The following is a 53,094-nucleotide window of genomic DNA, read 5'->3' as shown; positions in this document are numbered from 1 at the left end:
GGCGTCGGCGGCCACGGCGTCCCCCTGGACATCCCCAACCCGTCCCGCGGTGTCCGCCCCCTGCGCATGGTCGAACTGGCCCAGCAGGTCAACGACCGCATGCCCCAGTACGTCATCCAGCGCTCGGCGACCCTGCTCAACGAACACGGCAAGTCCGTCCGCGGCGCCCGCGTCCTGCTGCTCGGCGTCACCTACAAGCCCGACCTGGCCGACCAGCAGGGCTCCCCCGCCCAGGAGATCGCGACCCGCCTGATGGAACTGGGCGCCGCCGTCAGCTACCACGACCCCTACGTCCCGAACTGGAGCGTCCTGGGCCACCCCGTCCCCCGCGCGGACTCCCTCTACGAAGCGGCCGCCGACGCCGACCTCACGATCCTGCTCCAGCACCACCGCACGTACGACCTGCAGGGCCTGGCCGTGAAGGCGCAGTTGCTCCTGGACACCCGAGGCGCGACCCCGGCGGGCGCCGCGCACCGTCTCTAGGCAAGGGCATACACGTGGGGCCCGGACGCACCAGCGTCCGGGCCCCACATATGTCACACGCTCTGCTCAGCGCAGCGTCACCGCTTGTGCTGCGAGTCCGCGACCGTCACCTCGACGCGCTGGAACTCCTTGAGCTCGCTGTAGCCCGTCGTGGCCATCGCCCGGCGCAGCGCCCCGAAGAAGTTCATCGAACCGTCCGGGATGTGCGAGGGACCGGTGAGGATCTCCTCGGTCGTGCCGACCACACCGAGGTCGACGCGCTTGCCGCGCGGCACGTCCTCGTGGACGGCCTCCATGCCCCAGTGGTGGCCCTTGCCGGGCGCGTCCGTGGCGCGGGCCAGCGGGGAGCCCATCATCACCGAGTCGGCGCCGCAGGCGATGGCCTTGGGCAGGTCGCCGGACCAGCCCACGCCGCCGTCCGCGATGACGTGCACGTACCGGCCGCCGGACTCGTCCATGTAGTCACGGCGGGCGGCCGCGACGTCCGCGACGGCGGTGGCCATCGGCACCTGGATGCCCAGGACGTTGCGCGTGGTGTGCGCGGCGCCGCCGCCGAAGCCGACGAGGACACCGGCCGCGCCGGTCCGCATCAGGTGCAGCGCGGCGGTGTAGGTGGCGCAGCCACCGACGATGACCGGCACGTCGAGTTCGTAGATGAACTGCTTCAGGTTGAGCGGCTCGGCGGCACCGGAGACGTGCTCGGCGGAGACGGTCGTCCCGCGGATCACGAAGATGTCCACACCGGCGTCGACGACGGCCTTGGAGAACTCGGCGGTGCGCTGCGGGGAGAGCGCGGCGGCGGTGACGACACCCGAGTCGCGCACCTCCTTGATGCGCTGCCCGATCAGGTCGGCCTGGATCGGCGCGGAGTAGATCTCCTGGAGGCGACGGGTCGCGTTGTCCGTGTCCAGCTCGGCGATCTCGTCGAGCAGCGGCTGCGGGTCCTCGTACCGCGTCCACAGGCCCTCGAGGTTCAGTACGCCCAGACCACCCAGCTCACCGATGCGGATCGCGGTCTGCGGCGAGACGACCGAGTCCATCGGCGCGGCCAGGAAGGGCAGCTCGAAGCGGTAGGCGTCGATCTGCCAGGCGATCGAGACCTCCTTCGGGTCGCGGGTCCGACGGCTCGGTACGACGGCGATGTCGTCGAAGGCGTACGCCCTGCGGCCGCGCTTGCCGCGCCCGATCTCGATCTCAGTCACGTGGGTGGCCCTTCAGCTTTCTTCGGTACTTCGGCACTACTTCGCCACTTCGGCACTCTGTCTGCCGTACCAGTATCCCCGACGCACGCCAAGGGGGCGGCCCCGGGAATCCGGGCCGCCCCCACGCGCGCGTGCGCGGCGTTTTCGGGTCAGCGCTTGTTCGTGTAGTTCGGCGCCTCGACCGTCATCTGGATGTCGTGCGGGTGGCTCTCCTTGAGGCCCGCCGAGGTGATCCGTACGAAACGGCCGTTCCTCTGGAGCTCCGGCACCGTCTGGCCGCCTACGTAGAACATCGACTGGCGCAGACCGCCGACCAGCTGGTGCACGACCGAGGAGAGCGGGCCGCGGTAGGGCACCTGGCCCTCGATGCCCTCGGGCACCAGCTTCTCGTCGGAGGCGACGCCCTCCTGGAAGTAGCGGTCCTTGGAGAAGGACTTGCGGTCGCCGCGCGTCTGCATCGCGCCCAGCGAACCCATGCCGCGGTACGACTTGAACTGCTTGCCGTTGATGAACATCAGCTCACCCGGCGACTCCTCGCAGCCGGCGAGCAGCGAGCCCAGCATGACCGTGTCCGCGCCGGCGACGAGCGCCTTGGCGATGTCGCCCGAGTACTGCAGGCCGCCGTCGCCGATGACCGGGACCCCGGCCTCCTTGGCGGCGAGCGAGGCTTCGTAGATGGCGGTGACCTGCGGAACACCAATGCCGGCCACGACACGCGTCGTACAGATGGAGCCCGGTCCGACACCGACCTTGATGCCGTCGACACCGGCGTCGATGAGCGACTTGGCACCGTCACGCGTGGCGATGTTGCCGCCGATGACGTCCACGCCGGAGGCATTGGACTTGATCTTGGCGACCATGTCGCCGACCAGGCGGGAGTGGCCGTGCGCGGTGTCGACGACGATGAAGTCGACACCCGCCTCGACGAGGGCCTGGGCACGCTCGAAGGCGTCACCCGCGACGCCGACGGCGGCGCCTACCAGGAGGCGGCCTTCGCTGTCCTTGGCGGCGCCCGGGTACTTCTCGGCCTTGACGAAGTCCTTGACCGTGATGAGGCCCTTGAGCACACCCGCGTCGTCGACCAGCGGAAGCTTCTCGATCTTGTGGCGGCGAAGCAGCTCCATGGCGTCCACGCCGGAGATGCCGACCTTGCCGGTGACCAGCGGCATCGGCGTCATGACCTCGCGCACCTGGCGCGTACGGTCCGACTCGAAGGCCATGTCACGGTTGGTGACGATGCCGAGCAGCTTGCCCGCCGCGTCGGTCACCGGGACGCCGCTGATGCGGAACTTGGCGCAGATCGCGTCGGCCTCGCCGAGCGTCGCGTCCGGGTGCACCGTGATCGGGTCGGTGACCATGCCGGACTCGGAGCGCTTCACCAGGTCGACCTGGTTGGCCTGGTCGGCGATGGAGAGATTGCGGTGCAGCACGCCGACGCCACCCTGCCGCGCCATGGCGATCGCCATGCGGGACTCGGTGACCTTGTCCATCGCCGCGGACAGCAGCGGGACGTTCACCCGCACGTTCTTCGAGATGAACGAGGAAGTGTCGATCTGGTCCGGCGCCATGTCGGACGCGCCGGGCAGCAGCAGCACGTCGTCGTAGGTCAGCCCGAGCGTCGCGAATTTCTCGGGCACTCCGTCGACGTTTGCAGTCATGACACCTTCCCCAAATGGCCTTGATCGGTGCGGATGTCCATGCTAACGGGATCCGAGGGTGTCTCATTCCACGATCAAGATCATCGGCCAGGTTTGTACGTTCACACATCATGAACGACCGCCGAAGACAACCGTCGACCGGTCTCCGGCCGCTACTGCTCGGCCAGCGCCCGCAACCGACTCAGCGCCCGGTGCTGCGCCACCCGCACGGCCCCCGGGGACATGCCCAGCATCTGCCCGGTCTCCTCGGCCGTGAGCCCGACCGCGATGCGCAGGAGCAGCAGCTCGCGCTGGTTCTCCGGCAGGTTGGCCATGAGTTTCTTGGCCCACTCGGCGTCGCTGCTGAGCAGCGCGCGCTCCTCCGGGCCGAGCGAGTCGTCGGGCCGCTCGGGCATCTCGTCCGACGGCACGGCAGTCGAACCGGGGTGACGCATGGCCGCACGCTGCAGATCGGCGACCTTGTGCGCCGCGATCGCGAAGACGAACGCCTCGAAGGGACGCCCCGTGTCCTTGTAGCGCGGCAGCGCGAGAAGGACGGCGACACACACTTCCTGCGCCAGGTCCTCCACGAAGTGCCGTGCGTCACCGGGCAGTCGGGAGAGCCGCGTACGGCAGTAACGCAGTGCCAAGGGGTGCACATGGGCCAGGAGATCGTGCGTGGCCTGCTCATCACCCTCGACCGCGCGAAGAACGAGGGCACCGATCACCGTCGTCTTGTCATCGCGCATCGGTCCATGGTGCCTTGGCGCCGATTGATCCGCGGCACCGCGTCCGTAGTTGTGCACCGAAGCGTTATGAGCAGGTGCGCCGGAACTCATCTCCTGCGCCCTCCCCTCCCGCTCGACCGACTTGTCCCCGAGGAACTCCACACATCAAGGATGCGGCATCGGCGGCGAAGCGGCTGCAACCGCTCCCGCGAAGGGGCGCGACAGTCATCACTCACCCCGCCCACCGGACGGCGGGCGGGGATCGCCGTGCCCCCGCGGCGGGACACTTAACGAACCAGGCCCCAGCGGAAACCGAGCGCCACGGCGTGCGCGCGGTCCGAGGCGCCGAGCTTCTTGAACAGCCGCCTGGCGTGCGTCTTGACCGTGTCCTCGGAGAGAAAAAGCTCACGTCCGATCTCGGCGTTCGACCGGCCGTGGCTCATGCCCTCGAGCACCTGGATCTCACGCGCGGTGAGCGTGGGCGCCGCGCCCATCTCGGCCGAGCGCAGTCTGCGCGGAGCAAGACGCCACGTCGGATCGGCGAGCGCCTGGGTGACGGTCGCACGCAGTTCGGCGCGCGAGGCGTCCTTGTGGAGATAGCCGCGGGCGCCGGCGGCGACCGCGAGCGCGACGCCGTCCAGGTCCTCGGCGACGGTGAGCATGATGATGCGCGCACCGGGGTCGGCGGACAGCAGCCGCCGGACGGTCTCCACGCCGCCCAGACCGGGCATGCGTACGTCCATCAGAATCAGGTCCGAGCGGTCGGCGCCCCAGCGGCGGAGGACTTCCTCGCCGTTGGCCGCTGTCGTCACGCGCTCGACGCCGGGCACGGTCGCGACCGCGCGGCGGAGCGCCTCTCGGGCGAGCGGGGAGTCGTCGCAGACGAGGACGGATGTCATGACTGTCCTCCGCGGCTCTCACAGCTGCTGCGCGTCACCTTGAGCCTCCAGGCTGGTACATATTCGTCACCTGTGCGGTTGACGCTCTCGGACATCTGCCCGAGCGCTTGTTCTTTCAACCGCCTCCGCACTCTCAACGACGGTCACCCGAAAGAGTTACGGGGCGGTCAGCCTCCTTCGGCACTCTACGTGAGGGCGCGGACACAGCGGGGGCAGCGCAGGAGACCCTCAACCTTTCATCACAAGCCATGCCCCATTTAGCCGCTTTCCTTCCCTTTTACTGGTGTCTGCGGCTAGATTTTCCAATGAGTCATATTTTCATCTCCTTAGACAGTAGATGTACGGTCGTGGGCACCGTATCCGCGCAGAACGGCTACCAGGAGACAAGCAATGGCAGATTTCTCCCGCCTTCCCGGACCGAACGCAGATCTGTGGGACTGGCAGCTCCTCGCGGCCTGCCGCGGGGTCGACAGCTCGCTCTTCTTTCACCCCGAGGGCGAGCGGGGCGCGGCACGAAGCGCGCGTGAGAACTCCGCCAAGGAGGTCTGCATGAGGTGCCCGGTGCGCGCGGAGTGCGCCGCTCACGCACTCGCGGTGCGCGAGCCGTACGGCGTGTGGGGCGGGCTGACGGAGGACGAGCGCGAGGAACTCATGGGCCGGGCCCGCAACCGCCTGGTCGCGGCATCAGCGGCACCGGCGCCGGCGCCGCACTCGGCGGTCGGCGGAAGCGCGGTCTCGCGTTCCTGAAGGAACGTTTCTTCGCAGGCGCTCAGCGCTCTGCGGCCCGCGCGAGGTGGTCAAGCGTGGCGGCCACCGCGGGCACCTGCGCCAGGTCGGGCAAGGTGAGCGCGACGATCTCGCGCTGCACGGCGGGCTCCACCGTCACCGTGCGCGCACCCTTGGGGCGTACCGACTCGATGGCGAGCTCGGGCAGCACCGCGACTCCGAGGCCCGCGCCGACCAGGCCGATCACCGCCGGATAGTCGTCCGTCGCGAAATCGATCCGGGGCACGAAACCCGCCCCTTCACAGACCTCCACCAGTTGCCTGCGACAGCGCGGACAGCCCGCGATCCACGGCTCGTCGGCAAGCTCCCCGATGGCGACCGACTCCGCCTTCGCGAGCCGGTGCCCGTCCGGCACGAGACCGACGAGCCGGTCGGCGAGCAGGGGGCGCACCACCAGGTCGTCCCACTCCTCTGCGGCGGATGCCCCCTCGTAACGGAAGGCGAGCGCCACATCGCAGTCGCCCTCGCGCAGCATCTCGACCGAGCGCGGCGGCTCGGCGTCGACCAGGGAGACCCGGGTGCCGGGGTGCGCGGCGCGCAGGGCGGCGAGCGCGCTCGGCACCAGGGTCGAGCTGCCGCTGGGGAAGGAGACGAGGCGGACACGGCCCGCCCGCAGGCCCGCGATGGCGGCGACCTCTTCCTCGGCGGCAGTGAGCCCCGCGAGGATCCCGGCGGCGTGCCGGACCAGGGCCTCGCCCGCCTGGGTCAGGCGCATCTCGCGGCCCGTGCGGATCAGCAGCGGTGTGCCTGCCGAGCCTTCGAGCGCCTTCATCTGCTGGCTGACGGCGGGCTGGGTGCAGCCGAGCTCGCGCGCCGCGGCGGAGAAGGAGCCGGTGGCGGCGACCGCACGCAGGACGCGGAGATGACGGGCCTCGATCATGGTTCGAGCATAAGCGACGCTTGGGCGAAGTGCCCAATATTGCGTCGACGCTTTGAGCGGGCTCCCCTAGCCTGCCCTCATGAAGCTTCTCTCTGTGAATCTGGGCCGGCTCAAGGCCGTCGAGTACACCGACGCACCCTCGGGCGGCACCGGCATCGATAAGCAGCCGGCCGATGGGGCCGTCCGGGTGACCGCGCCCGGCGCGAAGGGGGTCGGCGGGAGCGGCCTCGCCGGGGACGAGGTCTGCGATCTGCGGCACCACGGCGGGAACGACCAGGCGGTGTACGCCTTCGCGCGCGAGGACCTCGACCAGTGGGAGCGCACGCTCGGGCGATCGCTGGCCAACGGCGGGTTCGGCGAGAACCTCACGACCGCCGGGCTCGACGTGAGCGGCGCGAAGATCGGCGAGCGCTGGCGCGTCGGCCCCGAGCTGGTCCTCGAAGTGACGTCGAGCCGCATCCCTTGCCGTACGTTCCAGGGCCATGTCGGCGAGAAGGCATGGGTGAAGCGCTTCACCCAGCAGGGCGCTCCCGGTGCGTATCTGCGGGTGATCGAGCCGGGTGAGATCCGGGGCGAGGACACGATCGAGATCGTGCACCGCCCTGACCACGAGGTCACCGTCGCCTTCCAGTTCAGGGCCGTCACGACGGAGAAGAACCTGCTGCCGAGGCTGCTCGCCGCGGGGGACGCGCTGCATCCCGACGCGATCGAGTCGGCGCTCAAGTACGTGGCGAAGTACGGCTCTTGACCTGCGGAGGGTCCGGGCGGAACGGCGGTCGCGAGATCTCACTAGCCTTGGCCCATGACTACGGCTCTGATTACGGGATCGACCGCCGGTATCGGCGCGGCCTTCGCCCGGCGGCTCGCCGGTGACGGCCACAACCTGGTCCTCGTGGCGCGGAACACCGAGCGGCTGCGGGAACAGGCGACCGAACTGCACGACCGGCACGGCATCGAGGCGGAGGTGCTCACGGCGGACCTCGCCACGGACGACGGGATCGCCGCCGTCGAGAAGCGGCTCGGAGACCGCAGGAACGCGGTCGACCTCCTCGTCAACAACGCCGGCTTCGGCAACAAGGGCGAATATCTCGAGGTGCCCATGGCCGACGAGCTGACGATGCTCAAGGTGCACTGCGAGGCGGTGCTCCGACTGACGTCGGCGGCCGCGGAGGCGATGCGGGAGCGGGGCCGCGGCGGTGTCGTCAACGTCGCGTCGGTGGCGGCGTTCGTGCCGCGCGGGACGTACGGCGCTTCCAAGGCGTGGGTCGTGCAGTTCACCCAGGGAGCGGCGAAGGACCTGGCCGGCTCCGGGGTGCGGCTGATGGCGCTGTGCCCCGGCTTCGTCCGCACGGAGTTCCACGAGCGCGCCGGGATGGGCACGTCCAACATCCCCAAGTGGATGTGGCTGGACGCCGACAAGCTGGTGGCGGCGGCCCTGTCCGACTTGGCGCGCGGCAAGACCTTGTCGATCCCGGACCCCCGCTACAAGACCCTGATGGGGGTGGTGAAGGTGACCCCGAGGGCACTGCTTGGCGGAGTCACATCCCGTACGGGAAGAAAGTACGGCCCGCAGTAAGACCTCGGGGGGCGCCCCGTCAGGGGCGCGGGGAACTGCGCGAGGACGGACCACGATCCGAGGTCGGCAACGACGCGAAACCCGGCAGACGCGAATCCGAAAAAGACTGAGGCCCGGCGCCCCCAACCAGGGGGCGCCGGGCCTCAGTTCAGCTACAGGGCAGCCTTAGTGGGAGTGACCGTGGCCGTGCCCGGCCTCAGCCTCTTCCTCAGCAGGCTTCTCGACGACCAGGGTCTCGGTCGTCAGCAGCAGCGAGGCGATCGACGCGGCGTTCTCCAGCGCGGAGCGCGTCACCTTGACGGGGTCGATGACACCGGCCTTGACCAGGTCGCCGTACTCACCGGTCGCGGCGTTGAAGCCGAAACCCTTGTCGAGCTCGGCGACCTTCGAGGTGATGACGTAGCCCTCGAGGCCGGCGTTCTCGGCGATCCAGCGCAGCGGCTCGACGGCGGCGCGGCGGACGACCGCGACACCCGTGGCCTCGTCGCCGGTCTTGTCGAGGTTGCCCTCGAGGACCTTGACGGCGTGCACCAGAGCGGAGCCACCACCGGAGACGATGCCCTCCTCGACCGCGGCGCGGGTCGCGGAGATGGCGTCCTCCAGACGGTGCTTCTTCTCCTTCAGCTCCACCTCGGTGGCGGCGCCGACCTTGATGACGCACACGCCGCCGGCCAGCTTCGCGAGGCGCTCCTGGAGCTTCTCGCGGTCCCAGTCGGAGTCCGTGGCCTCGATCTCGGCCTTGATCTGGTTGACGCGGCCCTGGACCTCGGAGGCGTCGCCGCCGCCGTCGACGACGGTGGTGTCGTCCTTGGTGATGGTCACGCGGCGGGCGGTGCCGAGCACGTCGAGGCCGACCTGGTCGAGCTTGAGGCCGACCTCTTCGGCGATGACGGTGCCGCCCGTGAGGGTGGCGAGGTCACCGAGCATGGCCTTGCGGCGGTCGCCGAAGCCGGGGGCCTTCACCGCGACGGCGTTGAAGGTGCCGCGGATCTTGTTCACGACCAGGGTCGAAAGGGCCTCGCCCTCGACGTCCTCGGCGATGATCAGGAGCGGCTTCGAGGCGTTGGTCTGGATGACCTTCTCGAGCAGCGGCAGGAGGTCCTGGATGGAGGAGATCTTGCCCTGGTGGATCAGGATGTACGGGTCGTCGAGGACGGCCTCCATACGCTCCTGGTCGGACACCATGTACGGGGACAGGTAGCCCTTGTCGAAGGCCATGCCCTCGGTGAAGTCCAGCTCCAGGCCGAAGGTGTTGGACTCCTCGACGGTGATGACACCGTCCTTGCCGACCTTGTCCATCGCCTCGGCGATGAGCTCGCCGACCTGCGGGTCCTGGGCGGACAGACCGGCGACGGCCGCGATGTCGGCCTTGTCGTCGATCGGACGGGCGGTGGCGAGGAGCTCGTCGGAGACGGCCTTGACGGCGGCGTCGATGCCCTTCTTCAGGGCGGCCGGGGATGCGCCGGCGGCGACGTTGCGCAGGCCTTCCTTGACGAGGGCCTGGGCGAGCACGGTCGCGGTGGTGGTGCCGTCACCCGCGATGTCGTTGGTCTTGGTCGCCACCTCCTTGACGAGCTGGGCGCCGAGGTTCTCGTACGGGTCCTCGACCTCGACCTCACGGGCGATGGTGACGCCGTCGTTGGTGATGGTCGGGGCGCCGAACTTCTTGTCGATGACGACGTTGCGGCCGCGGGGGCCGATCGTCACCTTGACCGTGTCGGCAAGCTTGTTGACGCCGCGCTCAAGGGCGCGACGGGCGTCCTCGTCGAACTTCAGGATCTTCGCCATGGGAGCGGTTCAGCCCTCTCGAAAACTCGGGATTGAACGAACTGCGCCCCTTGCCGCCCGGCAATCAGCGGGGTGACCAGGGGCGCAGCTCAAAGCAATGTTCTGCTTCGGGTGAATTACTTCTCGACGATCGCGAGCACGTCGCGAGCCGAGAGGACGAGGTACTCGTCGCCGTTGTACTTCACCTCGGTGCCGCCGTACTTGCTGTACAGCACGACGTCGCCGACCTTGACGTCGAGCGGCAGGCGCTCGCCGTTCTCGAAGCGGCCCGGGCCCACGGCGAGGACAGCACCCTCCTGGGGCTTCTCCTTCGCGGTGTCCGGAATGACCAGGCCCGAGGCCGTGGTCTGCTCGGCGTCGAGCGGCTGGACCACAATGCGGTCCTCGAGCGGCTTGATGGCAACCTTGGAGCTGGCGGTCGTCACGATCCGGTCTCCCCCTTCGGAGATCTACGGGGTTAACAGTCTGAAGTGGCGACCAGGTGGATCCGTCGTCGCGGGTGCCGGACCTGCCCGTCGCTATTGGCACTCTCCAGTGGGGAGTGCCAGAGCTGAGACTAGGACGGGGATTAGCACTCGGTCAAGCGGAGTGCCAATTGCTGACGCGGGTCTTAGCGGTGGGGGGTGCCTTCTGGAGGTGCGGGGGATGCCCCGGGCCCCTCGGGGCAACGTTTCTCCGTGGTGGGGGGTTCCGTGTCCGTTGCCCTCTGCCCCTGCGATTTCGGTGGGCCGGCGGGTGCGGCTGTGCCCACCCGTTCCGCCCTGCGGAACGCCTGCCCACAGCCGGGAGGCGGCTTCTTCTGCGGCATCTTCTCCGCAGCCTTCCGGCCCAGCCTCTCGATCGGGTCCACCGACTGGGCGCAGCCCGTGAGAAGTGCGGGCGCGAGGACGCCTGCCGCGAGGGCTCCGGCAAGGAATCGCCGCGCCCGCCCGGTCACAGGTAGTCCTCGAGTCTGGCCACCGCGTACCCCTTGTCCGTGACCGTCTTCATGACCTTGCGGATCATGTCGGGCATGGTGCCCTTCCAGTGCTCGCGCCCCCTGAAGTGCGTGAGGATGATGTCGCCGGGGTGCAGGTCCTTGTCCCACTCGCGCCACTCCATGCGGTCGACGAAGGCCTCCGACGCCCACAGCGGCACCGCCTTGATGCCGCAGGACTTGGCGGCGCGCAGCGTGTCCACGTTGTAGTTGCCGTACGGCGGGCGGAAGAGCTCGGGCCGTTTGCCGTACCGCTTCTTGATGGTGTCCTGCATGCCGCAGATCTCGCGGCGCTGGCCCGCGTACGAAAGTCCCGGCATATAGCGGTGGTTGAGGGTGTGGTTGTTCAGGGAGACACCGCGGGACTGCATCTTCTTGAAGTAGCCGTAGTCCTCCTTGACCAGATAGTCGCTGAGGAACGCGGTGTACGGGATCTTCAGCTGGGTCATCATCTTCAGCAGCGCCGGGTCCTTCTCGGCGCCGTCGTCGATGGTCAGGAAGACGATCTTCTTCTTGGTCGGGATGGTCGTGAAGACCGGCGGCAGGCCCGCCTGGCCCTTGACCTCGAAACCCTTGCGGGTGGTGATCCGCGGCTTCTTGGCGGGGGCCGCGGGAGCGGCCAGCGGGGTCTTCGCCAGGCCCCAGCGTTTCGCGGCGGCGGCGCGGGCGACCTGGGCCACGCGGAGCTTGTGGGCGTAGGAGTCGAGGGCGCGGGCCGGCGGGGCGTCGAGGCGCTGCTGGCCGGGGGCGGGCTTCACGCCGTCCGACTCGCCTCCGACGGCACAGCCGGGGGCGATCGCGGCGGCGGTGAGGGCAGCCGCGGTGACCCGCGTCCGACCCTTCCGTCGCTTCCGCCTTCTGCCGTATTGATCGTTTTGTCGTACTAGTTGCATGGCGCCGGATCTTTGCAGCTCACGGCCCTGATGAGGGGCCGACACCGCCGCCGCGCGCGCACCATCCACCGACTGGCCCACAATGGGCCGGGTGAACGACCTCGACCACGCCCTGGCCTCCTTCTCCGCGCTGCTCACCCCCGAGGGCCGGTCCCTGCTCGATCTCGACGAGGTGCGGGAGGCCGAGCCCGCGCGGGAGCTGGCCGTCGCCACCCGGCTGCGCCGCGAGCACCCGGCGGAACTGGTCACGGCGGTCCTCGCGCAGGCGCGGCTGCGGCGGCGGGCGGTGGCGAAGTTCGGCGCCGAGGACGCGGGGCGGATGTTCTTCACGCCGAACGGCGTCGAGCAGGCGACGCGCACGAGCGTGGCCGTGCACCGCGCCGAGAGCTTCAAGGCGCTCGGCGTACGCAGCGTGGCCGACCTCTGCTGCGGCATCGGCGGCGACGCGATCGCGCTCGCGCGGGCCGGGATCGCCGTCCTCGCCGTCGACCGCGACCCGCTGACCTGCGCGGTGGCGCGCGCGAACGCGGAGGCGCTGGGGCTCGCGGAGTTGATCGAGGTGCGCGAGGCAGATGTCACCGAGGTCGACACTTCGGCGTACGACGCTGTCTTCGTGGACCCGGCGCGACGCGGGGGCAGGGGCCGCATCTTCGATCCCGAGGCCTACTCGCCGCCCCTCTCCTGGGCGATCGAGGCCGCCCGCAAGGCGCCGCACGCGGCGCTGAAGATCGCTCCCGGGATTCCGCACGAGGCGGTGCCGGACGATGCCGCTGCGGAGTGGATCTCGGACGGCGGGGACGTGAAGGAGGCCGTGCTGTGGTTCGGCACCGACTCCCCCGCCTCGCACCGCGCGACGCTGCTGCCGTCGGGAGCCTCGCTGTGGTCCTCGCTCGACGCGATGCTGCCGGATCCGGAGGTGCGGGCGGTGGGGCGCTATCTGTACGAGCCGGACGGCGCCGTCATCCGTGCGCATCTGGTGGCGGAGGTGGCCGCGCGGGTCGAGGGCGGTCTGATCGACGAGACGATCGCGTACGTCACGTCGGACTCGCTGCACGAGACGCCTTACGCGGTGGCGTACGAGATCACCGATCAACTCCCCTTTGGGGTGAAGAAGTTGAAGGCGGTGCTGAGGGAGCGCGAGGTCGGGATCCTGACGGTGAAGAAGCGGGGGTCGGCGGTGGAGCCGGAGGAGCTGCGACGGAAGGTGAAGCCGCAGGGCAAGAACTCGGCGACGGTTTTCCTCACGCGGGTGGGTGGGGCGCCGGCGATGCTGATCGGGCATCCAGTCCCATAAGGACCTCAGCAGTCGGCCGCCCGCCCCAGCAACAGCTCCCGCTCCCGCGCATTCCGCGCAAGCCCCGCCGCCCGCTCGAACTCCGCCCGCGCCTCCGCCCGGCGACCGAGCCGCAGCAGCAGATCTCCCCGCACGCTCGGCAGCAAGTGGTAACCCCTCAGGGCCGGTTCGGAGGCCAGCGCGTCCACCAGGGGCAGCGCCTCCGACGGGCCGGAGGCCATCGAGACCGCCACCGCGCGGTTCAGTTCGACCACCGGCGAGGGCGCCCGCTCGGCCAACAGGGCGTACAGGGCGGCGATCTGGGCCCAGTCCGTCTCCTCGTACGAAGCCGCGTTCGCGTGGTTCGCGGCGATCGCGGCCTGCAGGGCGTACGGCCCGGGAGCCGCCGAGGAAACCGCCCGCGCCCGCGCGAGCGCCGCGAAGCCGCGCCGGATCAGCGCCTGGTTCCACCGGCGCCGGTTCTGTTCCGCCAGCAGGACAGGCTCGCCCGCAGGACCCGTCCGCGCACCGGCGCGCGAGGCCTGCAGCTCCAACAGCGCCGCCAGGCCGTGCACTTCGGGCTCCTTCGGCATCAGACCGGACAGCACGCGGGCCAGACGCAGCGCGTCCTCGCAGAGGGAAGGACGCAGCCAGTCGTCGCCCTCCGTGGCCGCGTACCCCTCGTTGAAGATGAGGTAGATGACCTCCAGGACCGATCCGAGGCGGGCCTCGCGGTCGGGACCGTACGGAACTTCGAAGGGCACGCCCTTGGCGGCGAGGGTGCGTTTCGCGCGCACCACGCGCTGGGCCACCGTCGGCTCGGGTACCAGCATCGCGCGGGCGATCTCCGCCGTCGTCAGACCGCCGAGCAGCCGCAGCGTCAGCGCGATACGGGCCTCGGCGGAGAGCACCGGGTGGCAGGCGGTGAAGACGAGGCGCAACAGGTCGTCGTCGATGTCGTCGGGGTCGGCGTCGGCCGGGTCGTCGGCGGACGGCGGCGCCGCCTCCAGGTCGCGGCCCATCTCGGCCAGCTTGAGCGCGTAGCGCTCCCTGCGGCGTACGAGGTCGATGGCGCGCCGCTTGGCCGTGGTCATCAGCCAGGCGCCGGGGTTGTCGGGGACGCCGGCCGCCGGCCACTGTTCGAGCGCGGCGACCAGCGCGTCCTGGGCCAGTTCCTCCGCGATGCCCACGTCGCGCACGATCCGCGCGACACCGGCGACGACGCGCGGCGACTCGATCCGGAAGACGGTGTCGATGGCGCCGCGGGAGGCGTCCGGGCGAGGGTGCTCAGAAGGGCGAGGGTGCTCAGAAGAGTGGGCCGTCACGGCCACCCATCAGAGCACCCTGCGCCAGACACCGCAAAGACGCGGAGCACCGCAAAGACTCAGCCCTCCATGATCTCCCGCACCTCCGCCGTGACCGTCCACTCCTCGTCGTGGATCTTCAGGAAGCGGCTGGCCCACTCGATCGCCTCGGCCTTGTCCTTGCACTGGGAGATCGAGTAGCCGCCGACGACCTCCTTGGCCTCGGTGAACGGCCCGTCCGTGACGGAGAGTCGGCCGCCCTCCCAGTGCACCCGGGAGGCCTCGGACGTCGGCGTGAGGCCGGCGGTGTCGAGCATGACGCCCGCCTTGGTGATCTCTTCGAGCAGCTCGCCCATGCGCTGCCCCATCTCGGGGCTCGGGCCGCCCTCGGGAGAGTTCTTCTCGTCGATGCGGATCATCGTCAGGTAGCGCGGCATGACCGGTTCTCCATTCGGTGCGTGGGCGGGGCTTCTTCCCGCCTCTCACCCATGCGTCGAACGGGAGACGCCCGGATCGACATCGTCGACGAGATTCTTCGAAGTTTCTTCCTGGGCATACGTCTGCGCAGGTCGGAGCCGTGCGGGCGCGCGATGCAGCACGGCTGTCGCAAGGGCGGCCGCGACGAGGAGCGCCGCCGCGACCCAGAACGCCGCCGCGTACCCGTCGACGAGCGGGCCCGGCCCCCGCCCCTCCCCCGTGACCCCCGACGCCACCGTGGCCAGGACCGCGAGCCCCAGCGAGCCGCCCAGCTGCCGGGAGCTGTTGAGCAGCCCCGCCGCCATGCCGGTCTCCTCGGCGGCGACACCCGACGTCGCGGCCGTGCCCAGCGGCACGAAGCACATGCCCATGCCCACGCTCGCGACCATCGAGGGCCCCAGGATGGAGTTGAGGAACGTGCCGTCGACGCCCACCGTGAGCCCGAACCAGGCGAGCCCCGCCGCCCCGAGCAGCCCGCCGGTGACCAGGAGCGCCCGCTCCCCGAAGCGCGCCACGGTCCGCGCCGAAATCACCGAACCGGCGACGACGCCCACGCAGAAGGGCAGGAAGGCCGCCCCCGCCGTCGTCGGACCGTACGAAAGCACCTCCTGGAGGTAGAGCGAGGTGAAGTAGAAGGCGGCGAACTGGCCCGACGCCATCAGGAGCGAGAACGCGTTCGCGGAGAGCACCGGACGGTGTGCGAGCAGGCCGAGCCGCAGCAGCGGATCCCGCTTGCGGGACTCGACGACGGCGAAGGCGGCGAGCAGCACCACCGCCGCGCCCAGCGTGCCCAGGGTCGTACCGGATCCCCATGCGTACGTCTCCGTGCGCACCAGGCCGAGGACCAGCACCGCCATGCCCGCCGTGACGAGCAGCGCCCCCACCACGTCGAGGCGCGGCGCGGGCCCGGTGCGCCGGTCGGCGGGCACGCCGTCGCGCGAGAGGAGGAGCGCGGCAAGGACCACCGGGATGTTGATCAGCATCACGGAGCGCCAGCCGGCCCAGTCCGTGAGCAGTCCGCCCGCCATCACGCCGACCGCACCGCCGAGCGCGCCCGATGCTCCCCAGAGCCCGAGCGCCCGCGAACGCGCGGCTCCCGCCTCGTAGTTGACGGTGATCAGCGCGAGGGCGACGGGGGCGAGCGCCGCCGCGCCCGCGCCCTGCACGGCCCGCGCCGCGACGAGCTGTCCCGGAGTGCCGGCGAGACCGCCCGCCAGGCTGGCGGCGCCGAAGACCGCGAAGCCGGCGATCAGGGTGCGCCGCCGCCCCACCAGGTCGGCGAGCCGCCCGCCGAGCATGAGGAGGCCGCCGAAGGCCAGTGCGTAGGCGTTGACCACCCAGATCAGTGAATCGGCTCCGAAGCCGAGGTCGTCGCCGATGTCGGGAAGCGCGATGTTGACGACGGACATGTCGAGCGAGACGAGGAACTGCACGGTGAGCAGCACCGGCAGCAGCCAACGGTGGTGCGAGGACGTCGAGTCAGCAGTTTTCACCATGCCCAGGAACATTACTATACGCGTATAGAAAATCAATCGGGATGCGCTGCCCACCGAGTCCGGACACGGCAGCAGGCGCGACAATGAGCCACGTGGCAGCTGAAAAGGCAGAAGAGAAGACCGAGAAGAAGACCGAAGAGAAGAAGAAACGCGGCCGCCCCAGCCGCATCGACCTCGACACGATCGTCGGCATCGCGCGCCGCATCCTCCAGGAGGAAGGCGTCGCCGCCCTCAGCATGCGCCGGGTCGCCAAGGAGGTCGGCACGACCCCGATGGCGCTCTACCACCACGTACGCGACAAGGACGAGCTCCTGATGCTCACCCTGTCCGGCACGGCCGACTCGGTCCCCCGCCCCGAGCTGCCCGACGACCCGCGCGACCGGATGCTCGCGGTCTCCGTGCACATGCACGGCACGCTGGCGGGCATGCCCTGGGTGGTCGAGGTCCTGAGCCTCGGCGATCTCACCGACAAGGGCGCGCTGTGGATGGTCGAGGAGATCATCGGCTCGGCGATGACGCTCGGACTCACGCCGGGCCAGGCCGTCGCCGCCTACCGCACCATCTGGCACTGCGTGTACGGCGATCTGGTCTTCCGTCAGGCGATGGCCCGCCGCGCCGAAGAACCCGACCGCAAGCGCCACTTCCCCGACATGATCACGGACGCGGACGCCGATGAGCTGCCCCACATGACCGCACTGGCCGACCGCTGGCTGGAACTGACGGCGGACTACGACGTGTCCACACAATTGGGAGCGGTCATCGACGGGCTCCTGGGGCAGGCGGGACGCCCCTGACACTGCCGGGCCGATCACGGGGGACGGGATGGCACTGCTGAACCAGGGCGTACGACAAGGGAGTCCGGGCCGCGCGGGCCCCGACACCGCACCGGCCTATCTGCGGATGGGAGCCGCCGTCGCGCTGTACGCCACGGCCGCCGCCGGCTTCATCGGGTACGAGATCGACCAGGGCGGCGCGGACGGCACGGACTTCCTCAAGTCGCTCTACGACCCACGGACGCCGCTCACCCCCTGGGCACAGACCCCGCAGGACTGGGCGCTGATCGCGACCGCGCTCGTGTTCGGCGGCATCGCGCTGGCCCGCCGCCGCGTGGCGCGCGGCGCGCTGATGCTGCTCGCGGTGATCCTGATCGGCCTGTCCCTGCGGGAACTCGTGGGGCTCGCTGTCTCGGAGCCCTACCGGCAGATGATGGACAGCCTCGGCAACGGCCAACTCCTCGTCATCTTCCGGGTGGTGGGCCTGTTCATCGGCATCGCGATCCTGGCCGAGATGGCCCGCGCGGGGCGCCGGAGCACTCCGCCATACGCCGCGTACGGTACGAACCCCGCGTACGGCGGCTACGGCCCGCCTCCGCCCTTCCGCCCAGGCCCGCGCCTGCGCCCGCAGATCACGGCGGCCGGGGTCTGTGTGCTCCTGGGCGGTCTGGTGGCCGGGGCCTGGCTCGTCTACCGGCTCACGCGCCCCGAGGTCTTCGTCATGGGACTGCCGGGCCGCGATGCCGGGGTCGACGGCTTCTTCCGTGCCGTCGTCGACGCCTCGTACGGCACATCGGTGCCGTACTCCTTCCACAGCGTTTCGTACGTCGTCGCACCGCTCCTGGTCGGCGTCCTGCTGCTCAGGGACTCCCCGGCGGCGCGCGGCACGGCCATCGCGCTGTCCTTCATCTCGCTCTACCTGGACGCGCGCGGCCTGTACTCGTACGCCGTCGAAGGCGACATCGGCCAGTACTTCGACAGCACGCTCGGCACGCTCGCCCTGCTGTCCGCGGTGACCACCGCGGTCCTGGCGCTGGCGGCCGTGGCGCTGCTCCTGCGGGTGCCCGAGCAGGACTAGCGCTCGGGCGTACGCCGCGTCAGTCCACGCCGACCGACTCGAACCGCCACCTGTGCACGGCCCGCGTCACCAACTCCGGTGCGGGCTCCGGCAGTTCGGGAAGGTCGGCGTCGTACGCGGCGTCCCACCAGGTCAGCACGAGCACCCGGTCCTGCGGGGCGCGGAAGCTCTCCCGCCGGACCGGCGCACCGTCCAGGACCTGCGCCCGTGCCCAGGACAGCAGCTCCTCGCCACGCCCCTCAGCGGCTCGGGCCTCCCACATCAACGCGACCGTCATCTCCTGGTCCTCTTTCGTGATTCCTCGGCACGAGGTATCGGCCGTGCGCTAGGTTCAAGGCAACCGGGCGGGTCTCAACCCGGCTGGCGCTGATCGCAGAAGACCTGGTGAGCCGCAGTGCTCATCGGGCGGCGTGAGCCAGGAATCTCCCGTCTTCTGGCGGGAGAGGGGTCAAGAGTAGAGGTTCTCCTTACTGGCCTCGTGTACGTGATCGTGGCTATGCCCGTGGCCGGGGACGTGAGTCTCCGTCACGGGCAGCGACGAGTCCGCCGACAGGTCCCAGGCCGAGGCCGAGCGGTTCCTGGCCACCATCTCCGCGCCGAGCGCGGCGACCATCGCGCCGTTGTCCGTGCACAGCTTCGGCCGCGGCACCCGCAGCCGGATCCCGGCCGCCTCGCAGCGCTCCTGCGCGAGCGCCCGCAGCCGGGTGTTGGCGGCCACGCCGCCGCCGATCATCAGGTGGTCCACACCCTCGTCCTTGCAGGCCCGCACGGCCTTGCGGGTCAGCACGTCGACGACCGCCTCCTGGAAGGACGCCGCCACATCACGTACGGGAACGTCCTCGCCCGCGGCCCGCTTGGCCTCGATCCAGCGCGCGACGGACGTCTTCAGACCGGAGAAGGAGAAGTCGTACGCGGGGTCGCGCGGCCCGGTGAGCCCGCGCGGGAAGGTGATCGCGGTCGGGTCGCCCTCCTTCGCGTACCGGTCGATGACGGGACCGCCCGGGAAGCCCAGGTTGAGCACCCGCGCGATCTTGTCGAAGGCCTCGCCCGCCGCGTCGTCGATGGTCGCGCCCAGCGGACGTACGTCCGAAGTGATGTCGGCGGACAGGAGCAGCGAGGAGTGGCCGCCCGACACGAGCAGCGCCATCGTCGGCTCCGGCAGCGTGCCGTGCTCCAGCTGGTCCACGCAGATGTGCGAGGCCAGGTGGTTCACGCCGTACAGCGGCTTGCCGAGCGCGTACGCGTACGCCTTGGCCGCCGAGACGCCCACAAGCAGCGCGCCCGCGAGACCGGGCCCTGCGGTCACCGCGATGCCGTCGAGGTCCTTCGCGCTCACCCCCGCTTCCTTCAGCGCACGGTCGATGGTCGGCACCATGGCTTCCAGGTGCGCGCGGGACGCGACCTCGGGCACGACACCGCCGAAGCGGGCGTGCTCGTCGACGCTGGAGGCGATGGCGTCGGCGAGCAGGGTGGTGCCGCGGACGATGCCGACGCCGGTCTCGTCGCAGGAGGTCTCGATGCCGAGTACGAGCGGTTCGTCAGCCATGGGTGTCGGTTCCTTGCACGGGATTCACTGAGGTTGATGGATCGGTCAGGCGCATCACCAGGGCGTCCACATTGCCCGGCTGGTAGTAGCCGCGTCTGAAGCCGATGGGCTCGAAGCCGAAGCGCTCGTACAGCTTCTGCGCCTGCGTGTTGTCGACCCGCACTTCCAGCATGACCTCGGCGCACTCGAAGGCCGTCGCCGCGCTCAACAGATCGGTCAGCAGCCGGGAGCCGAGCCCCGTGCCCCAGTGGCTCGGGGCCACGGCAATGGTCTGTACGTCGGCCTGGTCGCCGCCCGAGGCGAGCCCCGCGTACCCGACGAGCCGTTCGCCGTCCATCGCCACGACATAGCGGCGGGTGGCGAGCGGGCCGCGCGCGTGCGCGAGCTCGGACCAGAACATGCCGCGCGACCAGGCGTCGTCCGGGAAGAGCTCCTTCTCGAGGACGAACACGGGATCGATGTCCCACCAGCGCATCTCGCGCAGGACAACTGTCGTCACGGACGTCACTTGGGGGTGACCACCTTGTAGTTCTTGGGGACCTGCGCGTCCGGGCGGCGCAGGTAGAGCGGCCGGGGCGCGAGCAGTTCTTCCCCTGCGGCGAGCTTCTCCGCGGCGAGCGAGGCCAGCGAGGCAGCCGAGACGTGCTCGGGGGTTCGGGCGTCCGGGAAGGTGTCGGGGTAGAGCACCGCGCCCGCGCCGACGGCGGGCAGCCCCGCCACCGCCTCCGCGATGTCCGCGGGCCGGTCCACGGCGGCGTCCGTGAGGCGGGTGCGGGGGTCCGCGTACCGCGCCCAGTAGACCTCCTTGCGCCGCGCGTCCGTGGCGACGACGAAGGGGCCGCCCTCGATGCCCGACTCGTACGCGAGGCCGTCGAGCGTGCACACGCCGTGCACCGGCACACCGAGCGCGAGGCCGAAGGTGTCGGCGGTCATCAGGCCGACGCGCAGACCTGTGTAGGGGCCGGGGCCCACGCCGACGACGATGCCGGTCACCGCGTCGAGTCTCAGCCCCGCGTCGGCGAGCACCCGGTCGACGGCTGGCAGCAGCAGCTCGCCGTGGCGGCGGGCGTCCACCTGGCTGGAGGCTGCGACGACGGACGACCCGTCGTGCAGGGCGACGGTGACGGCGGGGGTTGCGGTATCCAGAGCGAGCAAGAGCACGCGAACAGCCTACGGCTCCGGCGCACGGCGCACGGCCGACCGGGGAAGCCGCACACCTGCTGCTACCGTCAACGCGTAGCCGTGCGGAGTACGAAGAGGGTGGCGCAGTTGTCCAGGAGCAGCTCGGGATTCGTGGCCGGGCTCACCGCGGCCGCGCTCGCCGCGGTCGGCTTCCTCGCGTACCAGGCGTCGGCCAGCGCGCCGGACCACCTGACGGGCCAGAAGCCGGACGCCGACCCCTCGGCCTCCGCGTCACGCTCCCCCAAGGACAAGGCCGGCCCGAAGGCGGTCCCCGCACATTCCGGTGCGGGCGAGCGGGTCATCTACTCGGTGGGCGAGGACCGCGTCTGGCTGGTCAAGGCCTCCGGCAAGGCGCAGCGCACGTACAAGGTCACGCCGAGCACGGTGGACCCCGTACCGGGGGCGTACGCCGTCAGCTCGCGCTCGGGGACGGTCACCGGAACGGACGGCGTGCCGATCGAGCACGTCGTGCGCTTCACCAGCGTGGACGGCATCGCGATCGGATTCAGCTCGGCGGTGGACGGCTCGACCCCGAAGCCGGACCCGTCGAAGAAGACGGGCGGCATCCGCCAGTCACGCGAGAACGGCAACGCGATGTGGGAGTTCGCAACGATCAGCGCGAAGGTCGTAGTCGTTCCGTAGGGTCTTAAAAAGGCGCCCCGCTGGAGCGCCCCAAAGGGGCGCGGGGAACTGCGCGAGCAACCAAAACGCACCCGCGGCCGCGCACGGCGAATCCGAGGCAGCCCCCTAGGCGCTCTTCCGCTCCCGAGAATCCCGCACCCCGCGCTCCGGCGCGCTCGGCGGCGTGGACACCGCCCGAGCAGCCGCACATGAAGCCAACAGCACGCTCATGGAAACGCCCGAAGGCCCAGGGGCCCGCCCTACCTCACGACGTTCTGAAGCCGACATGGATGCCTCCTGGGCTCCCGGGGCAGACATGGTTAGGTAGACCTAACCTGTACCGGTATCCATGTGACCACGCGCAGAGCGCCCCGCGCAACATCTTCCCGACGCCTTGTCGGAACGTTCAGCGGAACGTACGAAAGCAAAGGCCCCGCACGGGACTACGCGGCCAGCAGCGTGAGGTCCGCCTCGGCCCAGCGCGCCCCGACGCCGCTCAGCGTCACCTCCCGCACCTCGTCCGTGGTGTCGCCCACCGCACGGTGAATCAGCACGCGCAGCCGATCGTCGGAGAGCTCCTCGACCTTGCCGTCACCCCACTCCACGACGATCACCGATTCGGGCAGCGAGACATCGAGGTCGAGGTCCTCCATCTCGTCGAGCCCGCCGCCCAGGCGGTACGCGTCCACGTGCACGAGCGGCGGTCCTTCGCCGAGGGACGGGTGGACGCGGGCGATGACGAAGGTCGGGGACGTGACGGCGCCCCGTACGCCGAGGCCTTCGCCGAGGCCCCGGGTCAGGGTCGTCTTGCCCGCGCCGAGCTCGCCGGTGAGCATCACCAGGTCGCCGGGGCGCAGCAGTTTGGCAAGCCGGCGGCCCAACTCGCCCATCTGCTCGGGCGAGTTGACGATGATCTTGAGGGTGGTGTCGGGGGTCGGGTCGTGCGGTGCTTCCATGCCGACCACGTTAGCGGCTGCGTCAGCCGCTCGAGGTCCGCGCATCCGCCGCCGCCGGCACGGCACCCGCCCTGGCCAGCAGGTCGGCGAGCCGGTCGGTGACCACCTCGGGGTGCTCCAGCATGACCAGATGCCCCGCGTCCGGTACGAGCACGAATTCGGCCTCCGGAAGCAGATCGGCGATCGCCTCGCTGTGCTCGCTCGGCGTCACCAGGTCCTTCTCCCCGGCGAGCACGAGCACCGGCAGCTCGGCGAAGTACCGCAACGCCTCCGCCTTGTCGTGCTCGGCGAACGCCGGATAGAACTCCGCGACCACGTCGATCGGCGTCGACTCGATCATCCGCTCGGCGAACCGCGAGATCGCCGGGTCCACGTCCTTCGACGAGAACGAGTAGCGCTTGATGATCCCCGCGAAGAGATCGGAGGTGGCCCGCCGCCCCCGCTCCACCAGGTCGGCCTGCGAGCCGAGCGCCTTCAGCACGCCGGGCAGGACGCGCCGGACGGCGTTCATCCCGGCCACCGGAAGCCCGAAGTTGACCTGGCCGAGCCGCCCGGCCGACGTACCCACAAGAGCGACCCCCACGACCCGCTCGCGGATCAGCTCGGGGAACTGGTCGGCAAGCGCCATCGTCGTCATGCCGCCCATGGAGTGCCCGACCAGGACCAGCGGCCCCTCGGGCGCGGCCGCGTCGATGACGGCCTTCAGGTCCCGCCCCAGCTGGTCGATGGAGACCGGCTTCCCGTCGTCGAGCTGCGCGGCCCCGCGCCCGGACCGGCCGTGGCTGCGCTGGTCCCAGTAGACACACCGCACGACACCGCGCAGGGCGGCCCGCTGGAAGTGCCAGGAGTCCTGGCTCAGGCAGTAGCCATGGCTGAAGACGACGGTGACCGGAGCAGGCACCTTGCGCCCGAAGAGCCGACGCCGCCGCGGCGCCTGCGCGCTCTCCGCCTCGACCTCGTCTACCTCGTACGAGAGCTCCGTGCCATCATCCGCGTACGCCTTGCCCGGCATGCCGCGCAGCGATCCGTACGGACCCGATGCGTCGAGCGCGAGCCGTGCCTTCTTGCGCATGCCGCGGCCGACGGTCATCCGCTCTATGGCGACACCGGCCGCGGCGCCCGCCGCGACGACGCCTATCGCGGCACCGGCGATGCCTGCCCTGCGCCAGTTCCCGGCCGCGGCGGCGACTTCCGTCACCGCTTCCGCGGCCGCCCCCGTGCTGCTCTCGCTCACGTGCCGCTCCTCCTCAGTCGTCGAGCCGGTCGTCCTCTTCAGGCCGCTCATTCACATAGACGCGAGGAACCCTCGAACCGATGCGGGTGACGATCTCGTACGCGATGGTGCCCGCCGCCTGCGCCCAGTCCTCGGCGGTCGGCTCGCCCCGGTCGCCGGGGCCGAACAGGACGGCTTCGGAGCCGGCCGCCGGCTCGTCACCGCCGAGGTCGACCACGAACTGGTCCATGGCCACACGCCCGGCGACCGTCCGCCACTTGCCGCCGACGAGAACCGGTCCGGTGCCCGATGCGTGCCGCGGGATCCCGTCCCCGTACCCCAGGGGGACGAGGCCCAGGGTGGTCTCCCCGGGCGTGACGTAGTGATGCCCGTAACTGACACCGTGACCCCCCGGAACATGCTTCACCAGGGCGAGCGAGGCGCTGAGCCTCATGACGGGGCGCAGGCCGAAGTCCTCCGGCGTCCCCACCTCGGGGCTCGGCGAGATCCCGTACATCGCGATGCCCGGTCGTACGAGATCGAAGTGGGTCTCCGGCAGGGTGAGCGTGCCCGGCGAGTTGGCGATGTGCCGCACCTCGGGCCGGATCCCCCGCTCCTCGGCGGCGGCGACCATCTCGCGGAAGAGCCGGAGCTGAGCGGCGATGGAGGGGTGGCCCGGCTCATCGGCGCACGCGAAGTGCGACCAGAGCCCGGTGACGCGCACAAGCCCCTCGGCCTCGGCCTGAAGCGCCTGCGAGACGAGCTCGGGCCAGTCAGCGGGCATACAGCCGTTACGCCCGAGCCCGGTGTCGGCCTTCAGCTGAACACGCGCAGGACGCCCCACCTCACGCGCGGCGGCCGCGACCTCGCGCAACGCCCACAATCCGCTCACCGACATGTCGAGGTCGGCCTCGATGCCCTCGCGCCAGGGCCCGCCCGGGGTCCACAGCCAGCACATCAGACGCCCCTGGATCCCGGCGGCGCGCAGCGCGAGCGCCTCCTCGGGGGTCGCGGTGCCCACCCAGGTGGCACCGGCCTCGATCGCGGCCCGAGCGCAGGGCACCATTCCATGTCCGTACGCATCGGCCTTCACCACGGCCATGAAGGCGGCGCCTGGCGCGTGGGCACGCAAAGTCCGCACATTGGCCCGGAGGGCGGCCAAATCGATCTCGGCGCGGGCACGCAAGGGTGCGGTCTCAGTCATAACGCCGACCAGTCTCTCAGAGCCCACCGACACCCACGCAGCCGCGCGCCCCAGGCCCGGCCTGCACGCACAGCAACGGGGCGACGTACGCAAAGGGCTGGACCACGGCCCCCACGCACCGTTGGCGCGCATCGAGACGCGAGGGGACGTGTCGGTATGTCCGCACGGAGCACGGTACGCAGCACTCCCCAGCCGCAGCAGCAAGACGCTCGGACCGAGATGGCGAGTACGGACATACCGGCGCGGCCCCGCCCCACAACCCAAGCGAAACGCGAAGGCACCTACCCCCGTACATCCCGCCAAGCCACCGAAAGCGCCGCCGCAACGTCCTGCGCCCCCACCGGCGCCCCATCCGCCGCATGCCGAGCGGCCAGCCCATGGAGATACGCCCCCACCGCCCCCGCGTCCCCCGCCGAAAGCCCCGCCGCCAGCAACGACCCGGCAAGCCCCGAAAGCACATCCCCACTGCCAGCGGTGGCAAGCCACGGCGTACCCGTCGGATTGACCCGCACCACACCCCCGCGGCCACCCCCACGTCCACCCGCACGCCCGCCCGCACCCCCGGCCACCAGCGTCGTAGACCCCTTCAGAAGCACCGTCGCCCCATACCGCCCCGCCAACTCCCGCACAGCAGCAAGGCGCCCCCGCTCCACTTCCCCCCGCGAGACCCCCAGCAACGCCGCCGCCTCCCCCGCATGCGGCGTCAGCAGAGTCGGAGCGGAACGCCCCCGCACCACCTCGGCCTCGACAAGCCGCAGCCCGTCCGCGTCGATCAGCACCGGCACATCCGCGGCGACCACGTCCTCCAGACGCCCCGCGTCGTCCCCGAGCCCCGGCCCGACCACCCACGCCTGCACCCGCCCGGCCTTGGACGGCGCCCCGTCAGAGACAAGCGCCTCGGGGAACCGGGCGATCACCGCGTCCACGGCAGGCCCGACGTACCGCACGGCCCCCGCCCCACCCCGCAGCGCACCCGCCACCGCGAGCACCGCGGCCCCCGGATACCGCGCCGACCCGGCGACGACACCCACCACGCCCCGCCGGTACTTGTCGCTCTCCCCCGTCGGCTCCGGCAGCAGCGCGGCCACGTCCTCGTACTGAAGAGCCTCCACCTCAGGAGCCCCGAGCACCGCCCCGAGCCCGATGTCCACGAGCCGCACGACACCGGCGTACTCCCGCCCGGGATCGATCAGCAGCCCCGGCTTGTACGCCCCGAAGGTCACCGTGACGTCGGCCCGCACCGCGTCCCCGGCCACCACCCCGCTGTCGGCGTCGACGCCGCTCGGCAGATCGACGGCGACCACAGGCACCCCCGACTCCCGCACCAGGCCCACCACTTGAGCGGCCCCGGCCCGCAGCCCGCCCTGCCCGCCGATGCCCACGATCCCGTCGACGACAAGATCGGCGCCCCGAAGAGCGTCCTCCACCCGAAGAGAATCCGCAGCGGAAACCACCCGCCCCCCGGCAGCACGGAACGCCGCGAGCCCACCCGCATGCACCCGATCGGGCGAAAGCAGCACCGCGCCGACCCCCGCGCCACGCCGGGCGAGCCGCGCCCCGGCGTACAGCGCGTCGCCCCCGTTGTCCCCGCTCCCTACGAGCAGCACGACACGCGCCCCGTACACCTTGCCGAGCACCTGGGCGCAGACCACGGCGAGCCCGGCGGCGGCCCGCTGCATCAGGGCGCCTTCCGGCAACCGGGCCATCAACGACCGCTCGGCGGCCCTGACCGTCTCCACGGAGTACGCAGTACGCATGCCCCGAGTCTGTCAGCCGACAACACGGCCCGCAGCGACCGACCGACCACAGCCGACCGCCAAACCCCCACCCCTACCCCTCAGCTATCACCACAGCAGAAGCCACCCCCGCGTCATGGCTGAGCGACACATGCCACTGCCGAACCCCCAGCTCGGCGGCCCGCGCGGCCACCGTCCCCTTCACCCGCAGCCGCGGCTGCCCGCTCTCCTCGACGAACACCTCCGCGTCCGTCCAGCGCAGCCCCGCCGGCGCCCCCAGCGCCTTGGCCAGCGCCTCCTTCGCCGCGAACCGCGCGGCAAGCGACGCGATGCCCCGCCGTTCCCCGCTCGGCAGCCACAACTCCCGCTCCACGAACAACCGCTCGGCCATCCCGGCCGTGCGCTCGAGCGACGCACCGAACCGATCGATCTCGGCCACGTCGATACCAACCCCAATAATCACGGGCAGCAGCCTAGAGCCCCGCCCGAGCCCCGCAGGGTGACGCACCCCACCCTCCGCCCCGTTCAAACAGCCGTAACAATGGACTGTGATCTCTTCGGTCTCCGTGCCCCCGACGGCACCCCGGAGCGCCCACCGGCACAAGCCGGAGGCGACTCCCTACCTCGACCTCACCCGCGCCGAGTGGAGTGCTCTCCGCGAGAAGACACCCCTGCCCCTCACCGCGGAAGAGCTGGAGAAGCTGCGCGGCCTCGGTGACGTCATCGACCTCGACGAGGTGCGGGACATCTACCTCCCGCTCTCCCGCCTCCTCAACCTCTACGTCGGCGCGACGGACGGCCTGCGCGGCGCCCTCAACACCTTCCTCGGCGAGAAGGGGTCCCAGTCCGGAACCCCCTTCGTCATAGGAGTCGCGGGCTCGGTGGCGGTCGGCAAGTCCACCGTCGCCCGCCTCCTCCAGGCCCTGCTCTCCCGCTGGCCCGAGCACCCCCGCGTGGAACTGGTCACCACGGACGGCTTCCTGCTCCCCACCAAGGAGCTCGAGGCCCGCGGCCTGATGTCCCGCAAGGGCTTCCCGGAGTCGTACGACAGAAGAGCCCTCACCCGCTTCGTGGCGGACATCAAGGCGGGCAAGGACGAGGTGACGGCCCCCGTCTACTCCCACCTGATCTACGACATCGTGCCGGGCCAGCGCCTCTCCGTCCGCCGCCCCGACATCCTCATCGTCGAGGGCCTGAACGTCCTGCAGCCGGCCCTCCCCGGCAAGGACGGCCGCACCCGCGTCGGCCTCGCCGACTACTTCGACTTCAGCGTGTACGTGGACGCGCGCACGGAGGACATCGAGCGCTGGTACCTGAACCGCTTCCGCAAGCTGCGCGCGACGGCCTTCCAGAACCCGTCCTCGTACTTCCGCAAGTACACGCAGGTGTCGGAGGAAGAGGCGCTCGACTACGCCCGCACCACCTGGCGGACCATCAACAAGCCGAACCTGGTGGAGAACGTGGCCCCCACCCGGGGCCGCGCGACGCTGGTCGTACGCAAGGGCCCGGACCACAAGGTGCAACGTCTGAGTCTCCGCAAGCTCTAGCCCCGCTACGCTGCGCGCATGCTGCATCTGCGCCTGATCACCCCGGCGGACAAGACGGACGCCGTGGTGCGCCTGATCGAGAAGACGGTCGGCGCGACACACCTGGCCGTCGTGCCGGGCGCGGCCCGCAATCCGTCGGGGGACATCGTGATGTGCGACGTCGCCCGCGAGGCGGGCGACACCCTGATCGGCGGCCTGCGCGCGCTCGACATCGACAAGTCCGGCTCGATCGCCCTCGAGCACATCGATCTGTCGCTCTCCCTGCGCGCGGACAAGGCGGAGGACGAGGCGCCGGGCGAGGGCGCGGACGCGGTCCTGTGGGAGCAGCTCACGGACGCGACGCACGAGGAGTCGACGCTCTCGATCACGTACGTCGCCTTCATCACGCTCGCCACGATGATCGCGGCCTGCGGCGTGGTCCTCGACAACGCGATCCTGATCGTGGGCGCGATGGCGGTGGGCCCGGAGTTCGGCCCGCTCGCGGGCTTCTGCACGGCCCTCGTGCAGCGCGCCCCGCGGCTCGCGCTGCGCTCGCTGATCGCGATCCTGGTGGGCTTCGCCATCGCCATGGCGGTGACGGTCGGCTTCAGCCTCTTCATGGACGCGGTGGGCCTGTTCAGCCAGGAGCAACTGGACCAGGACCGGCCCAACACCAGCTTCGTGTACGCGCCCGACTGGTTCTCGTTCGTCGTGGCGGTGCTCGCGGGGGCGGCGGGGACGCTCTCGCTGACGTCGGCGAAGTCAGGCGCCCTGGTCGGCGTCGCCATCTCGGTGACGACGGTCCCGGCCGCTGCCAACGCGGCGGTGGCGCTCAGCTACGGAGACCGCGAGCAGACCTGGGGCTCCACCGAGCAGCTCCTGCTCAACCTGCTCGGCATCGTCCTGGCCGGCACGCTCACGCTGCTGGCCCAGAAGTTTCTCTGGGCCAGGCAGCACGAACGTACGGCCAAGTCGCAGCTGACCTAGCCGGTCAACAGCCCTAGCCCAGCGCGGACTTCACCACATCGGCGAGCCGCCCGGCCACCGACCGGGCCTGCTCGATGTCGGCGGCCTCGACCATGACCCGCACCAGCGGTTCGGTGCCCGAGGAGCGCAGCAGCACCCGCCCCGTCGCGCCCAGCTCCGCCTCGGCCTCGACGACGGCGGCGGTCAGCTCCGCGGAGGTCTCGACCCGCGACTTGTCGACGTCGGGCACATTGATGAGCACCTGCGGAAGCCGCTCCATGACCCCGGCGAGCTCCGCGAGCGAACGCCCGGTCTCGGCGACGCGTGCCGCGAGCAGCAGGCCCGTGAGTGTGCCGTCGCCGGTCGTCGCGTGGTCGAGGATGATCACGTGCCCGGACTGCTCGCCGCCCAGGGCGAAGCCGTGCTCCTTCATCGACTCCAGGACGTACCGGTCGCCGACGGCGGTCTGTACGAGGGACAGGCCCTCGCGCTCCATGGCGAGCTTGAAGCCCAGGTTCGACATGACCGTCGCGACAACGGTGTCCGAGCGCAGCTTGCCGTGCTCCCGCATGGCGAGCGCGAGCACCGCGAGGATCTGGTCGCCGTCGATCTCGGCGCCCGTGTGGTCCACGGCCAGGCAGCGGTCCGCGTCACCGTCGTGCGCGACACCGAAGTCGGCGCCGTGCTCGACGACGGCGGCCTTCAGGAGGCCCAGGTGCGTGGAGCCGCAGCCGTCGTTGATGTTCAGGCCGTCCGGCTTGGCGCCGATCGTGATGATCTCGGCACCGGCGCGGGCGAACGCCTCGGGCGAGACACGGGCGGCCGCGCCGTGCGCCTCGTCGAGGACGATCTTCAGCCCTTCGATGCGGTTCGGCAGGACGCCGATGAGATGGGCGACGTACTGGTCGAGGCCCTGGTCGTACGTCGTCACGCGGCCGACGCCGGCGCCCGTGGGGCGCTGCCAGGGAGCGCCGGTGCGGTGCTCCTCGTACACGGACTCGATACGGTCCTCCAGCTCGTCGGCCAGCTTGTGGCCGCCGCGCGCGAAGAACTTGATGCCGTTGTCCGGCATGGCGTTGTGGCTCGCGGAGAGCATCACGCCGAGGTCGGCGCCCAGCGCACCGGTGAGATGCGCCACCGCGGGGGTGGGCAGCACACCGACGAGCTGGACGTCCACGCCCGCGCTCGCGAGACCGGCGACCACCGCGGCCTCCAGGAACTCCCCTGACGCGCGGGGGTCTCGTCCGACCACCGCGACCGGCCGATGGCCCTCGAACGTGCCCGCCTCGCCGAGCACATGAGCCGCCGCCACGGAGAGCCCGAGCGCGAGCTCGGCCGTCAGATCCGCGTTGGCGACACCGCGCACGCCGTCCGTGCCGAAGAGTCGTCCCACTGCTGTCCTCCTCCGGACTTCTACCCCGGGATCACCGGGGTCCCGCCCCGGTGATCACCAGGGTTTCCGATAAACGAACGCCCCGGCAGCACACAACGTGCCGCCGGGGCGAACGAAAAGCACAAGCAGGCAGATTAACGCTTGCTGTACTGCGGAGCCTTGCGGGCCTTCTTGAGACCGGCCTTCTTGCGCTCGACCGCACGGTCGTCACGCTTGAGGTAACCGGCCTTCTTGAGGGCGCCACGGTTGTTGTCGACGTCGGCCTCGTTCAGCGCACGGGCGACACCGAGACGGAGCGCACCGGCCTGACCGGAGACGCCGCCACCCGAGATGCGGGCGATGACGTCGTAGCGGTTGTCGAGCTCGAGCACCTTGAAGGGCTCGTTGACTTCCTGCTGGTGGACCTTGTTCGGGAAGTAGTCCTCGAGCGTGCGCCCGTTGACCTTCCACTTGCCGGTGCCCGGGACGATCCGGACGCGGGCGATGGCGTTCTTGCGACGGCCCAGGCCGGCGGCCGGCTGCGGGTCGCCGAAGCGCGCGGCGTTCGACTCCGAGGTGTACTCGCCCTCGACGGGCGCCTCGGACTCGGTGGTGTACTGCTCTACGTCAACAACCTCGGTCTCTTCGACCGGCTGCTCAACGGTGGTCTCGGCCACGATTCTCCTCAGATCTTTCTTTACGTCTTAGGGGGTGTGGCCGGAACTACTGCGCGACCTGGGTGATCTCGAACGGCACCGGCTGCTGCGCAGCGTGCGGGTGCTGGTCGCCCGAGTAGATCTTCAGCTTCGAGAGCATCTGACGACCCAGGGTGTTCTTGGGGATCATGCCCTTGATGGCCTTCTCGACGGCCTTCTCGGGGTTCTTCGCCAGCAGCTCGTCGTAGCGCACCGAACGAAGACCGCCCGGGAAACCGGAGTGGCGGTAAGCCAGCTTCTGGGTCTTCTTGTTGCCGGAGAGGTGAATCTTCTCGGCGTTGATGATGATGACGAAGTCACCCATGTCCATGTGCGGCGCATAGGTCGGCTTGTGCTTGCCCCGGAGGAGGTTCGCTGCCGTGGTCGCCAGACGGCCCAGGACGATGTCCTGCGCGTCGATGATGTGCCACTGGCGAGTGACATCGCCGGGCTTGGGGCTGTACGTACGCACTTCGTAGCCTTCGCTTCTTAGTGGATGGGGTCCAGACACACGGCACCCCAGAAGCGATCGAAGCGATCATGCAGCTGGGGCTCACAATGCCGGGGACGCTGCCCGTATGCGAGCCACTGGTAACTGCTCCAGGGAACCTACGTAAGGGCCCTTCGCGTGAGAACGACGAAGCCAATACGCATAACAATCCCCGAGACTACCCGCGCCGCCCCGTACGGGTCAAAACGCGGCTCTGGAGACCGGCGCCGGCGACTCCCCCACCACGGGCGGGGCCGCCCTTTCCAGCCGTGACCCCGCCCGCCCGGACGCAGCTCCGGGCGACCGCGAGCGCCAGCACACAGAGCGTCACGAAGTCCCGGAAGGCTCGCCTGGTACCCGGCTCCAGCCAGGGCCAGCTGAACCCCGGAACCTGCGGCACGAGCGCCACCCAGAACCACGGCCCCCTGGCCGCCGCACCCGGCACGAGCGCCCCCGCGAGCAGCAGCGGCACGACGACCAGCAAATAGTGGTCGTACGACGGCCTGGACACCAGGAAGGCCGCCAGCATCAGCATCACGGCCGTCTCGACCACCCGCAGCGGCCGCGGCCCCGCGCCCCCGCCGGCCCACCGCCGCCAGGCGCACCACACCCCCGCCGCCGCAGCCGTGACGGCCAGTAGCGAAGCCACCCCCTGCGGTACCCCCAGACGCGGAAGGACCGCCGCGGGCGACGCCTCATAGAGCCGTACGAAACGGTCGTCGCCCCGCAGCAGGAACGGCAGCGTCCGCGTGAAGAACCCCGCCGGATCCGGCATGAGCAGCGCCGACCCCACGGACACCGCCCCGGGCACGAGCACGGCCCCCGCGAGCCCCCGCCACCGCCGCGCGAAGACGAAGAGCAGCACCACCGGCGCGAGCAGCGGCTTCACGGCGACGGCCGCCCCGATCACCAGGCCCGCGGCCACCCACCTCCCCCGGCACACGAGCAGCAGCGCGAGGGGCAGCGCGGCCGCCGACGCGACCGTCCAGTTGCCAAGGTCGACGAGATGCCCGAACGGCGCGAACCCCACGGCGAGCGCGAGAAGCCCGATGACCGCGAACCGGCTGCGCCACGCCACCCCGTGGATCCGCAGCGCGCACGCCCACCCGGCGACGAGCGCGGCGGTGACCCCGCCCGGCACCAGGAACCGCACGACGGACTGCGGGAGCAGCGCCTGCGGCAGCGCGGCGAGCACGGCCCCCGGCAGATACAGAAAGTGCCGGTCGGCGTAGGGCGAGCGCCCGTCCAGCCAGGCCTCGGCGGCCCGCACCACGATCGCGTTGTCCATCCCGCCGTCCGGGCCGCGCAGCCCCACCCGGACGACCGCGGCGATCAGCACCGTCCCGAGCACCGCCCAGGCGTGCCAGGTCGCAGGCCGCGACAACCACCCACCAAGAGCCCCACTAAGAGCGCCTTTGCCCGTATTCATGCGGATCAGGCTAGGTCGGAGGCTACCCCCGGCCCCGGCTCAACATCCCCAACTCCCCGTCTAAGATGCGGCGCATGAGCTTTGGGCAAGGGGGACCTCAGTGGGGTCCGGGCGATGGACAGACCCCTGACTGGGCGGCGCTCGCCGAGGCGTCCGAGTCGCGCGCCCGGCGCCGCAAGTGGCTGATGATCGGCGGTGGCGCGCTCGCCACGGTCGCGGTCGCCGCCGCCGTGGCCGTCGCGGTCGTCTCCGCGAACAGCGACAACTCCTCCGCGTCGAACAAGCCGGCCAGCGAGCTGCCGACGACCGCGGACATCCCCGGGGCGAGCACGAACCCCGGCCCGTCCTTCGAGGAGACGACGCCGCCGCCCCCGCCGGACCCCAAGGAGTTCATCTCCAGCGCCAAGAAGGACAAGGCGCCGCTCAGCGCCGACACACTCTTCCCCGGCAAGACGCTGACCTCGGGCGACAGCGTCTACAAGAAGGGCGCGACCAGCGGCACGAAGAAGTGCGCGAGCGTCACCCAGGCCGCCCTGGGCGCGCTCCTCACCAAGCACGACTGCAAGACGCTGTACCGCGCCAGCTATGTGAAGGACAACGTGGCGGTGACGGTCGGCGTGGCCGTCTTCGACACCGCGGCCCAGGCCGAGAAGGTCAACAAGCAGGCGGAGAAGGGCCTCGTCGTCTCGCTCCCCGGCAAGGGCGTGCCCAGCTTCTGCCGTACGGCGGTCTGCCGCGGCACGTACAACGCGTACGGCCGCTACGCCTACTTCACGACCACCGGCTTCACCAGCGACAAGGACGTCACGAAGCAGGACCGCAAGGTCTACTCCGTCGGCGACGACCTGGCCCGCTTCACCTTCCAGCAGATCAACCGGCGGGGCGAGGCGCAGGCCTCCGCCGCGGCCAACGCCCCGCAGTAGTGGGGCGCTAGCCGCTCAGCAGCACCCGGCGCCGGGCAACGTCCGCTTGTTGCGCGCTTCCTTGCTGCGCGCGGCGAGCAACTCGTCGGCGGGGTAGCCGACTTCCTCAAGGGTCAGCCCGTGCGGCCGCACGACATGCACGGCGGAGTCCCGAACGCCGGCGGCAAGCACCTTCCCGGGCCACTCCACGGGCCGGTGCCCGTCCCCCACGAACAACATGGCACCCACCAACGACCGCACCATGTTGTGGCAGAAGGCATCGGCCCGCACGGTCGCCTCGAGAATCCCGTCGTCCCGCCGCTCCCACCGCAGTTCCTGCAGCGTACGAATGGTCGTGGCACCCTCACGCCGCTTGCAGTAGGCCGCGAAGTCGTGCTCGCCGATGAGCCGCTCGGCAGCCGCGTTCATCGCGTCGAGGTCCAACTCCCAGTCGTGCCACAGCACATGACTGCGCAACAGCGGGTCGACACCGCCGGGATGGTCGGTCACGCGATAGGCGTAGCGCCGCCACACGGCCGAGAACCGCGCGTTGAACCCGGCGGGCGCCTCGGCCACCTTCCAGATCCGCACATCGTGCGAAAGCCGCCCGGCGAGCCGCCGCAGCAGCTTGTCACCGTGCTCGGCCCACACGCTCTCCGGCAGATCGACATGGGCGACCTGCCCCCGGGCGTGCACCCCGCTGTCGGTCCGCCCCGCGACGGTCAGCTCGTACGTCTCCTGGGACCGCGTCACGGTCCGCAGCGCACTCTCGATCTCCCCCTGGACGGTCCGCTGCCCCTGCCGCTGCTTGGCCCAGCCGGAGAAGTCCTTGCCGTCGTACGAAAGGTCGAGACGCACCCGCACAAAGCCGGGCTCTACTTCATCGCTCACTCGTGGATCCTCTCAGGCAACACAAAAAAGCGGGCCCGCCCCACAGGGGACGGGCCCGCGACGCCCTGAAGGGGCGCGGAGAACTGCGCGACAAGCCACGACGGGGCCGTAGCCGACGACGCACAGTCCCCGGCAGAACGCTTACGCGTCCTTCGACTCCTCGGCAGCCTCGTCACCCTTGGTCGTGTCGACCTTGGGCTCGGAAACCTCGGCGTCCTTGGCAGCGCGCTTCGTGGCCGCCTCGGCCTCACCGGTGGCGGCCTGCGCCACGGTCAGGGCCTCGACCAGCTCGATGATCGCCATGGGCGCGTTGTCGCCACGACGGTTACCGATCTTGGTGATACGGGTGTAACCACCCGGGCGGTTCTCGTAGCGCGGGCCGATCTCCGTGAAGAGCGTGTGCACGATGCTCTTGTCGGTGATGACGGACAGCACCTGGCGGCGGTTGTGAAGGTCACCCTTCTTCGCCTTGGTGACCAGACGCTCCGCGTAGGGACGCAGACGACGGGCCTTCGCCTCGGTGGTGGTGATGCGGCCGTACTCGAAGAGCTGCTTGGCGAGGTTCGCCAGCAGAAGCTTCTCGTGCGCGGCGCTGCCGCCCAGACGGGCACCCTTGGTGGGCTTCGGCATGGTGTTTCTCCTTGATGTCTGCCCCGGCCGTATCAGGTACCGGGGTCAGCGGAACCGCGCCCCGTAAGGGGCGCGGGGAACTGCGCGAGCGACCACAACGCACGCGCAGCCAAAATCAATCCGTCGGTCCCGAGCTCTTAGTACTGCTCGGTCTCGACGAACCCGGCGTCCGCGTCGTCGTCGGCGCCAAAGGCGTCGGCGGCGGCGGTCGGGTCGAAGCCGGGAGGCGAGTCCTTCAGCGCAAGACCCATGCCGTTCAGCTTCATCTTGACCTCGTCGATCGACTTCGCACCGAAGTTGCGAATGTCGAGCAGGTCGGCCTCGGAACGAGCCACGAGCTCACCCACGGAGTGGATGCCCTCGCGCTTGAGGCAGTTGTACGACCGAACGGTGAGCTCGAGCTCCTCGATCGGCAGCGCCAGATCGGCGGCCAGGGCGGCGTCCGTCGGGGACGGACCCATGTCGATGCCCTCGGCGTCGATGTTCAGCTCGCGGGCGAGACCGAACAGCTCGACCAGCGTCTTACCGGCAGACGCCATGGCGTCACGCGGACGCATGGCCTGCTTGGTCTCGACGTCGACGATCAGCTTGTCGAAGTCGGTGCGCTGCTCGACACGCGTGGCCTCGACCTTGTACGTGACCTTCAGAACCGGCGAGTAGATGGAGTCGACCGGAATACGACCGATCTCCTGGCCCACCTGCTTGTTCTGGACGGCGGAGACGTAGCCGCGACCGCGCTCGACGGTCAGCTCCATCTCCAGCTTGCCCTTGCCGTTGAGCGTGGCGAGGACCAGGTCGGGGTTGTGCACCTCGACACCGGCCGGCGGCGCGATGTCGGCGGCGGTGACGAGACCGGGACCCTGCTTGCGCAGGTACATCACGACAGGCTCGTCGTGCTCGCTGCTCACGACGAGCTGCTTGATGTTGAGGATGAGGTCGGTGACGTCTTCCTTGACGCCCGGCACGGTGGTGAACTCGTGCAGGACACCGTCGATGCGAATGCTGGTGACAGCCGCACCGGGGATCGACGACAGGAGGGTCCGACGCAGGGAGTTGCCGAGGGTGTAACCGAAGCCCGGCTCCAGCGGCTCGATCACGAACCGGGAGCGGAATTCGTCGACGACCTCTTCGGTCAACGAGGGACGCTGAGCAATCAGCATGTTGCGATCCTTCAGTCAGGGGCACCCACTATTTGATGCCCTGATTCGTTACAAGGGTACGGGCGATACGACTCCGAAGAGCCGTACCGCCCGAATCCTCAAGACAAGCGACGTACGAACGTCAGACGCGACGGCGCTTGGGCGGACGGCAGCCGTTGTGCGGCGTGGGCGTCACGTCCTGGATCGAGCCGACCTCAAGGCCGGTCGCCTGGAGCGAACGGATGGCGGTCTCACGACCGGAACCCGGGCCCTTGACGAAGACGTCGACCTTGCGCATGCCGTGCTCCTGCGCGCGACGGGCAGCCGACTCGGCGGCCATCTGCGCGGCGAACGGAGTGGACTTGCGCGAGCCCTTGAAGCCGACGTGGCCGGCGGAGGCCCAGGAGATCACGTTGCCGGTCGGGTCCGTGATGGACACGATCGTGTTGTTGAACGTGCTCTTGATGTGGGCGTGCCCGTGAGCGACGTTCTTCTTTTCCTTGCGGCGCACCTTCTTGGCAGCGCCCTGACGACCCTTGGGGGGCATCTATAACTCCTACGCGAGGTGGTCGGTCCTGCAGCGACAGCTGTCGATCGACCGCTGAGGACTACTTCTTGCCCGGCTTCTTCTTACCGGCGATGGCGCGACGCGGGCCCTTACGGGTGCGGGCGTTGGTGCTGGTGCGCTGACCGCGGACGGGCAGGCCACGACGGTGACGCAGACCCTGGTAGCAGCCGATCTCGACCTTGCGGCGGATGTCGGCCTGGATCTCGCGGCGGAGGTCACCCTCCGTCTGGATGTTGGCGTCCACGTACTCGCGGATCTTGACGAGGTCTTCCTCGGTCAGGTCGCGAACACGGGTGTTGCGGTCAACACCGGTGGCGTCCAGCGTCTGCTGGGACAGCGTGCGGCCAATGCCGAACACGTACGTGAGGGCAACCTCGACGCGCTTTTCGCGCGGGAGGTCAACACCTTCAAGGCGTGCCATTCAAGGCTCCTGTTGATTTTCGGAGGTCTTCAGCAGGACCGTTCCCAGGTGCCGTATGAGGTACATCCTGAGTCCCCGGCCTCCGACCGGGGGTGTCGCCCTCCATTACCGATGGATCTGAAGAGGGACGGGTCCTGCATATGTGCTTAATTGCGTCGCGCGAAAATCTGCGAACTGCAGTCGTGCGTCAGCCCTGGCGCTGCTTGTGGCGCGGGTTGTCGCAGATAACCATGACCCGGCCGTGACGGCGGATCACCCTGCACTTGTCGCAGATCTTCTTGACGCTCGGCTTGACCTTCATTGGGTGAGGTTCTCCGGGTCAGTGCCATCACCCCACGTGAATGGGGTGCGGGCAAGATCTACTTGTACCGGTAGACGATCCGGCCACGCGTCAGGTCGTACGGAGACAACTCCACCACGACCCGGTCGTCAGGGAGGATACGGATGTAGTGCATGCGCATCTTGCCGCTGATGTGTGCCAGGACCTGGTGGCCGTTCTGGAGCTCCACCTTGAACATGGCGTTCGGAAGAGACTCGACGACAGTGCCTTCGATCTCGATGGCACCTTGCTTCTTGGCCACGCTTCGCCCTTCGAATCGACTACCTTGATCGACTTCACGCACCGCATGCAGACACACGGATGCACGAGAGCCGACGCGTCAGTCTACGTCAGGCCACCCGGAAAGACGAATCGAGAAAGAATGCCCCATCAGGAAGATCCTTAAGCAACCCGGGCGCCGCCCAGCCCTTAGCCCAACGGATCCGGCGCGACCGTAACCCCGTACTCCGCCAGCTTCGCCCTGCCGCAGTCAGGAGCCGTGAGGACCAGCGGGCCCTCCTCCGTCAGCGCGATCGAGTGCTCCCAGTGCGAGGACCAGGTGCCGTCCGTCGTGATGACCGTCCAGTCGTCCTGGAGGACCTCCGTGCGGGGCGTGCCGAGGGACACCATCGGCTCGATGGCCAGGCAGAAACCGGGGACCAGCTTCGGGCCCTTGCCGCGCCGGCGCTCGACGTAGTTCAGGAGGTGGGGGTCCATGTGCATCTCGGTGCCGATGCCGTGACCGCCGTAGTCCTCGACGATCCCGTACTTGCCGCCGCCCGGCTTCGGCTGCCGGCGGATGTACGTCTCGATGGCGCGGGAGATGTCGACGAGGCGGTTGCCCTGCTTCATCGCGGCGAGGCCCGCCCACATCGACTCCTCGGTCACCCGGGAGAGTTCGATCAGCTCCGGAGCGTGACCGGTGCCGACGAAGGCGGTGAAGGCGGCGTCGCCGTGCCAGCCGTCGATGGTCGCGCCCGCGTCGATGGAGATGATGTCGCCGTCCTTCAGGACGGTCTTCTCATCCGGGATGCCGTGTACGACGACCTCGTTGACCGAGGTGCAGATCGTCGCGGGAAAGCCGCCGTACCCGAGGAAGTTGGACTTGGCGCCGTGCTCGGCGATCACCTTGCGCGCGACGTCGTCCAGGTCCTTGGTCGTGGCGCCGGGCACCGCGGCCTCACGCGTCGCGGCGTGAATGGCGGCGACGACAAGGCCCGCCTCACGCATCTTCGCGATCTGCTCGGGGGTCTTGATCTGCACCATGAAGGGGCCTGAGCCTTTCTGAACCTGAGATGACGGGACATCCACAACGATACGGCGGGGACGAACCTCCCCGCGCCCCGTCCACGACGTGGGCCGCGGCACCCCTGGGGGATGCCGCGGCCCACGTGTCACTGCTTGAGTTACGCGTCCTCGCGAGAGAGCGCGTCCATCGCACGCTTGGTGACCTCGTCCACCTTGCCGAGCGCCGAGATCGTCACGACAAGGCCCTGGGCCTTGTAGTGGTCGATGATCGGCTCGGTCTCGCGGTGGTACACGTCGAGCCGCTTGCGCACGGTCTCTTCCTTGTCGTCACCGCGCTGGTAGAGCTCGCCGCCGCAGACGTCACAGACGCCCTCGGTCTTCGGCTTGCTGTACGACACGTGGAAGACGTGGCTCGAATCGTTCCGGCAGATGCGGCGGCCCGCGATGCGCTTGACCACCTCGTCCTCGGGGACCTCAAGGTCAAGGACCGCGTCGAGCTGCTGGCCGTCCGCCTTGAGCGACGCGTCGAGGGCCTCCGCCTGCGACACGTTCCGCGGGAAGCCGTCGAGCAGGAAGCCGTTCACGGCGTCCGGCTGCTCCATGCGGTCCTTGGCCATCCCGATGGTGACCGCGTCCGGCACCAGGTTGCCCGCGTCCATGAACGCCTTGGCCTGCTTGCCCAGGTCCGTGCCCTTGCTGATGTTGGCGCGGAAGAGGTCGCCCGTGGAGATGTGCGGGATCGACAGGTTCTTGGCAAGGAACGCAGCCTGCGTTCCCTTGCCCGCACCGGGCGGCCCGACGAGGACGATACGCATCAGCGGAGGAACCCTTCGTAATTGCGCTGCTGGAGCTGGCTCTCGATCTGCTTCACGGTTTCCAGACCCACACCCACGATGATCAGGATGCTTGTCCCGCCGAACGGGAAGTTCTGGTTCGCGCCGAAGCCCACCAACGCCATCGTCGGCACAAGAGCGATCAGGCCCAGATACAGCGAGCCCGGCCAGGTGATCCGGTTGAGTACGTAACTCAGATACTCAGCGGTCGGACGGCCAGCCCGGATGCCCGGGATGAAGCCACCATACTTCTTCATGTTGTCCGCGACTTCCTCGGGGTTGAACGAGATAGCCACGTAGAAGAAGGCGAAGAACACGATCAGCAAGAAGTACGTCGTGATGTAGATCGGGTGGTCACCCTTGGTCAGGTTGGCCTCGATCCACTGCTTCCACCCCGAGTTGCCCCCCGCGAACTGCGCGACGAGAGCCGGAATGTAGAGCAGTGAAGAGGCAAAGATCACAGGGATGATTCCGGCCTGATTGACCTTCAGCGGAATGTAGGTCGACGTACCGCCGTAGGACCGGCGGCCGATCATGCGCTTCGCGTACTGGACCGGAATGCGTCGCTGCGCCTGCTCGACGAAGACCACCAGACCGACCATGACCAGCCCGACCGCGATGACCGTGCCGAACTCGATCCAGCCGTCGGCCAGCGAGCCCTGCTGCTTGATGGCCCACAGGGCGCTCGGGAAGGTCGCGGCGATCGAGATGAACATCAGGATCGACATGCCGTTGCCGATACCGCGGTCGGTGATGAGCTCACCGAGCCACATCACGCAGGCCGTACCCGCGGTCATCGTGATGACCATGGTGACGGTGACGAAGATCGACTGGTCGGGCACGATCTCGCTGGCGACGGGGCAGCCGGAGAAGAGCGCGCCGGTGCGGGCGGTGGCCACCAGGCCGGTGCCCTGCAGGATCGCGAGCGCCACGGTCAGATAACGCGTGTACTGCGTGATCTTGGCCGTGCCCGCCTGGCCCTCCTTCTTGAGGGCCTCGAGCCGCGGGATCACCACGGTAAGGAGCTGCAGAATGATGCTCGCCGTGATGTACGGCATGATGCCCAGCGCGAAGATCGTGATCTGCAGCAGGGCACCGCCACTCATCATGTTGACGAGACCGAACAGTCCCTGATTGGTGTTCGCGACGTCCATGCAGGTCTGGACGTTCTTGTAGCTGACACCGGGAATCGGTACATGCGTACCGATCCGGTAGATCACGATGATGCCGAGCGTGAAGAGCAGCTTCTTGCGCAGGTCGGGCGTCTTGAACGCCCGGGCGAACGCGGTGAGCACGGTGCCTCCTGCGACCCCCGCGCGCGTGCGTCAGAGGTAGTGGTCTGAGGATCGACGAATACGTATCAGTCACAAAAACCGCGCGGGCAGACCGCACGGAGCTTAGACAGTGCACGCCACCTTACCGGCGACCGTGCCCCCCTTGGAACGACCAACCGGGGATGCCCCATATGTGGGGCATCCCCGGCTGGGAATCGCTCAAGTCATCGAGAAGCCTGGTGAATTCAGACGAGCTCGGTGACGGTACCGCCGGCGGCGGTGATCTTCTCCTTGGCGGAGCCGGAGACGGCGTCAACCGTCACCTGCAGCGCCACGGTGACCTCACCCTGGCCGAGGACCTTGACAAGGCTGTTCTTGCGAACGGCACCCTTGGCGACGAGACCCTCTACGGTGACCTCGCCACCCTCCGGGTACAGCGCGCTCAGCTTGTCGAGGTTCACGACCTGGAACTCGGTCTTGAACGGGTTCTTGAAGCCCTTGAGCTTCGGGAGACGCATGTGGAGGGGCATCTGGCCACCCTCGAAGCGCTCCGGAACCTGGTAACGGGCCTTGGTGCCCTTGGTACCACGACCAGCGGTCTTACCCTTGGACGCCTCACCACGACCCACACGGGTCTTGGCGGTCTTGGCGCCCGGGGCGGGCCGGAGGTTGTGGACCTTCAGCGGGTTCTGCTCCGCCATGTCAGTCGACCTCCTCAACCGTCACGAGGTGGCGGACGGTGTGCACCATTCCGCGGAACTCGGGGCGGTCCTCCTTGACGACCTGCGTGTTGATGCCCTTGAGACCAAGGGAGCGCAGGGTGTCGCGGTGGTTCTGCTTGCTGCCGATGTACGACTTCGTCTGCGTGACCTTGAGGCGAGCCATTACGCACCCGCCCCGGCACGTGCACGAAGAAGAGCCGCGGGGGCGACGTCCTCGAGGGGCAGACCACGGCGAGCCGCGATCTCCTCGGGACGCTGCAGGCCCTTGAGGGCCGCCACGGTCGCGTGCACGATGTTGATCGCGTTGTCGGAGCCCAGGGACTTCGACAGGATGTCGTGAACGCCGGCGCACTCCAGAACGGCGCGCACCGGGCCACCGGCGATAACACCGGTACCGGGGGAAGCAGGCTTCAGCAGGACGACGCCCGCAGCCTTCTCGCCCTGGATCGGGTGCGGGATGGTGCCCTGGATACGGGGGACCTTGAAGAAGTGCTTCTTGGCCTCCTCAACACCCTTGGCGATGGCGGCCGGCACCTCCTTGGCCTTGCCGTAACCGACACCTACGGTGCCGTCACCGTCGCCCACCACGACCAGCGCGGTGAAGCTGAAGCGGCGACCACCCTTGACTACCTTGGCGACACGGTTGATCGCGACAACGCGCTCAACGTATGCGGTCTTCTCGGCGGCAGCGCCACCGTCGCGACCCTTCCGGTCCCGCCGCTCGCCGCCACCGGCACCGCTTCCGCGGCGCTGGGGTCCAGCCATTGGAATTACCTCTCTCTGTTACGTCCGCTAGCTCCGGAACCGGGGCTTAGAACTTCAGCCCGGCTTCGCGGGCGGCGTCCGCCAGAGCGGCAATGCGCCCGGCGTACTGGTTGCCACCGCGGTCGAACACGACGGCCTCGACACCCGCAGCCTTGGCACGCTCGGCAACGAGCGCGCCGACCTGCTTGGCCTGCGCAGACTTGTCGGCCTCGCCACCGCGGATCGAAGCGTCCAGGGTCGACGCCGACGCAAGGGTGTGACCCTTGATGTCGTCGATGACCTGAGCAACGATGTTGCGGTTCGAGCGAGTCACGACGAGGCGCGGACGCTCCGCCGTACCCGACACGTTCTTGCGAATGCGGATGTGGCGGCGAGCCTTGGCGGCACGCTTGTAAGCGTCACCCTTGGCGATCTTTACACCGTATGCCATGGCTTACTTACCTGCCTTTCCGACCTTGCGGCGGATGACTTCGCCCTCGTACTTGACACCCTTGGCCTTGTACGGGTCGGGCTTGCGCAGCTTGCGGATGTTGGCCGCAACCTCGCCGACCTTCTGCTTGTCGATGCCCTCGACCGAAAGCTTGGTCGCGGACTCCACCTTGAAGGTGATGCCCTCGGGGGCCTCGACCAGGATCGGGTGGCTGTAACCCAGCGAGAACTCCAGGTTGGAGCCCTTCGCAAGGACGCGGTAACCGACACCGCTGATCTCGAGCTTCTTCACGTACCCCTGGGTCACACCGGTGATCATGTTCGCCACCAGCGTGCGGGACAGGCCGTGCAGGGCCTTGTTCTGACGCTCGTCGTTCGGGCGGGTGACGTTCAGAACGCCGTCCTCACCCTTAGCGATCTCGATCGGCGCGACGACGGTGTGCGAGAGGGAACCCTTGGGGCCCTTCACCGCGACCGTACGGCCGTCGATGGTGACGTCCACGCCGGCGGGAACCGTGATGGGGAGCTTGCCAATACGCGACATTAGCTATTCCTCCGTTCCCGACTACCAGACGTAGGCGAGGACTTCCCCACCTACGCCCTTCTTGCCTGCCTGCTGGCCGGTGAGCAGACCGTGGGACGTGGAGATGATCGCCACGCCCAGGCCGCCGAGCACCTTCGGCAGGTTGGTGGACTTCGCGTAAACCCGGAGACCGGGCTTGGAGATCCGCTTGATGCCCGCGATGGAGCGCTCACGGTTCGGGCCGAACTTCAGCTCGAGAACGAGGTTCTTGCCAACCTCGGCGTCCTCGACCTTCCAGCCCGTGATGAAGCCCTCCTGCTGGAGGATCTCCGCGATGTGAGACTTGATCTTGCTGTGCGGCATTCCCACGGTGTCGTGGTACGCCGAGTTCGCGTTACGCAGACGAGTCAGCATGTCCGCGATCGGATCAGTCATGGTCATGAATTGGCCTTCGGCCTCTCTCGCCGTGGTTTCCTATCTGCGCCATCCCTCTCCCCACTCAGAGGCGGGACGGGTGCGGCGCGGGGACCTACGGCGTAGTAAGTCGGTCAGGGCGGCAGGCGCCCAACCCTCCTAGCCTAAGCCATGGAGAGGTGGGCCACCTACCGACCAGATACTTACCGAGAGCCTCCAGAAATTCCCAAGTCCCTAAGGACAGAGGGGAATTACCAGGAGCTCTTGGTCACGCCCGGCAGCTCGCCACGGTGAGCCATCTCACGAAGGCACACGCGGCAGAGGCCGAACTTGCGGTACACGGAGTGCGGACGGCCACAGCGCTGGCAGCGGGTGTAGGCGCGCACACCGAACTTGGGCTTACGAGCAGCCTTGGCAATAAGAGCCTTCTTCGCCATCTCGCTTACGCCTCCTTGAACGGGAAGCCGAGGTGACGGAGAAGGGCACGGCCCTCAGCGTCGTTGGTCGCCGTGGTGACCACGGTGATGTCCATACCCCGGACGCGGTCGATCTTGTCCTGGTCGATCTCGTGGAACATGACCTGCTCCGTGAGACCGAAGGTGTAGTTGCCACGGCCGTCGAACTGCTTGGGGGACAGACCACGGAAGTCGCGGATGCGCGGAAGCGCGAGCGACAGGGTGCGGTCCAGGAACTCCCACATGCGGTCGCCACGGAGCGTGACGTGGCAGCCGATCGGCTGACCCTCGCGCAGCTTGAACTGCGCGATGGACTTCCGGGCCTTGGTGATGGCCGGCTTCTGACCGGTGATCGTGGTCAGGTCACGGACGGCACCGTCCATGAGCTTCGAGTCACGGGCGGCGTCGCCGACACCCATGTTGACCACGATCTTGACGAGGCCCGGCGTCTGCATGACGTTCTCGTACGAGAACTCTTCCTGCAGCTTGGCCGCGATCTCCTCGCGGTACTTCGTCTTCAGACGCGGAGTGGTGGTGGTCGTCATCAGATGTCCTCACCCGTCCGCTTGGCAACGCGGATCTTGTTGCCGTCTTCGTCGAAGCGGAAACCGACACGCGTGACGACCTTGTTGCCGTCCTTCTCCACGACGAGCTGAACGTTGCTCACGTGGACAGGGGCCTCGGTGGTCACGATGCCGCCGGCCTGCGAACCGCTGGCGGTCGGGCCGGCCTTCGTGTGCTTCTTGACCCGGTTGACACCCTCGACCAGGACGCGCTCGTCGCGCGGGTAAGCGGCAATGACCTTGCCCTGCTTGCCCTTGTCCTTACCGGTGATGACCTGGACCAGGTCGCCCTTCTTGATCTTCATGCTTACAGCACCTCCGGCGCGAGCGAGATGATCTTCATGAACTTCTTCTCGCGCAGCTCACGGCCCACCGGGCCGAAGATACGGGTGCCGCGAGGGTCGCCGTCGTTCTTCAGAATGACGGCGGCGTTCTCGTCGAAGCGGATGTACGAGCCGTCGGGACGGCGGCGCTCCTTGACGGTGCGAACGATGACCGCCTTGACGACGTCACCCTTCTTCACGTTGCCACCGGGGATCGCGTCCTTGACGGTGGCGACGATGACGTCACCGATGCCCGCGTAGCGGCGACCCGAGCCACCGAGAACACGAATGGTGAGAATTTCCTTCGCACCCGTGTTGTCGGCGACGCGAAGTCGCGACTCCTGCTGGATCACGTCTATCTCCTGTTTGTCTGCCGGTTCCCGGCGGGGGCTTCATCCCTGACGGGACTTGGCCCCCACCGAGCCTGGCGGAACGAACTCTGAGGAAAATCCCTCAGAGAATTACTTGGCCTTCTCGAGGATCTCGACGATGCGCCAGCGCTTGGTCGCCGACAGCGGACGCGTCTCCATCAGGAGGACGCGGTCGCCGACGCCGGCAGCGTTCTGCTCGTCGTGCGCCTTGAGCTTGTTCGTACGGCGGATGACCTTGCCGTACAGCGCGTGCTTGACGCGGTCCTCGACAGCGACGACGACGGTCTTGTCCATCTTGTCGCTGACGACCAGACCCTCACGGGTCTTGCGGAAACCGCGGTCAGTCTTGGTCTCAGTCACGTTGCTCTCGCTCATCAGGCGCTCTCCACCGTCTCGATGCCCAGCTCGCGCTCACGCATCAGGGTGTAGATCCGCGCGATGTCCTTACGGACGGCCTTGAGCCGACCGTGGTTCTCGAGCTGACCGGTCGCCGCCTGGAAACGGAGGTTGAACAGCTCTTCCTTGGCCTCGCGGAGCTTGTTGAGGAGCTCCTCGTTGCCCAGTTCGCGCAGCTCGGACGCCTTGGTACCGGCCGACATCACGACTCACCTGCCTCGCGCCGAACAATCCGGCACTTCATCGGAAGCTTGTGAGCAGCGCGGGTAAGCGCCTCACGCGCAGTCTTCTCATTCGGGTAGGACAGCTCGAACATCACCCGTCCGGGCTTGACGTTCGCGACCCACCACTCGGGGGAACCCTTACCGGAACCCATGCGGGTCTCGGCGGGCTTCTTCGTCAGCGGGCGGTCCGGGTAGATGTTGATCCAGACCTTGCCGCCACGCTTGATGTGGCGGGTCATCGCGATACGAGCCGCCTCGATCTGGCGGTTGGTCACGTACGCCGGAGTGAGGGCCTGAATGCCGTACTCGCCGAACGCAACCTGCGTACCACCCTTGGACATACCGCTGCGCTTGGGGTGGTGCTGCTTGCGGTGCTTGACCCTACGAGGGATCAGCATGTCGGTCAGGCCTCCGTTCCGGTGCTCTCAGCCGGAGCGGCAGCTGCGGCGGGAGCCTCGGCCTTGGGGGCCTCGGCAGCCGGCGCGGACTGCTGCTGCGGCTTGCGGCCGCGGCCGCCACGCTCGCCACCACGGCCACCACGGGCCGGGCGGTCGTTGCCGCCACCACGGGCCGGGCGGTTACCCGCACGGGCCGCAGCGTTCTCGGCGCGGACCTCGGCGATGTTCTTGACGTCGCCCTTGTAGATCCAGACCTTCACGCCGATACGGCCGAAGGTCGTCTTGGCCTCGAAGAAGCCGTAGTCGACGTTCGCACGGAGCGTGTGCAGGGGCACGCGGCCCTCGCGGTAGAACTCCGAGCGAGACATCTCGGCGCCGCCGAGACGGCCACCACACTGGATCTTGATGCCCTTGGCGCCGGCCTTCATCGACGACTGCATGCTCTTACGCATGGCGCGACGGAAGGAGACGCGGGAGGACAGCTGCTCCGCCACGGCCTGGGCCACGAGCTGAGCGTCGACCTCGGGGTTCTTGACCTCGAGGATGTTCAGCTGGACCTGCTTGCCCGTGAGCTTCTCGAGGTCACCGCGGATGCGGTCGGCCTCGGCGCCACGGCGGCCGATGACGATGCCGGGACGTGCGGTGTGGATGTCCACACGCACGCGGTCACGGGTGCGCTCGATCTCAACCTTCGAGATACCGGCGCGCTCCATGCCGGACGTCATCATCCGACGGATGGCGACGTCTTCCTTGACGTAGTCCTTGTACAGCTTGTCGGCGTACCACCGGGACTTGAAGTCCGTGGTGATGCCGAGCCGGAACCCGTGCGGGTTTACCTTCTGGCCCATTACCGGGTTCCTTCCTTGCTGCTGACGACCACGGTGATGTGGCTGGTCCGCTTACGGATCCGGTAGGCACGGCCCTGAGCACGCGGACGGAACCGCTTCAGGGTCGGACCCTCGTCCACAAACGCCTCGCTGATGAACAGCGAAGAGGCGTCCGAGTGGTCGTAGTTGTGTGCAGCGTTGGCAATGGCGCTGTCCAGCACCTTGCCAACCGGCACGCTCGCGGCCTGCGGGGCGAAACGCAGGACCGCCTGAGCCTCCGTGGCATCCATGCCACGGATGAGGTCCACCACGCGGCGGGCCTTCATGGGCGTGACGCGGATGTACCGCGCCTGGGCCCTGGCTTCCATGGTTGTCCCTTCGGTGTAAGTCATAGTCGTTCCACCCCGCGCTAGCGGCGCTTCGACTTCCGGTCGTCCTTGACGTGGCCGCGGAAGGTGCGAGTCGGCGAGAACTCGCCGAGCTTGTGGCCGACCATCGCCTCGGTGACGAACACCGGGATGTGGGTCTTGCCGTTGTGCACCGCGATCGTGTGACCCAGCATGGCCGGGATGATCATCGAGCGACGGGACCAGGTCTTGATGACGTTCTTGGTGCCGGCTTCGTTCTGGACGTCCACCTTCTTTACGAGGTGGTCGTCGACGAAGGGCCCCTTCTTGAGACTGCGCGGCATCTAAACCCGCTCCTAGCGCTTCTTGTTCGACTTGCGGCGGCGGACGATGTACTTGTTGCTCGCCTTATTGCGATCACGAGTACGACCCTCCTTCTTGCCCCACGGCGAGACCGGGTGACGACCACCGGAGGTCTTGCCTTCACCACCACCGTGCGGGTGGTCAACCGGGTTCATCACGACACCACGCACGGTCGGGCGGACGCCCTTCCAGCGCATACGGCCGGCCTTGCCCCAGTTGATGTTCGACTGCTCGGCGTTGCCGACCTCGCCGATGGTGGCGCGGCAGCGGACGTCGACCAGGCGGATCTCACCAGACGGCATGCGGAGGTGGGCCATGGAGCCCTCCTTCGCGAGCAGCTGCACGGAGGCACCCGCGGAGCGGGCGAACTTCGCGCCGCCGCCGGGCCGCAGCTCGATGGCGTGGATCGTCGTACCGACGGGGATGTTGCGCAGCGCCATGTTGTTGCCGGGCTTGATGTCGGCGCCAGGGCCGTTCTCAACCCGGGCACCCTGTCCCAGACCACGCGGGGCCAGGATGTAGCGCTTCTCGCCATCGGCGTAGTGCAGGAGCGCGATGCGCGCAGTGCGGTTCGGGTCGTACTCGATGTGCGCGACCTTCGCCGGCACGCCGTCCTTGTCATGGCGACGGAAGTCGATGACGCGGTAGGCGCGCTTGTGTCCGCCACCCTGGTGGCGAACGGTGATCCGACCGGCGTTGTTACGGCCGCCCTTGCTGTGCAGCGGGCGAACCAGCGACTTCTCCGGCGTGGACCGCGTTACCTCGACGAAGTCGGCGACGCTGGAGCCACGACGGCCCGGCGTAGTCGGCTTGTACTTGCGGATTCCCATTTCTCAGTCCTCGTCCGATATTCGGACCGGGCGCTCCGTTAGGAGGCCTGGCCGAAGATGTCGATACGGTCGCCCTCAGCGAGGGTCACGATGGCGCGCTTGGTGTCGGCACGCTTGCCGAAACCGGTGCGCGTACGCTTCCGCTTGCCCTGACGGTTGATCGTGTTGACTCCGGTGACCTTGACCGAGAAGACCGCCTCGACGGCCTGCTTGATCTGGGTCTTGTTGGAGCCAGGGGCCACGATGAACGTGTACTTGCCCTCGTCGAGCAGCGCGTACGACTTCTCGGAGACGACCGGCTTGACGAGGACGTCGCGCGGGTCCGAGAAGGACTTGCTCAGCGGGGTGGGCTCAACAGCGATCTTGCCCTCGGTCGCGATGCGCTTCGCCTTGGCGACACGCGCGGCCTTGGCGGCCTTCGCAGCCTTGGACGCGATGCTCTGGTGACGAATAGCCATCAGGCTTCGCTCCCTTCGGTCTCATTGGCCTTGGGGCCAGACACGAAGGACTCGAAGGCGGCCTTGGTGAAGACCACGTCGTCCGAGACGAGCACGTCGTACGTGTTCAGCTGGCCCGGCTCCAGGATGTGCACCTGGGGCAGGTTGCGGGCGGAGAGCAGCGAAGTCTCGTCCGCACGGTCGATGACCAGGAGCACGTTCTTGCGCTCGCTGACCTTGCCGAGCAGCGTCTTCGCGGCCTTGGTGGAGATCTCGCCCTCGACCACGTTGGTGACAACGTGGATACGAGCGTTGCGGGCCCGGTCGGTGAGGGCGTGGCGCAGGGCCGCGGCCTTCATCTTCTTCGGGGTCCGCTGCGAGTAGTCACGCGGCTGCGGGCCGTGGACGACGCCACCGCCGGCGAACTGCGGCGCACGGGTCGAACCCTGGCGCGCGCGGCCGGTGCCCTTCTGGCGGTAAGGCTTCTTGCCACCACCGCGGACTTCGCCACGGCGCTTGGTCTTGTGCGTGCCCTGACGGGCAGCGGCCAGCTGGGCGACGACGACCTGGTGGATCAGCGGGATGCTGATCTTCTCGACGTCGAAGATCTCCGCGGGGAGCTCGACCGTCCCGGTCTTGTCGCCTGCCGGCGAAAGGATGTCAATGGTGCTCATGGGTTACCTCAGGCCCCCTTGGCCGCGGTACGGACCAGGACGAGGCCGCCGTTCGGACCAGGAATCGCGCCCTTGATGAGCAGCAGACCCTTCTCCGCGTCAACGGCGTGGACGGTCAGGTTCTGGGTGGTGACCCGCTCGTTGCCCATGCGGCCTGCCATGCGCTGACCCTTGAAAACACGGCCAGGCGTGGCGCAGCCACCGATGGAACCGGGCTTGCGGTGCACACGGTGGGCACCGTGCGAGGCCTTGCCACCGGCGAAGTTGTGACGCTTCATGACACCGGCGAAGCCCTTGCCCTTGCTCTTGCCGGTGACGTCGACCTTGATACCGGCCTCGAACGTCTCGGCAGTCAGCTCCTGGCCGAGGGTGTACTCGCTGGCACCAGCGGTACGGATCTCGACGAGGTGGCGACGGGGGGTCACGTCGGCCTTGGCGAAGTGACCCTTGAGGGGCTTGTTCACCTTGCGCGGGTCGATCTCGCCGAAGGCGATCTGGACCGACTCGTAGCCGTCGCTGTCATTCGTACGGACCTGGGTAACGACGCAGGGCCCGGCCTTGACCACGGTCACCGGGACGATGCGGTTGTTCTCGTCCCAGACCTGGGTCATGCCGAGCTTCTCGCCCAGGATGCCCTTGATCTGCTTGGTCATCTTCTCCGCGCCCTTCAGAGCTTGATCTCGATGTCAACGCCGGCCGGAAGGTCCAGGCGCATCAGCGAGTCAACGGTCTTGGGCGTCGGGTCGAGGATGTCGATCAGGCGCTTGTGCGTGCGCATCTCGAAGTGCTCGCGCGAGTCCTTGTACTTGTGCGGCGACTTGATGACGCAGTACACGTTCTTCTCAGTGGGCAGCGGCACCGGGCCCGCGACCGACGCACCAGTGCGAGTCACCGTCTCGACGATCTTCTTCGCCGAAGAGTCGATGACCTCGTGGTCGTAGGCCTTGAGCCGGATGCGGATCTTCTGTCCCGCCATGGCTACTTGGTAGTCCTTTGTCTCGAACGCTCTGGCTCCCGGAAGGCCCTTTTTCTACTTCCTCCGACCCACGCGGTCGGGCGTGTCGCAGTCCCGCTCACGGAGATTTCCCGAAGGATTTCCCTGCTAGGGGCTGCGGCCCAGATGACCGCGGGTCCGGGGGAAGAAACCCACCGGGCGCCTGGCTGAGCCTCCGCACTGCACTTCCCAGAAGATTCCCGTACGTCCGCTCCAGCGCTGCCTTACGGCAGATGGGGCGACGAGTACTGTGGGACTCGCTTCCGGTCCTCCCGGCGGGAGGCGCGCAGCATCGGCACTCAACCGAGCAACCTGGACAGTGTGCCACACCTGGGATGCCGAAGGCCAATCGAGCCGAACTGTCAAGCTGCCACGGCCTGAATCGCGTACGCAAAGAGCCCACGCAAAGAGCCCCGCCCACCCGAAGGTGAACGGGGCTCTTCGCTGCGCTCAGTTCAGAGCGACCGGGTCTCCCCGATCTTCAAGCAAGCGAGCTTACTTGTTGATCTTGGTGACCTGGCCGGCGCCGACGGTCCGGCCACCCTCACGGATGGCGAACTTCAGGCCCTCTTCCATCGCGACGGGCTGGATGAGCTCAACGGTCATCTCAGTGTTGTCGCCCGGCATGACCATCTCGGTGCCCTCGGGGAGGGTCACGACGCCGGTCACGTCCGTGGTGCGGAAGTAGAACTGCGGGCGGTAGTTGTTGAAGAAGGGGGTGTGACGGCCACCCTCGTCCTTCGACAGGATGTAGGCCTGGGCCTCGAACTCGGTGTGCGGCGTGACCGAACCGGGCTTGATGATGACCTGGCCGCGCTCGACGTCCTCGCGCTTGATGCCACGGAGGAGCAGACCGACGTTCTCACCGGCCTGGCCCTCGTCGAGCAGCTTGCGGAACATCTCGATGCCGGTGACCGTGGTGGTGGTCTTCTCGGTCTTGATGCCGATGATGTCGACGGTCTCGTTGACCTTGAGGATGCCGCGCTCGATACGACCGGTGACGACGGTGCCACGACCGGTGATCGTGAAGACGTCCTCGATCGGCATCAGGAACGGCTTGTCGACGTCACGCTCGGGCTCCGGGATGGACTCGTCGACAGCCTTCATCAGGTTGAGGACGGACTCACCCCACTCCTTGTCGCCCTCGAGCGCCTTGAGCGCCGAGACCTTGACGACCGGCAGGTCGTCGCCCGGGAACTCGTACTCGGAGAGGAGCTCACGGACCTCGAGCTCGACGAGCTCCAGGATCTCCTCGTCGTCCACCATGTCGGCCTTGTTCAGGGCGACGACGATGTACGGAACGCCGACCTGGCGGGCCAGGAGCACGTGCTCCTTGGTCTGCGGCATCGGGCCGTCGGTGGCGGCGACCACGAGGATGGCGCCGTCCATCTGCGCGGCACCCGTGATCATGTTCTTGATGTAGTCCGCGTGACCGGGGCAGTCGACGTGGGCGTAGTGACGGGTCTCCGTCTGGTACTCGACGTGCGCGATCGAGATCGTGATACCGCGCTGGCGCTCCTCAGGAGCCTTGTCGATCTGGTCGAAGGCCGAGGCCTCGTTCAGGTCCGGGTACGCGTCGTGCAGCACCTTGGTAATGGCGGCCGTGAGGGTCGTCTTACCGTGGTCAAT

At 68.7% G+C, this 53,094-nt stretch carries 67 protein-coding genes (1 of these 67 only partly in view); 11 read left to right on the top strand and 56 right to left on the bottom strand.

What is annotated here, in order from left to right:
* A protein-coding gene (locus OG453_RS22000) for a nucleotide sugar dehydrogenase (RefSeq protein ID WP_266870047.1) crosses the window boundary here: on the top strand, window positions 1-483 show its 3' portion. 771 nt of this gene lie to the left of the window's left edge; the window shows 483 of its 1,254 coding nt (coding positions 772-1,254); its start codon lies off the left edge, out of view; its stop codon occupies window positions 481-483.
* 77 nt (window positions 484-560) lie between these two features.
* Here the strand turns inward: OG453_RS22000 and OG453_RS21995 are convergent, their stop codons facing one another.
* The 4 genes from OG453_RS21995 to OG453_RS21980 form a co-directional block, all read right to left on the bottom strand.
* A complete protein-coding gene (locus OG453_RS21995; protein ID WP_266870046.1) occupies window positions 561-1,685 on the bottom strand; it encodes a GuaB3 family IMP dehydrogenase-related protein in 1,125 nt (374 codons plus the stop codon).
* Between the two features lie 149 nt (window positions 1,686-1,834).
* Complete coding sequence (guaB, locus tag OG453_RS21990) at window positions 1,835-3,343, bottom strand: IMP dehydrogenase (protein WP_266870044.1); 1,509 nt, start codon at window positions 3,341-3,343, stop codon at window positions 1,835-1,837.
* Between the two features lie 152 nt (window positions 3,344-3,495).
* Window positions 3,496-4,071: a sigma-70 family RNA polymerase sigma factor gene (locus OG453_RS21985; protein ID WP_055549856.1), complete on the bottom strand. Its 576-nt coding sequence runs from the start codon at window positions 4,069-4,071 to the stop codon at window positions 3,496-3,498.
* 266 nt (window positions 4,072-4,337) lie between these two features.
* Window positions 4,338-4,949, bottom strand: a complete 612-nt coding sequence (locus OG453_RS21980; RefSeq protein WP_003948568.1) for a response regulator transcription factor — start codon at window positions 4,947-4,949, stop codon at window positions 4,338-4,340.
* Window positions 4,950-5,339: 390 nt separating this feature from the next.
* Here OG453_RS21980 and OG453_RS21975 point away from each other — a divergent pair, with 390 nt between their 5' ends.
* Window positions 5,340-5,696: a WhiB family transcriptional regulator gene (locus OG453_RS21975; RefSeq protein WP_266870043.1), complete on the top strand. Its 357-nt coding sequence runs from the start codon at window positions 5,340-5,342 to the stop codon at window positions 5,694-5,696.
* Window positions 5,697-5,718: 22 nt separating this feature from the next.
* Here OG453_RS21975 and OG453_RS21970 read toward each other — a convergent pair whose 3' ends face one another.
* Entirely contained in the window at window positions 5,719-6,615 is an 897-nt protein-coding gene (locus OG453_RS21970; protein ID WP_266870042.1) for a LysR family transcriptional regulator, read from the bottom strand.
* A 79-nt stretch (window positions 6,616-6,694) separates the two neighbouring features.
* Between OG453_RS21970 and OG453_RS21965 the strand changes: the two genes are divergently transcribed.
* Together OG453_RS21965 and OG453_RS21960 are read left to right on the top strand one after the other, a co-directional pair.
* A complete protein-coding gene (locus OG453_RS21965; RefSeq protein WP_266870040.1) occupies window positions 6,695-7,363 on the top strand; it encodes an MOSC domain-containing protein in 669 nt (222 codons plus the stop codon).
* Between the two features lie 54 nt (window positions 7,364-7,417).
* Window positions 7,418-8,191 (top strand): SDR family oxidoreductase, encoded by a 774-nt coding sequence (locus tag OG453_RS21960; RefSeq protein WP_266870038.1) that lies wholly within the window; start codon window positions 7,418-7,420, stop codon window positions 8,189-8,191.
* Between the two features lie 165 nt (window positions 8,192-8,356).
* Here the strand turns inward: OG453_RS21960 and groL are convergent, their stop codons facing one another.
* From groL to OG453_RS21945, 3 genes are all read right to left on the bottom strand, one after another.
* Window positions 8,357-9,979: a chaperonin GroEL gene (gene groL, locus OG453_RS21955; protein WP_266870037.1), complete on the bottom strand. Its 1,623-nt coding sequence runs from the start codon at window positions 9,977-9,979 to the stop codon at window positions 8,357-8,359.
* Between the two features lie 116 nt (window positions 9,980-10,095).
* Entirely contained in the window at window positions 10,096-10,404 is a 309-nt protein-coding gene (groES, locus tag OG453_RS21950) for a co-chaperone GroES (protein ID WP_006347174.1), read from the bottom strand.
* Between the two features lie 508 nt (window positions 10,405-10,912).
* Window positions 10,913-11,848, bottom strand: coding sequence for a polysaccharide deacetylase family protein (locus OG453_RS21945; protein ID WP_266870034.1), 936 nt, complete (start codon window positions 11,846-11,848; stop codon window positions 10,913-10,915).
* An 82-nt stretch (window positions 11,849-11,930) separates the two neighbouring features.
* Here OG453_RS21945 and OG453_RS21940 point away from each other — a divergent pair, with 82 nt between their 5' ends.
* Window positions 11,931-13,142: a methyltransferase domain-containing protein gene (locus tag OG453_RS21940; protein ID WP_266870033.1), complete on the top strand. Its 1,212-nt coding sequence runs from the start codon at window positions 11,931-11,933 to the stop codon at window positions 13,140-13,142.
* A 5-nt stretch (window positions 13,143-13,147) separates the two neighbouring features.
* Here the strand turns inward: OG453_RS21940 and OG453_RS21935 are convergent, their stop codons facing one another.
* The 3 genes from OG453_RS21935 to OG453_RS21925 all read right to left on the bottom strand — a co-directional run bounded on the left by OG453_RS21935 (window position 13,148) and on the right by OG453_RS21925 (window position 16,398).
* Window positions 13,148-14,377 (bottom strand): RNA polymerase sigma factor, encoded by a 1,230-nt coding sequence (locus OG453_RS21935; protein ID WP_266873080.1) that lies wholly within the window; start codon window positions 14,375-14,377, stop codon window positions 13,148-13,150.
* A 128-nt stretch (window positions 14,378-14,505) separates the two neighbouring features.
* A complete protein-coding gene (locus OG453_RS21930; protein ID WP_266870032.1) occupies window positions 14,506-14,862 on the bottom strand; it encodes a YciI family protein in 357 nt (118 codons plus the stop codon).
* 45 nt (window positions 14,863-14,907) lie between these two features.
* Entirely contained in the window at window positions 14,908-16,398 is a 1,491-nt protein-coding gene (locus OG453_RS21925; protein ID WP_266870031.1) for an MFS transporter, read from the bottom strand.
* Window positions 16,399-16,490: 92 nt separating this feature from the next.
* On the opposite strand from OG453_RS21925, the gene OG453_RS21920 reads away from it, so the two are divergent.
* Entirely contained in the window at window positions 16,491-17,192 is a 702-nt protein-coding gene (locus tag OG453_RS21920; RefSeq protein ID WP_266870029.1) for a TetR/AcrR family transcriptional regulator, read from the top strand.
* Window positions 17,193-17,220: 28 nt separating this feature from the next.
* Window positions 17,221-18,249 (top strand): hypothetical protein, encoded by a 1,029-nt coding sequence (locus OG453_RS21915; RefSeq protein ID WP_266870027.1) that lies wholly within the window; start codon window positions 17,221-17,223, stop codon window positions 18,247-18,249.
* A 19-nt stretch (window positions 18,250-18,268) separates the two neighbouring features.
* Here OG453_RS21915 and OG453_RS21910 read toward each other — a convergent pair whose 3' ends face one another.
* The 4 genes from OG453_RS21910 to tsaB form a co-directional block, all read right to left on the bottom strand.
* A complete protein-coding gene (locus OG453_RS21910; protein ID WP_266870025.1) occupies window positions 18,269-18,526 on the bottom strand; it encodes a hypothetical protein in 258 nt (85 codons plus the stop codon).
* A 171-nt stretch (window positions 18,527-18,697) separates the two neighbouring features.
* Window positions 18,698-19,795 carry a tRNA (adenosine(37)-N6)-threonylcarbamoyltransferase complex transferase subunit TsaD gene (gene tsaD / locus OG453_RS21905; RefSeq protein WP_266870024.1) on the bottom strand — a complete coding sequence of 366 codons (1,098 nt, stop codon included), beginning with the start codon at window positions 19,793-19,795 and terminating at the stop codon, window positions 18,698-18,700.
* On the bottom strand, window positions 19,788-20,270 hold the full coding sequence (gene rimI / locus OG453_RS21900) for a ribosomal protein S18-alanine N-acetyltransferase (protein ID WP_266873079.1): 483 nt from the start codon (window positions 20,268-20,270) through the stop codon (window positions 19,788-19,790). Before rimI ends, tsaD begins: the two co-directional genes overlap by 8 nt.
* Window positions 20,271-20,299: 29 nt before the next feature.
* Window positions 20,300-20,956: a tRNA (adenosine(37)-N6)-threonylcarbamoyltransferase complex dimerization subunit type 1 TsaB gene (gene tsaB, locus OG453_RS21895; protein WP_266870023.1), complete on the bottom strand. Its 657-nt coding sequence runs from the start codon at window positions 20,954-20,956 to the stop codon at window positions 20,300-20,302.
* Between the two features lie 108 nt (window positions 20,957-21,064).
* Here tsaB and OG453_RS21890 point away from each other — a divergent pair, with 108 nt between their 5' ends.
* Window positions 21,065-21,619 (top strand): hypothetical protein, encoded by a 555-nt coding sequence (locus tag OG453_RS21890; RefSeq protein WP_266870021.1) that lies wholly within the window; start codon window positions 21,065-21,067, stop codon window positions 21,617-21,619.
* A 422-nt stretch (window positions 21,620-22,041) separates the two neighbouring features.
* Here the strand turns inward: OG453_RS21890 and tsaE are convergent, their stop codons facing one another.
* The 5 genes from tsaE to OG453_RS21865 form a co-directional block, all read right to left on the bottom strand.
* Window positions 22,042-22,554, bottom strand: a complete 513-nt coding sequence (gene tsaE, locus OG453_RS21885; protein WP_266870019.1) for a tRNA (adenosine(37)-N6)-threonylcarbamoyltransferase complex ATPase subunit type 1 TsaE — start codon at window positions 22,552-22,554, stop codon at window positions 22,042-22,044.
* 22 nt (window positions 22,555-22,576) lie between these two features.
* Complete coding sequence (locus OG453_RS21880; RefSeq protein ID WP_266870017.1) at window positions 22,577-23,788, bottom strand: alpha/beta fold hydrolase; 1,212 nt, start codon at window positions 23,786-23,788, stop codon at window positions 22,577-22,579.
* A 13-nt stretch (window positions 23,789-23,801) separates the two neighbouring features.
* Window positions 23,802-24,971 (bottom strand): alanine racemase, encoded by a 1,170-nt coding sequence (gene alr, locus OG453_RS21875; protein ID WP_266870015.1) that lies wholly within the window; start codon window positions 24,969-24,971, stop codon window positions 23,802-23,804.
* 281 nt (window positions 24,972-25,252) lie between these two features.
* A complete protein-coding gene (locus OG453_RS21870) occupies window positions 25,253-26,728 on the bottom strand; it encodes an NAD(P)H-hydrate dehydratase (protein ID WP_266870014.1) in 1,476 nt (491 codons plus the stop codon).
* Window positions 26,729-26,801: 73 nt separating this feature from the next.
* Window positions 26,802-27,170, bottom strand: a complete 369-nt coding sequence (locus OG453_RS21865; protein WP_266870012.1) for a holo-ACP synthase — start codon at window positions 27,168-27,170, stop codon at window positions 26,802-26,804.
* Window positions 27,171-27,273: 103 nt separating this feature from the next.
* Between OG453_RS21865 and coaA the strand changes: the two genes are divergently transcribed.
* Together coaA and OG453_RS21855 are read left to right on the top strand one after the other, a co-directional pair.
* Window positions 27,274-28,254 carry a type I pantothenate kinase gene (coaA, locus tag OG453_RS21860; protein WP_266873078.1) on the top strand — a complete coding sequence of 327 codons (981 nt, stop codon included), beginning with the start codon at window positions 27,274-27,276 and terminating at the stop codon, window positions 28,252-28,254.
* Window positions 28,255-28,272: 18 nt separating this feature from the next.
* Window positions 28,273-29,220, top strand: coding sequence for a DUF389 domain-containing protein (locus tag OG453_RS21855; protein WP_266870010.1), 948 nt, complete (start codon window positions 28,273-28,275; stop codon window positions 29,218-29,220).
* Window positions 29,221-29,233: 13 nt separating this feature from the next.
* On the opposite strand, the gene glmM is transcribed toward OG453_RS21855, so the two are convergent.
* The 4 genes from glmM to OG453_RS21835 form a co-directional block, all read right to left on the bottom strand.
* Window positions 29,234-30,592: a phosphoglucosamine mutase gene (glmM, locus tag OG453_RS21850; RefSeq protein ID WP_266870008.1), complete on the bottom strand. Its 1,359-nt coding sequence runs from the start codon at window positions 30,590-30,592 to the stop codon at window positions 29,234-29,236.
* Between the two features lie 134 nt (window positions 30,593-30,726).
* Entirely contained in the window at window positions 30,727-31,248 is a 522-nt protein-coding gene (gene rpsI / locus OG453_RS21845; protein WP_266870006.1) for a 30S ribosomal protein S9, read from the bottom strand.
* Between the two features lie 46 nt (window positions 31,249-31,294).
* Complete coding sequence (gene rplM / locus OG453_RS21840; RefSeq protein ID WP_135336143.1) at window positions 31,295-31,738, bottom strand: 50S ribosomal protein L13; 444 nt, start codon at window positions 31,736-31,738, stop codon at window positions 31,295-31,297.
* 196 nt (window positions 31,739-31,934) lie between these two features.
* Window positions 31,935-33,185 carry a glycosyltransferase family 87 protein gene (locus OG453_RS21835; RefSeq protein WP_266870003.1) on the bottom strand — a complete coding sequence of 417 codons (1,251 nt, stop codon included), beginning with the start codon at window positions 33,183-33,185 and terminating at the stop codon, window positions 31,935-31,937.
* Between the two features lie 74 nt (window positions 33,186-33,259).
* On the opposite strand from OG453_RS21835, the gene OG453_RS21830 reads away from it, so the two are divergent.
* Entirely contained in the window at window positions 33,260-34,108 is an 849-nt protein-coding gene (locus OG453_RS21830; protein ID WP_266870001.1) for a hypothetical protein, read from the top strand.
* A 15-nt stretch (window positions 34,109-34,123) separates the two neighbouring features.
* Here the strand turns inward: OG453_RS21830 and truA are convergent, their stop codons facing one another.
* The 32 genes from truA to tuf all read right to left on the bottom strand — a co-directional run.
* Window positions 34,124-34,978 carry a tRNA pseudouridine(38-40) synthase TruA gene (gene truA / locus OG453_RS21825; RefSeq protein ID WP_266869999.1) on the bottom strand — a complete coding sequence of 285 codons (855 nt, stop codon included), beginning with the start codon at window positions 34,976-34,978 and terminating at the stop codon, window positions 34,124-34,126.
* Between the two features lie 141 nt (window positions 34,979-35,119).
* Window positions 35,120-35,608 (bottom strand): 50S ribosomal protein L17, encoded by a 489-nt coding sequence (gene rplQ / locus OG453_RS21820; protein WP_266869997.1) that lies wholly within the window; start codon window positions 35,606-35,608, stop codon window positions 35,120-35,122.
* Window positions 35,609-35,745: 137 nt separating this feature from the next.
* Window positions 35,746-36,768, bottom strand: a complete 1,023-nt coding sequence (locus tag OG453_RS21815) for a DNA-directed RNA polymerase subunit alpha (protein WP_016645160.1) — start codon at window positions 36,766-36,768, stop codon at window positions 35,746-35,748.
* 121 nt (window positions 36,769-36,889) lie between these two features.
* On the bottom strand, window positions 36,890-37,294 hold the full coding sequence (gene rpsK, locus OG453_RS21810; RefSeq protein WP_003948617.1) for a 30S ribosomal protein S11: 405 nt from the start codon (window positions 37,292-37,294) through the stop codon (window positions 36,890-36,892).
* Window positions 37,295-37,355: 61 nt separating this feature from the next.
* Window positions 37,356-37,736 (bottom strand): 30S ribosomal protein S13, encoded by a 381-nt coding sequence (gene rpsM, locus OG453_RS21805; protein ID WP_266869994.1) that lies wholly within the window; start codon window positions 37,734-37,736, stop codon window positions 37,356-37,358.
* Window positions 37,737-37,923: 187 nt separating this feature from the next.
* The gene (rpmJ, locus tag OG453_RS21800; RefSeq protein ID WP_003974245.1) at window positions 37,924-38,037 is read right to left on the bottom strand and encodes a 50S ribosomal protein L36; all 114 of its coding nucleotides are present in this window, start codon (window positions 38,035-38,037) and stop codon (window positions 37,924-37,926) included.
* A gap of 58 nt (window positions 38,038-38,095) precedes the next feature.
* The gene (infA, locus tag OG453_RS21795; protein WP_003948620.1) at window positions 38,096-38,317 is read right to left on the bottom strand and encodes a translation initiation factor IF-1; all 222 of its coding nucleotides are present in this window, start codon (window positions 38,315-38,317) and stop codon (window positions 38,096-38,098) included.
* 167 nt (window positions 38,318-38,484) lie between these two features.
* Window positions 38,485-39,321 carry a type I methionyl aminopeptidase gene (map, locus tag OG453_RS21790; protein ID WP_266869992.1) on the bottom strand — a complete coding sequence of 279 codons (837 nt, stop codon included), beginning with the start codon at window positions 39,319-39,321 and terminating at the stop codon, window positions 38,485-38,487.
* A 140-nt stretch (window positions 39,322-39,461) separates the two neighbouring features.
* Window positions 39,462-40,118: an adenylate kinase gene (locus OG453_RS21785; RefSeq protein ID WP_266869990.1), complete on the bottom strand. Its 657-nt coding sequence runs from the start codon at window positions 40,116-40,118 to the stop codon at window positions 39,462-39,464.
* On the bottom strand, window positions 40,118-41,431 hold the full coding sequence (gene secY / locus OG453_RS21780) for a preprotein translocase subunit SecY (RefSeq protein ID WP_266869988.1): 1,314 nt from the start codon (window positions 41,429-41,431) through the stop codon (window positions 40,118-40,120). The genes OG453_RS21785 and secY overlap by 1 nt, the downstream gene beginning before the upstream one ends.
* Window positions 41,432-41,655: 224 nt before the next feature.
* Window positions 41,656-42,111 (bottom strand): 50S ribosomal protein L15, encoded by a 456-nt coding sequence (gene rplO / locus OG453_RS21775; RefSeq protein WP_055564835.1) that lies wholly within the window; start codon window positions 42,109-42,111, stop codon window positions 41,656-41,658.
* A 1-nt stretch (window position 42,112) separates the two neighbouring features.
* The gene (gene rpmD, locus OG453_RS21770; RefSeq protein ID WP_055553514.1) at window positions 42,113-42,295 is read right to left on the bottom strand and encodes a 50S ribosomal protein L30; all 183 of its coding nucleotides are present in this window, start codon (window positions 42,293-42,295) and stop codon (window positions 42,113-42,115) included.
* Window positions 42,295-42,897 carry a 30S ribosomal protein S5 gene (gene rpsE / locus OG453_RS21765; protein ID WP_135332562.1) on the bottom strand — a complete coding sequence of 201 codons (603 nt, stop codon included), beginning with the start codon at window positions 42,895-42,897 and terminating at the stop codon, window positions 42,295-42,297. The genes rpmD and rpsE overlap by 1 nt, the downstream gene beginning before the upstream one ends.
* 46 nt (window positions 42,898-42,943) lie before the next feature.
* On the bottom strand, window positions 42,944-43,327 hold the full coding sequence (gene rplR, locus OG453_RS21760) for a 50S ribosomal protein L18 (protein WP_266869987.1): 384 nt from the start codon (window positions 43,325-43,327) through the stop codon (window positions 42,944-42,946).
* A 3-nt stretch (window positions 43,328-43,330) separates the two neighbouring features.
* Window positions 43,331-43,870 carry a 50S ribosomal protein L6 gene (gene rplF, locus OG453_RS21755; RefSeq protein ID WP_135332560.1) on the bottom strand — a complete coding sequence of 180 codons (540 nt, stop codon included), beginning with the start codon at window positions 43,868-43,870 and terminating at the stop codon, window positions 43,331-43,333.
* A gap of 21 nt (window positions 43,871-43,891) precedes the next feature.
* On the bottom strand, window positions 43,892-44,290 hold the full coding sequence (gene rpsH / locus OG453_RS21750; protein ID WP_135332559.1) for a 30S ribosomal protein S8: 399 nt from the start codon (window positions 44,288-44,290) through the stop codon (window positions 43,892-43,894).
* Window positions 44,291-44,514: 224 nt separating this feature from the next.
* A complete protein-coding gene (locus OG453_RS21745) occupies window positions 44,515-44,700 on the bottom strand; it encodes a type Z 30S ribosomal protein S14 (protein ID WP_003956452.1) in 186 nt (61 codons plus the stop codon).
* Between the two features lie 5 nt (window positions 44,701-44,705).
* On the bottom strand, window positions 44,706-45,263 hold the full coding sequence (gene rplE, locus OG453_RS21740; RefSeq protein ID WP_135332558.1) for a 50S ribosomal protein L5: 558 nt from the start codon (window positions 45,261-45,263) through the stop codon (window positions 44,706-44,708).
* A complete protein-coding gene (gene rplX / locus OG453_RS21735) occupies window positions 45,263-45,586 on the bottom strand; it encodes a 50S ribosomal protein L24 (RefSeq protein WP_055553504.1) in 324 nt (107 codons plus the stop codon). Before rplX ends, rplE begins: the two co-directional genes overlap by 1 nt.
* Window positions 45,587-45,588: 2 nt before the next feature.
* On the bottom strand, window positions 45,589-45,957 hold the full coding sequence (gene rplN, locus OG453_RS21730) for a 50S ribosomal protein L14 (RefSeq protein WP_003974257.1): 369 nt from the start codon (window positions 45,955-45,957) through the stop codon (window positions 45,589-45,591).
* Window positions 45,958-46,065: 108 nt separating this feature from the next.
* Window positions 46,066-46,350 carry a 30S ribosomal protein S17 gene (rpsQ, locus tag OG453_RS21725; RefSeq protein ID WP_055564830.1) on the bottom strand — a complete coding sequence of 95 codons (285 nt, stop codon included), beginning with the start codon at window positions 46,348-46,350 and terminating at the stop codon, window positions 46,066-46,068.
* Window positions 46,350-46,574, bottom strand: a complete 225-nt coding sequence (gene rpmC, locus OG453_RS21720; RefSeq protein ID WP_010036720.1) for a 50S ribosomal protein L29 — start codon at window positions 46,572-46,574, stop codon at window positions 46,350-46,352. The genes rpsQ and rpmC overlap by 1 nt, the downstream gene beginning before the upstream one ends.
* The gene (gene rplP / locus OG453_RS21715; protein ID WP_135332557.1) at window positions 46,574-46,993 is read right to left on the bottom strand and encodes a 50S ribosomal protein L16; all 420 of its coding nucleotides are present in this window, start codon (window positions 46,991-46,993) and stop codon (window positions 46,574-46,576) included. Before rplP ends, rpmC begins: the two co-directional genes overlap by 1 nt.
* 5 nt (window positions 46,994-46,998) lie before the next feature.
* Window positions 46,999-47,841 carry a 30S ribosomal protein S3 gene (gene rpsC / locus OG453_RS21710; RefSeq protein ID WP_135332556.1) on the bottom strand — a complete coding sequence of 281 codons (843 nt, stop codon included), beginning with the start codon at window positions 47,839-47,841 and terminating at the stop codon, window positions 46,999-47,001.
* Window positions 47,841-48,188: a 50S ribosomal protein L22 gene (gene rplV / locus OG453_RS21705; RefSeq protein ID WP_135332555.1), complete on the bottom strand. Its 348-nt coding sequence runs from the start codon at window positions 48,186-48,188 to the stop codon at window positions 47,841-47,843. Before rplV ends, rpsC begins: the two co-directional genes overlap by 1 nt.
* A gap of 41 nt (window positions 48,189-48,229) precedes the next feature.
* Window positions 48,230-48,511, bottom strand: a complete 282-nt coding sequence (rpsS, locus tag OG453_RS21700) for a 30S ribosomal protein S19 (RefSeq protein WP_135332554.1) — start codon at window positions 48,509-48,511, stop codon at window positions 48,230-48,232.
* 12 nt (window positions 48,512-48,523) lie between these two features.
* A complete protein-coding gene (rplB, locus tag OG453_RS21695; RefSeq protein ID WP_135332553.1) occupies window positions 48,524-49,360 on the bottom strand; it encodes a 50S ribosomal protein L2 in 837 nt (278 codons plus the stop codon).
* Between the two features lie 38 nt (window positions 49,361-49,398).
* The gene (gene rplW / locus OG453_RS21690; RefSeq protein WP_055553493.1) at window positions 49,399-49,818 is read right to left on the bottom strand and encodes a 50S ribosomal protein L23; all 420 of its coding nucleotides are present in this window, start codon (window positions 49,816-49,818) and stop codon (window positions 49,399-49,401) included.
* Complete coding sequence (rplD, locus tag OG453_RS21685) at window positions 49,818-50,471, bottom strand: 50S ribosomal protein L4 (protein ID WP_266869978.1); 654 nt, start codon at window positions 50,469-50,471, stop codon at window positions 49,818-49,820. The genes rplW and rplD overlap by 1 nt, the downstream gene beginning before the upstream one ends.
* 8 nt (window positions 50,472-50,479) lie before the next feature.
* Entirely contained in the window at window positions 50,480-51,124 is a 645-nt protein-coding gene (rplC, locus tag OG453_RS21680) for a 50S ribosomal protein L3 (protein WP_266869976.1), read from the bottom strand.
* A 14-nt stretch (window positions 51,125-51,138) separates the two neighbouring features.
* Entirely contained in the window at window positions 51,139-51,447 is a 309-nt protein-coding gene (gene rpsJ, locus OG453_RS21675) for a 30S ribosomal protein S10 (RefSeq protein WP_003948644.1), read from the bottom strand.
* A 513-nt stretch (window positions 51,448-51,960) separates the two neighbouring features.
* Window positions 51,961-53,094 (bottom strand): elongation factor Tu (gene tuf, locus OG453_RS21670; RefSeq protein WP_266869974.1); only part of this gene is annotated, 1,134 nt, incomplete at its 5' end.

It is taken from the genome of Streptomyces sp. NBC_01381 (assembly GCF_026340305.1).
In the GTDB taxonomy this organism is placed as follows: Bacteria; Actinomycetota; Actinomycetes; order Streptomycetales; family Streptomycetaceae; genus Streptomyces.
The sequence above is the reverse complement of the archived record's forward strand: the minus strand, read 5'-3'. Positions and strand labels throughout refer to the sequence as shown.

Excerpts from the sequence above, each read along its gene's own strand:
- tsaD (WP_266870024.1), bottom strand. The coding sequence starts at position 19,795 with ATGGCTGACGAACCGCTCGTACTCGGCATCGAGACCTCCTGCGACGAG.
- rplD (WP_266869978.1), bottom strand. The coding sequence starts at position 50,471 with ATGAGCACCATTGACATCCTTTCGCCGGCAGGCGACAAGACCGGGACG.
- OG453_RS21925 (WP_266870031.1), bottom strand. The coding sequence starts at position 16,398 with ATGGTGAAAACTGCTGACTCGACGTCCTCGCACCACCGTTGGCTGCTG.
- OG453_RS21980 (WP_003948568.1), bottom strand. The coding sequence starts at position 4,949 with ATGACATCCGTCCTCGTCTGCGACGACTCCCCGCTCGCCCGAGAGGCG.
- tsaE (WP_266870019.1), bottom strand. The coding sequence starts at position 22,554 with ATGGAAGCACCGCACGACCCGACCCCCGACACCACCCTCAAGATCATC.
- OG453_RS21960 (WP_266870038.1), top strand. The coding sequence starts at position 7,418 with ATGACTACGGCTCTGATTACGGGATCGACCGCCGGTATCGGCGCGGCC.
- OG453_RS21985 (WP_055549856.1), bottom strand. The coding sequence starts at position 4,071 with ATGCGCGATGACAAGACGACGGTGATCGGTGCCCTCGTTCTTCGCGCG.
- rpsC (WP_135332556.1), bottom strand. The coding sequence starts at position 47,841 with ATGGGCCAGAAGGTAAACCCGCACGGGTTCCGGCTCGGCATCACCACG.
- rplR (WP_266869987.1), bottom strand. The coding sequence starts at position 43,327 with ATGGCATACGGTGTAAAGATCGCCAAGGGTGACGCTTACAAGCGTGCC.
- rplQ (WP_266869997.1), bottom strand. The coding sequence starts at position 35,608 with ATGCCGAAGCCCACCAAGGGTGCCCGTCTGGGCGGCAGCGCCGCGCAC.
- rpsJ (WP_003948644.1), bottom strand. The coding sequence starts at position 51,447 with ATGGCGGGACAGAAGATCCGCATCCGGCTCAAGGCCTACGACCACGAG.
- OG453_RS21830 (WP_266870001.1), top strand. The coding sequence starts at position 33,260 with ATGAGCTTTGGGCAAGGGGGACCTCAGTGGGGTCCGGGCGATGGACAG.
- OG453_RS21835 (WP_266870003.1), bottom strand. The coding sequence starts at position 33,185 with ATGAATACGGGCAAAGGCGCTCTTAGTGGGGCTCTTGGTGGGTGGTTG.
- OG453_RS21930 (WP_266870032.1), bottom strand. The coding sequence starts at position 14,862 with ATGCCGCGCTACCTGACGATGATCCGCATCGACGAGAAGAACTCTCCC.
- OG453_RS21815 (WP_016645160.1), bottom strand. The coding sequence starts at position 36,768 with ATGCTGATTGCTCAGCGTCCCTCGTTGACCGAAGAGGTCGTCGACGAA.
- OG453_RS21915 (WP_266870027.1), top strand. The coding sequence starts at position 17,221 with ATGGCACTGCTGAACCAGGGCGTACGACAAGGGAGTCCGGGCCGCGCG.
- rplO (WP_055564835.1), bottom strand. The coding sequence starts at position 42,111 with ATGGCGGAGCAGAACCCGCTGAAGGTCCACAACCTCCGGCCCGCCCCG.
- map (WP_266869992.1), bottom strand. The coding sequence starts at position 39,321 with ATGGTGCAGATCAAGACCCCCGAGCAGATCGCGAAGATGCGTGAGGCG.
- rpmD (WP_055553514.1), bottom strand. The coding sequence starts at position 42,295 with ATGGCTCGCCTCAAGGTCACGCAGACGAAGTCGTACATCGGCAGCAAG.
- OG453_RS21870 (WP_266870014.1), bottom strand. The coding sequence starts at position 26,728 with ATGCGTACTGCGTACTCCGTGGAGACGGTCAGGGCCGCCGAGCGGTCG.
- rplP (WP_135332557.1), bottom strand. The coding sequence starts at position 46,993 with ATGCTGATCCCTCGTAGGGTCAAGCACCGCAAGCAGCACCACCCCAAG.
- OG453_RS21945 (WP_266870034.1), bottom strand. The coding sequence starts at position 11,848 with ATGCAACTAGTACGACAAAACGATCAATACGGCAGAAGGCGGAAGCGA.
- OG453_RS21940 (WP_266870033.1), top strand. The coding sequence starts at position 11,931 with ATGGGCCGGGTGAACGACCTCGACCACGCCCTGGCCTCCTTCTCCGCG.
- rpsQ (WP_055564830.1), bottom strand. The coding sequence starts at position 46,350 with ATGAGCGAGAGCAACGTGACTGAGACCAAGACTGACCGCGGTTTCCGC.
- OG453_RS21910 (WP_266870025.1), bottom strand. The coding sequence starts at position 18,526 with ATGACGGTCGCGTTGATGTGGGAGGCCCGAGCCGCTGAGGGGCGTGGC.
- OG453_RS21745 (WP_003956452.1), bottom strand. The coding sequence starts at position 44,700 with ATGGCGAAGAAGGCTCTTATTGCCAAGGCTGCTCGTAAGCCCAAGTTC.
- rpmC (WP_010036720.1), bottom strand. The coding sequence starts at position 46,574 with ATGTCGGCCGGTACCAAGGCGTCCGAGCTGCGCGAACTGGGCAACGAG.
- OG453_RS21975 (WP_266870043.1), top strand. The coding sequence starts at position 5,340 with ATGGCAGATTTCTCCCGCCTTCCCGGACCGAACGCAGATCTGTGGGAC.
- rpsM (WP_266869994.1), bottom strand. The coding sequence starts at position 37,736 with ATGGCACGCCTTGAAGGTGTTGACCTCCCGCGCGAAAAGCGCGTCGAG.
- OG453_RS21965 (WP_266870040.1), top strand. The coding sequence starts at position 6,695 with ATGAAGCTTCTCTCTGTGAATCTGGGCCGGCTCAAGGCCGTCGAGTAC.
- rpsE (WP_135332562.1), bottom strand. The coding sequence starts at position 42,897 with ATGGCTGGACCCCAGCGCCGCGGAAGCGGTGCCGGTGGCGGCGAGCGG.
- rimI (WP_266873079.1), bottom strand. The coding sequence starts at position 20,270 with ATGCGCTGGTGGGACATCGATCCCGTGTTCGTCCTCGAGAAGGAGCTC.
- alr (WP_266870015.1), bottom strand. The coding sequence starts at position 24,971 with ATGACTGAGACCGCACCCTTGCGTGCCCGCGCCGAGATCGATTTGGCC.
- rplB (WP_135332553.1), bottom strand. The coding sequence starts at position 49,360 with ATGGGAATCCGCAAGTACAAGCCGACTACGCCGGGCCGTCGTGGCTCC.
- rplW (WP_055553493.1), bottom strand. The coding sequence starts at position 49,818 with ATGGCTATTCGTCACCAGAGCATCGCGTCCAAGGCTGCGAAGGCCGCC.
- OG453_RS21785 (WP_266869990.1), bottom strand. The coding sequence starts at position 40,118 with ATGCGTATCGTCCTCGTCGGGCCGCCCGGTGCGGGCAAGGGAACGCAG.
- rpsK (WP_003948617.1), bottom strand. The coding sequence starts at position 37,294 with ATGCCCCCCAAGGGTCGTCAGGGCGCTGCCAAGAAGGTGCGCCGCAAG.
- rplE (WP_135332558.1), bottom strand. The coding sequence starts at position 45,263 with ATGACGACCACCACCACTCCGCGTCTGAAGACGAAGTACCGCGAGGAG.
- rplF (WP_135332560.1), bottom strand. The coding sequence starts at position 43,870 with ATGTCGCGTATTGGCAAGCTCCCCATCACGGTTCCCGCCGGCGTGGAC.
- groL (WP_266870037.1), bottom strand. The coding sequence starts at position 9,979 with ATGGCGAAGATCCTGAAGTTCGACGAGGACGCCCGTCGCGCCCTTGAG.
- OG453_RS21970 (WP_266870042.1), bottom strand. The coding sequence starts at position 6,615 with ATGATCGAGGCCCGTCATCTCCGCGTCCTGCGTGCGGTCGCCGCCACC.
- rpsH (WP_135332559.1), bottom strand. The coding sequence starts at position 44,290 with ATGACCATGACTGATCCGATCGCGGACATGCTGACTCGTCTGCGTAAC.
- guaB (WP_266870044.1), bottom strand. The coding sequence starts at position 3,343 with ATGACTGCAAACGTCGACGGAGTGCCCGAGAAATTCGCGACGCTCGGG.
- rplX (WP_055553504.1), bottom strand. The coding sequence starts at position 45,586 with ATGAAGATCAAGAAGGGCGACCTGGTCCAGGTCATCACCGGTAAGGAC.
- OG453_RS21855 (WP_266870010.1), top strand. The coding sequence starts at position 28,273 with ATGCTGCATCTGCGCCTGATCACCCCGGCGGACAAGACGGACGCCGTG.
- rplC (WP_266869976.1), bottom strand. The coding sequence starts at position 51,124 with ATGACCAAGCAGATCAAGGGCATCCTGGGCGAGAAGCTCGGCATGACC.
- rpmJ (WP_003974245.1), bottom strand. The coding sequence starts at position 38,037 with ATGAAGGTCAAGCCGAGCGTCAAGAAGATCTGCGACAAGTGCAGGGTG.
- rpsS (WP_135332554.1), bottom strand. The coding sequence starts at position 48,511 with ATGCCGCGCAGTCTCAAGAAGGGGCCCTTCGTCGACGACCACCTCGTA.
- rplV (WP_135332555.1), bottom strand. The coding sequence starts at position 48,188 with ATGGAAGCCAGGGCCCAGGCGCGGTACATCCGCGTCACGCCCATGAAG.